Source organism: Litoreibacter sp. (assembly GCF_058136045.1).
Map to the genome: position 1 here is coordinate 223,196 of NZ_JBYVDD010000003.1, position 56,585 is coordinate 279,780.

Genomic DNA, 56,585 nt, shown 5'->3' on the forward strand with positions numbered 1-56,585 from the left:
CTCCCTCACTAGGCGGGTTGGACTCCGCAGGTTTTTTCGAAGACCAACACTGTCCAACACGGCACGTTTTCCTGCGGAAGACGCGCCAGAGTTCCGAAGCGGGTGCGCTCGCTTCTGACACGGATCAGGCCGCAGGCAAAAAAACTACGGGCGGTAACAACGATGAGCCTGATCAGTGAACCTAGGCCCCTTCGTCAGAAGGGGCCTTTTTTCTATTGAGCGTGGTCTGATCTAAAGGAGCGCCTGCGGCGCACGCCATATTGATTTGCATCCCTCAACCGCTGGCTAAAACATTCCAACTGGGCCATAACATTCAAAAGAAGTGGAGGCCCCATGGCACGGATCAAAAATCAAGCAGCACGCGAGGCGTGGATCGGGAAGACATTGGAAGCCTTGCCTGAAAGCTCGTCTTTATTAGACGTCGGGGCAGGGGAGTGCGCCTACAAAAAACATTGCGCTCATTTGGACTATCTGGCGCAAGATATTGCTGAATATGACGGCTCCGGAGATGGCTCTGGCTTGCACACCAAAGTCTGGGACACGCAGGAGTTGGATTTTGTGTGCGACCTGTATGACATTCCCGAGGACCGGCAATTCGACAGCGTTTTTTGCTCGGAAGTTCTGGAGCATGTGGTTGATCCCGTGCGCGCGGTCGAGAAAATGGCGCGTTTGACAAAACCCGGTGGCCGGATGATTTTGACCGCGCCGTTCAACTCCCTCACTCACTTTTCACCTTATCATTATTGCACCGGATTTTCGCGGTATTTCTATGAGTTGCACCTAGATCGCCTTGGCTTCGAGATCGAAGAGCTAACGCCAAACGGTGGGTATTTCGATTTTCTGGATCAAGAAATTGGCCGTATGGCACGGACCCGCAAGACCTATAAGGCGGGGTTTCGCGGCCCGTTGACGGTCATTTTATCGCAGCTTTTGCGCCTTAACGCGCGCCTTTTGGCCGCCCAAGACGGTCCGCGCATGGACCGCGGCTCGTCGGAGTTGCAATGCTTTGGCTGGTTCGTAATTGCGCGCAAGAAAGCCAATTAAATCCGCCCCATACTGGCAAGCCTTTGGCGCAGCATTGCTGCGCGCTTATCGCCGGCCTCAAGCGCGAAGATGAAGGCGTGGGTTAGGTAGAAGCCCTTGGCGACGGGAGTTTTGGCTTGCGTCGAGGCTTGCTCGTAGAGCGCAATCAAGTCGGAGAGGTTATTGGCGGCATGGGCCGCCAAAAGCTGCCCGTCCAGAATGCTCATTCAGCCGCCACGGTATGTGCTTTCTGGTGCTCCAGTATGCGATTTGCCACCCAAGCGTGAAAACAATGGGTCGGCCCGTCCATGGCGGGGCTGAACCTGCCGCCGTCAAACCCCGGCCCGTAGCGCCCCCGTTGCATCCCCTCAACCACGAAGATGTCCTCCTCGAATACCTCTTTCCACAGTGCGGTGTTCTTGGCGCGCATATCGTCATTCACCTGCGGGGCGGCATAGTAGAGGTGGATATGCTCAACCGTTTGATCAACGGATTTTGGCTCTAGAATAATCGCAAACGCATGGTCGCGCTGCGCGCCCAGCAGCACATTCGGATAGACAGTGATGTATTCGGCACCTTCATCCCATTGCTCGCTCAAACCGGCAAAATCGGGGAAGCGTTCGCCGTTTTCACCCTTAAACTGGCGATACACTAGCGTGCCTTGACCCGAGTATTTGTCCGGTACGTTAATATTATAGTGGTCCTCAAGGCGCGAATAGCTGTTCAGGCCGGGGTGGACCCATGGCAGGTGGTAGCTTTCGCAGTAATTCTCGACCGCGAGCTTGTAATTTGTCGTCAGGCTCAGCTCAAATCGGCTGTCGGCCCCGCCATGATACATGGGCTGGTCGACCTCGGACCAACGGGCGATCAGTTCGGCGTGAACCTCCTCAAACGGGGCGGCCGCGCCCGAGATGTTTACAAACACCACGTCGCGCCAAATGTGGCTGCGGATCTCGATCAACCCAAGGGTGTCGCGGTCCATCGCCTCGTGCATATTCATCCCCGGACCGCCCACATGTGGCGTTGCCACCAGCTTGCCCTTGGTCGAGTAGCACCACGAATGATAGGGGCAGCGGATTGCGCCTTCGATCTTGCGCGGCTCGGCGACCAAGATCATGCCGCGGTGACGGCAGGTGTTCTGAAACACGCGCACGACGCCATCCTTATCGCGGATCAACAAAAGCGGCAGGCCTAGAAACTCCAGCGGCTTGGCGTCGCCGTTCTCGGGGACATCTGCGGCCACAGCCAAGCCCGCCCATGTCCCCATCAGGACTGCTTCGCTCTCGGCGGCAAAAGTGGTTTGGTCAATGTAATGGGCGTTTGGCAGTCCCCGTGCGTGTTCAATCGGGGCGATGACAGCATTCAAATCCGTGGTCATTTGAGGGCCTCTCAGTTGGGTGATCTATACCCCATTGGTTCCAGATTCGCGGGGGCAGTGCTTGTATCACTGCGACAACTCTTTTCTCACTGCGACCTATGCTCGGCTTCCCGCCGAAACAAAACGGGCGCGTCGGAGCATTGCCGCCCAAGTTTGAGCCCCCTGCTTTTTAGGCAGATGGACGCCGATGACATGTTTGGGAAATGGCAGCTACTGGCCTATTTTCAGGCGATTTTCTGTCGGGGCTGCTTGGGATGTGCCGGATGATGCATCACTGGTCTCGGCCCATAAGACATCGGGCCTTACCCAAACCGAACGGAGAAAACCGATGAAAACCACATTGATTGCACTCACCACAGTAACAATCGCCGCGACTGCCAGCTTTGCGGCGGTGGCTGATCTGGATAGCGATGGCGATGGCGTCGTGTCCTTCACCGAGATGCTGGGCGTCTATCCGACGTTAACCGAGGAAGGGTTCAGCGCTGTTGACACGAATGGAGACGGGGTGATCGACGACGAAGAAATGACGGCGGCGATTGAAGGCGGGTTGATCCCCGAGGCCTGATATAGCGCAGGGCCTGACTGCATGGCCCCGCCTATTGCACGGCCCTGCCTGCTCACGGCCCCGCCCAATGTTTGATCTGCCTCGGCAAAGGGTGGGGGCCGTGTTGCGTCCTTGATCTGGAACTTGCTAAGCGCTGCCGCGCGAAAGTGCGGCAACACCTGTGCGCGCAACTTCGACAAGCCCCAACGGGCGCATCAGGTCTGCGAAGGCGTCGATTTTCTCAGAGTGGCCCGTCATCTCGAAGACGAAGCTTTCCAAGGTGCTATCCACCACATTGGCGCGGAAAATTTCAGCCAGTCGTAGCGCTTCGATACGCTTGTCACCGGTGCCAGACACCTTGAACATCGCCAATTCGCGCTCGACGCTGGCACCTTCTTCGGTGAGGTCATGCACCTCATGGACTGGCACCATGCGCTCTAGCTGCGCCTTGATCTGGGTGATCACCGCAGGGGTGCCGACCGTCACAATCGTGATGCGTGACAGGTGGCCATCGTGATCCACCTCGGCCACGGTCAGGCTTTCGATGTTATAACCACGCCCTGAGAACAGCCCGATAACCCGCGCCAGAACCCCGGCTTCATTGGTTACCAAAACCGCCAGCGTGTGGCGTTCAATGATGTCGGCATTGGGGTTTTTCAGGTCATAGGCCGAATGCTTGGACGTGCCTTTTTTGATCTTGAGCGGCGGCATGGCGATCTCTCTTTCTTATCTATCTTATGTCGATCACGGGCGTGCCAGAATTGGCCGGATAGCCCGTTTTAGTCAATAGTGTCAGGCGCAAAGGCTCTTGCGCTGGCTTGTCGAGGCAAATGCTCGCGGGTCGCAGGGTGACAGGCGCGCCCTCAATTTCGATCTGGTCCGAGAAATGCAACACCTGCGCCTCTCCCGAGCTGGCGGCGGTGGCGGTCACCAAATAGCCCCCCTCCGGTGCCCCATCACAGCCCGCGCCACAGACACAAACCTGTGCTGCCTGCGTGAAGCGCAGCTCTTGTTGCCACACATCGCGGTTCAGATCGAAATCCGGCACCACGGCGGGGGGCAGGGTGGCTATGAAAAGGGAGGTGATCCAGTTCCACATTTGTCAGTTTCCCGATGTGAGAACAGGGGGGATTGTTGCAACTTGTGAAAACTTAAGTGCACTCATGCAACCTTCACAGATCAAAAACCTCCAGAGTGGAAGTAGCATGGCGCTAAAGAATAGTAACCCGATCTGCCATCGTCTCCAAAGTACAGCTGATCGACCGAGCGGGCCATAAATGACTTTATCGAAGGTTTGACGGAATTCTTTATGTGACAACCCTTGAGCATTCGCCTGACTCGCCTCGTCAAACATGAACCAGTTAGCGTGGATAGTCGTTTCATCCTTTGACAAAGCTCTAATACCACACAAAAAACTAACCGAGGCTGCTACCAAGGATACAATCAATATCCAATGGATTGGAGTAGGGTAAAGCTCTCTCATTTGGCTAATACCAAAAGCTAAACAGGCTCCTGATGCGCCGAGTAAGTAGTAAGTCCTCTTTTCTTGAAGTGCGCATAGGTCTCGGCGCAGCTCACGCTTTAAGTCTTGCATAAAACTACACCAACACCGCGCCCGTGGACCCGATTGCGTCCTCGTCCCTGTCGTCGCCCATGAGCATTTCATTGTGCGGCGCGCCGGATGGGATCATCGGGTACAGGTTTTCGTGCTTCTCGACACCGCAATCAAATACCACTGGACCGTCGAACTCGAGCATTTCCATGATCGCGTCATCCAGATCGGAAGGGTCGGTGCATTTGATGCCTTTGGCCCCAAACGCCTGCGCCAGAAGTACAAAGTCGGGCAGGGCTTCGGACCAGGAATGCGAATAGCGGTTGCCGTGTAGCAATTGCTGCCATTGGCGGACCATGCCCAAGCGCTCATTGTTCAAAATGAACTGCTTGATCGGCAGGTTATACTGCCGCGCGGTGCCCATTTCTTGCATGTTCATCAGCCACGAGGCCTCGCCAGCCACATTGATCACCAAGGCATCAGGATGCGCCACTTGCACGCCAACAGAGGCCGGCAAGCCGTAGCCCATTGTGCCCAAGCCGCCCGAGGTCATCCAGTGGTTTGGCTCCTCAAAGTTAAGGTATTGCGCGGCCCACATTTGGTGCTGGCCAACTTCGGTGGTGATGAAGCGATCTTTGCGATGCTTGGTCAGGGCCTCTAGGCGCTGCAATGCATATTGTGGCTTGATAATAGTTTCAGAGTTTTTATATTCCAAACAACGCACTGCGCGCCATTCTTCAATCTGTTTCCACCACTTGGATAGGCCTTCTTTGTGGGTCTTGCGGCCGCGTGATTTCCATATCCGCAGCAGGTCTTCCAGCACATGAGCAACATCGCCAACAATAGGCACATCAACGTGGATGATCTTGTTGATCGAGGAGGCATCAATGTCGATATGCGCCTTCTTCGAGCCGGGCGAGAACGCGTCCACGCGCCCAGTGATCCGGTCGTCAAAGCGCGCGCCGATGTTGATCATCAGATCGCACCCGTGCATCGCCATATTGGCCTCATACAACCCGTGCATCCCCAACATGCCCAGCCATTGCTCGCCAGAGGCCGGATACGCGCCCAAACCCATCAAGGTCGAGGTGATAGGAAAGCCCGTTTCCTTGGCCAGATCCCGCAGCAAAGCCGTCGCGCTGTCACCAGAGTTGATCACGCCACCGCCGGAATAGATGATCGGGCGCTTGGCGGTTTCCATCAACTCGGCCAGCTCGGTGATCCGCTCAAGATCGCCTTTTACCTTGGGCGCATAATGCTTGGTCTTGGCCTGTTTGGGCGCAACATAGGTGCCCTTGGCAAATTGCACGTCTTTGGGGATGTCGACCAGAACCGGACCGGGGCGCCCATGGGTGGCCACATGGAAGGCCTGATGGATCACATCGCCCAGCTCGTTGGTGTCTTTCACCAGCCAGTTATGCTTGGTGCAGGGGCGAGTGATGCCAACGGTGTCGGCCTCTTGGAACGCGTCATTGCCGATCATAAAGGTCGGCACTTGCCCTGTCAGCACGATCATCGGGATGCTGTCCATCAACGCATCCGTCAGGCCCGTCACCGCATTCGTGGCACCGGGGCCAGAGGTCACCAAAACAACGCCGGGTTTGCCAGTAGAGCGTGCGTAGCCCTCGGCGGCATGGGTTGCGCCTTGCTCGTGGCGCACCAGAATATGCTTGATCTTGTTTTGCTGAAAAATCTCGTCGTAAATCGGCAGCACGGCACCACCGGGGTATCCGAATACCGTGTCCACGCCTTGGTCAATCAGGGCTTGAACCACCATCTCCGCGCCGGTCATTTGCTTAGGTGCCATCGTACTGTCCTCGTTTCCTGTGCTCACAAAAAAGCCCCCGTTTTGGCGGGGGCGCATGGTTCCAGATATGGAGTGTCGTTACCGACCCATGCACCAATATTCTAGAATGACGACCACATCGGTCATGCTGAGCGCTCCTTCGTTGCTGCGCTGACATTACCAGCCCCGAAAGGGGGGTCAACAGGCAATTGTCTGAATTTTATGTCTCTGAGTGCATTTTTATTGTATTTTTATTGCGTCAATCCGGTCACTATCAGAAGAAATAGAAATCTAAGGGGCCTTAAATGCCGAAAATGACCCAAATCACCCCGTTCCTGTATTGTGCGGACCTTGATGCCGAGATTGCATTCTTTCGTGACGTTTTGGGGTTTTCTGTCGGTTCTGAAATGCGCGATCCGGATTATGCCTATTTATACCGCGACAACATTGCCCTGCGTATTATCGTCACCGGCACACCTGATTACCTGTCCGAGCCTGCTGCAAATCAGATGGTCTATATAGATGTCGATGATGTGGACGCGCTATACCGCGAATTGGAGCCGAAGCTGTCCCAACTGCCAAAGGATCGAGTGACCGCACCATTTGATCGGTTCTATGATCAGCGCGAATTTCATGTTCGTGATGAAGGGCCTTATCTGATCATGTTCGGCCAACCCAAAGCACCTTCGTGATGCGGCTTGCAGTTGCTGGCCACATTCGCTCCTATGTGACGACCTAAAGGGAGAGGCACATGGCCAAGACACGCATGATCCACGAATTTGGCATGGGCACATCCCTGCGCCGTCGCGATTATACCGAGGCCGCCGCGCGCGCTATTCGTGACGCCCTGTGGCACAACTCGGTCAGCCTCGCCGAGGCCTTCGGGTTCGAGAAATCCGACATGATCATCGAGGTTGAAATCGGCGCGCAAAACCCCGAGGCCGTGGATGTGTCCAAGCTGTTGGACATCTTTCCCTATGGCCAGCCGTCAATCACCGTCAAACACGGCGGTTTGGACATCCCCAAGCCTGACGGCTCGGGTGTCACGGTGATGGTTAATGTCGCCATCATGGTCAGTTTTGACATGGAGGCGGCGTGATGGAGCATCGCATTATTCTAGAGATGGGCACCGGCAACGACCTGTACGGAATGGACTATACCAAGGCCGCCAAACGCGCCATTCACGACGCGCTGCACCATTCCTCTATTGTTATGTTCAAATCGCTTGGCATCGCGCACGCGCATATGCGCGTCCAAGTCACCATCGGCGTGCAAAAGCCCGAGTTGTTGGACATAGCCGCCTTAACCGCCGAGTTGCCACGGGGCAGGGCGCAGGTCACCGGGGTTTTGGGCGGGCTGGATGTGCACGACCCCGAGAACGCGCAAACCCATGTTATCGCCAGCGCCGCGATCGAGGCCTTTGTCCCGATCAAGAGCGCCGATTGGCGGCTGTCAAAGGCGCCGCAGAGCTAGGCTGCTACTGCCCCGCCAAGATCCAGCCTGCGGCCTTTTCGGCGATCATCAGGGTCGGCGCATTGGTATTGCCACTGGTAATTTCGGGCATCACACTGGCATCGACAACGCGCAATCCGGTAACGCCTTTCAGGCGAAGATGCGGGTCAAGCACGGCGGTCTCATCCTCATCGCGCCCCATTTTGATGGTCCCGACGGGGTGGAAAATCGTATTGGCAATGTCGCCCGCCAGTTTGGCCAGCTCTTCGTCGCTTTGATATTGCACACCGGGTTTGAACTCCTCGGGCGCGTACTCCTTCATTGCGGGCTGTGCCATGATCTGGCGCACTTGGCGCAGGCTTTCAGCGGCGATTTTACGGTCGTCATCCGTATCAAGGTAGTTGGGCGAGATCAGCGGCGCATCGCGGAAATTCCCCGAGCCGATACGCAAGTGACCGCGACTTGTCGGGTTCAGATTGCAAACGCTGACAGTCATTGCGGGGAAGTCATGCAGGTCTTCGCCAAAGGCCTCAAGGCTAAGTGGCTGGACGTGATATTCAAGGTTCGGATGGGCGCGGCTCGGGTCGGAGCGGGCAAAAGCGCCCAACTGGCTTGGTGCCATGCTCATCGGGCCAGATCGCTTAAGCGCATACTCCAGCCCGATCATCGCCTGCCCGAATAGCGAATTGGCCAAAGTGTTCAGTGTGCGCGTGCCGTTAACCTTAAAGACTGCGCGAATTTGCAAGTGGTCTTGTAGGTTTTCGCCAACATAGGGCGCATCTAGTACAACGTCTATTCCGTGAGATTTCAGCAGTTTAGCGGGGCCAACCCCCGAGAGTTGCAAGATTTGTGGCGAATTCACTGCGCCTGCACAAAGCACCACTTCGCGCGTGGCCTCTGCCAAAACCGACTGCCCTTGGCGGTTTACCATAGCGCCATTACAGCGCGGTTTGCCGTCTGCTCCGGTCTCAAAGGTCAGTTTTTCAACCTGCGCTTCTGTCCAAATTGTCAGGTTTGATCGCGTTTTGGCCGGGCGTAAGAAGGCCTTGGACGTGTTCCAGCGCCAGCCAGAGCGTTGGTTGACATCAAAGTAGCCGACCCCCGAATTGTCGCCGCTGTTGAAGTCATCCGTGCGCTCGATGCCTGTCTGCACAACCGCATCGGCAAAGCTGTCCAAGACGTCCCAGCGAAGCCGCTGTTTCTCGACCCGCCACTCGCCGCCATGGCCGTGCATATCGGAAAACCGGCTGTTGTCGCCGGTCTGCGGGTCGGCACCATCGTCAAGTTTGTAGTGGTCTTCATGGGCTTTGAAATCCGTCAGGGAGTTTTCCCAGTTCCATGCCTCTTCGCCGGTTAATTTGGCCCAATTGTCATAATCGCGCGCTTGGCCGCGCATGTAGATCATCCCGTTGATCGAGGAGCAGCCACCCAAGGCTTTGCCGCGCGGATACCGCAGGCTGCGCCCGTTTAAACCCTTGTCCGGCTGGGTCTCATACATCCAGTCAACCCGCGGGTTACCGATGCTATAGAGGTAGCCCACGGGGATGTGGATCCACGGGTAGGTGTCACGTTTTCCGGCTTCAAGCAGCAACACGCGCGTGGCCGGATTTTCGCTCAGCCGGTTGGCCATCAAACAGCCAGCGGTCCCACCGCCGATAACGATATAGTCAAACATCGCAACTTCCCCCATGACCCTAAAACATCAGTTCCCAAAGCTTTAGGTGTGCGGGGTGCACAAAGCTAATGACGAATCCTTCTGAGCAATATTAAATAAATTTATATGGAGCGATTTTCGAACATAAATACCCTGCAAGCCTTTGTAACTGTCGTGCGCGAGGGCAGCGTGTCACGCGCTGCCGAGGCGTTAAACCTGACCCAACCGGCGGTCAGCCATCAGTTAAAGAGGCTCAGCGAAGAGACCGGCATCGTTTTGTTCAACCGCTCGGCCTCCGGCTTGAAGGTAACAAGCGATGGCGCGGCCCTCATTGCCAAGGCAGAGCAAGTGTTGGCAGCTTTGGCAGAGTTTCACCGCTGCGCGCGCCAACGCGCAGGCCGCGTCAGTGGGAAATTGACTATTGGCACTATTGTTGATCCGGAATTTATTCGCTTGGGTCAACTGCTTAGCCAGATACGGCTCGACTACCCCGACATTGAGACAGAGCTGGTGCATGGTGTCAGCGGCGAGAACCTCAACCGGCTGGAGCGGGGTCAGATTGATGCGGGGTTTTACCTGAGCAGCCCTGAGGAAATCGTTCACAATGATCTTGATCAGCAAGAGCAGTTATTCGCGGTAAAGCTGGCCGAATTTTCCTATAAGGTTATCGCGCCCGCAGGCTGGCAGTCGCGGATCGAGGGCACAAGTTGGCCGGAATTGGCGGAGCTTCCTTGGATCGGGACGCCCGAAGTGTCAGCGCACCACCGCTTGCTTGCCAAGGTTTTCGCGGATCATGGCTGTACGCAAAATACCGTCGCGCTGGTTGATCAGGAAGCATCGATGCTTGAAATGGTGCGCTCGGGGGTGGGGCTAAGCCTGTGCCGCGATTCAATTGCACTCCATCAGCAGCAGTCTTTTGGGCTTTCCGTCTGTAATTCGGTCACGGTTCCGGCCTGCCTTAGCTTCGCCACCCTCGCGCGACGCAAAGATAGCCCCAAAATTCTGGCGCTGTTTGAGCTGTTGCAACGCACTTGGCGGTGATCGCCTAAAACGCCACTCCGGTGCCCTGCAAAACCCCGTGCTCCATCGCATAGCGCGTTAGTCCGGCGGTGGAATTGATACCTAATTTGCGTTTGATATTCTTGCGGTGGGTCTCGACCGTATGAACCGAGATGGTCAAATCCGCCGCGACTTCCTTGTTCGATCGCCCCTGTGCAAGTTGCAACAAAATGGTCTGCTCGCGTGCGGTCAAGGGTTCACGCCCGTCGCTGGTTGGCGGCTCTAGCGAGGCCGTCGCGCCACCGCAGAGATAGGTTTCCCCGCGCATAACAGATTGAATTGCCTTGTATACTTTATCTGTTGGCACATCCTTGAGTAAATATCCTCTGGCGCCATGTGCCATCGCCGCTGAGACATATTCGGGTGCATCATGCATCGACAGGATCAAAATGCGGGTCTGCGGGTTTTGCTCCAGCAGGATCTCCGTGGCCGAAAGCCCACCCAGTTGCGGCATGTTCAGGTCCAGCAAAATCACATCGGGGGTTAGGTCTTGTGCGCGATCCACGATCTCTTGCCCGTTGCTCAAAGTCGCCACAACTTCAATGTCGTCATAACTCTCCAAAATGGCACGAATGCCGTCCGCCACCATCGGGTGATCATCTACAATCACGACTCTAATCATCTTGTTTCCCTTGTCATTCATGCGCGTTTCCTCGGGGTGGTGTTGGGGGTGGCATCGGGGGATATATTCTGGGGTGACAGCAAGTGGCTCAGAGGCACCGAGGCCTCAATAACGGTGCCATCTTCACTCGACAGTATCCGGAAATGCCCTTTGAGTTGGTCCATTCGCTCTTGCATATTGCGCAGGCCAAGGCCGCCGATGGCGTCTTGTTGCTTGCGCGCAGACATGCCTATGCCGTTATCTTGAATGCGCATGGTCGCGCCTTTGCGGTGGCCGAAAACCTCGACCGAGACATGCGATGCCTCTGCGTGGCGCTCCACATTGGTGAGGGCTTCTTGCGCAATGCGGTACAAAGCTATTTTGGCATCTTTATCCAGCCGGTTGCGAAACACCACGGTCTGGAAATCCGTCTCGATACCGGTGCGTCTGGAAAATTCGTCAATCAGTGACTTCAACGCGGGGCCAAGACCCAAGTCGTCCAACACGCCGGGGCGCAGGTCTGCCGAGATGCGGCGCACTTCCTGGATGGCTTCGTTGAGGCCAGATATCCCCTTGTCGAGGCTTGTCGAGGCCTTCGGATCACCATTGATAACCCGACGCGCTGCCAATTCCATCGTGTAACGAATCCCGACCAAAATTTGGCTGATGCTGTCATGCAGTTCTCGCGCGACACGCCCGCGTTCTTCCTCTTGGGTGTCGATAATACGCTCGGTCAGGGCGCGTAATTTGGCATCTGCAAGGCGTCGCTCGTGCAGGTTCAGCGCCAGTCCGGCGACAAAAACGCCTAACAGGGCAAGCAAGGTGATCATCACGATGTAAATGAACGTCTTTTGAACGCGCTCTTCGGTTTGCGCGCGCGCGGCGGCTACGGTGGTTAACACATCATCAATGAAAATTCCGGTGCCGAAAGCCCATTTCCAGTCTTGCAGCCCAGCGACGTAAACCACCATGCGCGCGGTCTCTCCGCTAGAGGGTTTGGCCCAGTCATAGCTGTGGTATCCACTTCCCGAGCGCGCGATGTCGATGATCTTGTCGACAACGGGAACCCCGTTCCGATCCCGCAACCCCAGCCAATTTGCCCCGATCAGATAGGTTTGGCGCGGCGAAACCAAGTTCTTCCCATCGTAATCATAGACAAAGAAAAATCCGTCCTGCCCATAAATCATGGCACTTAAGATCTGCGTGACCTTCAGCTTGGCGGCCTCATCATCGGGGGCGGCATGACCATAGACCGCCCCAATCGCGGTGCGCGCCAGTGAGATGTAGTTTTTCAATTCGGCTTTCTTGGCTTCGATCAACTCGGTTTCGAGGCCGCGAATTTCACGCTCTGCCAATTGCCGTGATTGCACTGTGACCACGGCGGAGATGGCCGCCACCGCCAAGATCAAGGGCAGGGCGGTTAGCAAAAATATCTTTTGCCGGTAGGTCAACGCAAGTCGCGTGCGGATTTGGCTCCAGGACTGTGCCATCTGGTGATCCGCTCCTCCCCTAAGGCGGTATTTCAGGCCAATTCGCTAATTATCTCGCATAAATCGACTGTTTCGCAAGGAAATAGCGCCAAATACCCAGCCATGGGTATTTAGCTTCCGGAAAAGCACACCTAAGGTCTCTCTACTTGAAACGATCGGCCATGACGGCTGGGGAAACCTGCGCATGGCAAAATACCTTTGGGAGGAGACATCTATGGATCGTCGTTCATTTTTGAAAACATCCGCACTTGGCGGCACCGCAGCAGTGGCAACGACCGCATTGGCTGCACCGGCTTATGCACAGGGCAAACGTACCCTGACTATGGTCACAACATGGGGCCGCGGGCTTGCGGGCGTTTTTGACGCCGCACAACACGCAGCCGACAGCATCACCGCCATGTCCGACGGCAATTTGACCGTGGACGTGAAAGCGGCGGGCGAGCTGGTTGGCGCGTTCGAAGTCTTTGACGCTGTGACCTCTGGTCAGGCCGATATGTACCACGGCGCGGACTACTATTTCGTTGGTCAGCACCCGGGCTATGCCTTCTTCACCTCCGTGCCATTTGGCATGACAGCACAAGAGCTGGCCAACTGGTACTACCACGGCAATGGCGCGGCTTTGCACGATGAGCTGGGCGAAATCTTTGGCCTGAAATCCTTCCTAGCTGGGAACACTGGCGCACAGGCCGGTGGCTGGTTCCGCAAAGAAATCAATGGCCCGGAAGACTTCAATGGTCTGAAATTCCGTATGCCCGGTTTGGGCGGCAAAGCCTTGGGTAAACTTGGTGCATCCGTGCAAAACCTGCCCGGCTCCGAAGTGTACCAAGCGCTGGCCTCCGGCGCGATTGACGGCACCGAGTGGATCGGCCCATGGGCGGACGAAAAAGCTGGTTTCCAAGAGATCACCAAGACCTACTACACTGCCGGTTTCCACGAGCCGGGTGCTGGCCTGTCCATTGCTGTTAACCGCGAAGTTTTCGAGTCGCTGTCACCAGCGCACCAGAAAATCATCGAGGTTGCTTCCGCCGAGTCCCATCAATGGAACCTTGCGCAATTCCTCAACAACAACGGTGCCGCGTTGCAACGTCTGCAATCGGCTGGCGTTAAGGTTCTGGAATTCCCGGATTCTGTTTGGGATGCGTTTGGTAAAGCGTCTGAAGAAGTTCACGCCGAGAACATGGGCGACGAGCTTTATAAGAAGATCTATGATGACTATCAGGTGTCCTTGAAAGCCTCTTCCGGCTGGATCCAAAAGGCAGAAGGCGCGTACCGCACACAGCGTGACCGGGTTCTGGGGTAACATTAAGATCATCTCATAAGATGTTGATCTAAAATACTTCGGCCTGCAAAGCACGATGCAGGCCGAAGCGACTATCTATTCTTGTCGTCAAGGGGAGTTTTGGCGACTATCGGTCTTGCACCGGTCGTTTGGGGGGGCACGCTATGCTAGACGCTTTCGTCTGGTTCATCACCAATATCGCCACGTCGTTCTACAATCTGGGATACGCCCTGACGCACCCGTCGTCGTGGCTGTCGTGGCTGCCCTATATTAACCAAACTTTGCCCACGACCGAGCACAAGCAATCGTTGATGCGCTTCATTTATTATGGTGCCTCAATCGAGTTTTTCTTTGTCGTTTTCACTACATTTCTTGTCCTCGTGGCCATTGGCATGTGGCGCAACAACTTCATGTGGGGTTGCGTGCGCCTGCTGGAGGGCTTTGCCAACGGGGTTGGCCGCATCGCTGCTTGGGCTGGCCTTTTGATGGTCATGCAGCAAATCGTCATCATCTTTATGCAGCGCATCTTTGCGCGGGCTGAAATCTCCATTGGATTCGGCATGAGTTTCTCTATGGACATCAGTTGGTGGGCCGAAGAATTGAAACTTTACAATGCCTTAGTGGTAGCCTTATGCGTGACTTACACGTTCGTGCAGGGGGGGCATGTGCGCGTTGATCTGGTCTATTCTGCCGTCAGTTACCGCACCAAAAAGACCATCGACATGGTCGGTTCGGTTTTGTTCATGATGCCTGTGGCGGTGCTCACATGGCTCTATGGCTGGTTCTTCATGTGGCGTCACTTGGTGGTGCCAAACCCTGCGGCGTCAAACTCGCTGGAAAAATTGATGCTTAAGGCGCGCGCCTTGCGCTGGAATATCGAGACCATCGGCTTCTCGCCCAACGGCTTCAACGCCTACTTCCTATTCAAAATTCTGCTCTGCACCTTCACCGCCATGGTGTTCATGCAAGCAATAGCCTTCTTCATGCGGTCTTATCTGGAGCGCAAAGAAGGCCCATCAAGCGAGGGTAAATACCTCGATAAAGACGTGCTGGGCGACGCGGACGCCGAGCTGGCAGCAAACATACACTAAGGGGCTGGACACATGCTTTTCGGATTAGATGGCGTCGAGATCGGCCTTATCATCGTTTTTCTCTGCCTCTTTGGTGGCATCCTGTCGGGCTTTCCCGTGGCATTCGCCATCGGTGGATCGGCGGTTATTTCCTTCTCTATTATCTCGGCTCTAGATGCGGGTGGGCTGTTGATCCATCAGGCGATTGATACTGGCACCGTGGAATACGCCGCGCTGATTGCCGAAGGGTTTAAACCGGAAACCATATCCACCTTCCGATACCCCGATTTACCGCGACTGGCCGAGCCGGTGTTTTTGCAAGGCTGGGAAGTCGCGCTGAACCGCAACGTCTCGTTCATTGTGAACCGGATCAACGAGCGCGTGCTGGCTGGCGCATCCATCGAAACATTGCTGGCCGTGCTGATGTTCGTGTTGATGGGCATCACGTTGGAACGCTCCAAGATTGCCAATGATTTGCTGACCACTATGGCGCGGGTCTTTGGGCCGTTGCCCGGCGGTCTGGCCGTCTCGGTGGTGTTGGTCGGGGCCTTTTTGGCTGCGTCCACGGGCATTGTGGGGGCCACGGTGGTCACCATGGGCTTGCTGTCGTTGCCAACCATGTTGAAGCATAACTATTCGCCCGAGCTGGCCACCGGCGTCATCGCCGCGTCCGGCACTTTGGGCCAGATTATTCCGCCCTCGATTGTGATCGTGCTACTGGGCACCTTGGCGGGGGATTTGTACTCCGCCGCCCAAGAGGTCCGTGCCCAAGAGGTTGGCTGCTCGGATGCGTTAACCTATCTGGGAGAGCCTGCGGTGGTTTCCGTTGGCACCTTGTTCCAAGCGGCACTTTTGCCCGGCGTGTTGCTGGCGGTGCTCTATGCGCTCTATGCATTTGGCTATGCGGTCTTAAACCCGTCCAAGGCGCCCGCCGTACAGATGGGCGAACCCACCGGAGAGCCGGTGCGCCGGTCCGAGGCTTTGACGTGGTTCTTATTTGCCCCGATCGGGTTGATTACAGGCCTGATTTTGCTGATGCAGGTCAATGTTATCGGCACGCAAAATGTCCATGTGGACAGCTTCTCTGACGCGGGTCAAACGGCCTCGTTACGCACCAATGTGTCTGAGCAATGTGCGGGTGCGATGATCGAGTTGCACGGCCAAGAGGCATGGGATTTTGCCATGTCTGAGCAGGCCGCCATTGATGCGGCTGGCGGGGTGACCCAATCGGTCAAGCTGACCGAGGAAGAGCTAGCCGCTGCCATTGAGGTCAAAGTTGGGGCCGCTGCCCCAATCGGGACGGGCATCGCCATGGGCTTGTTGCTGTTCTCTTTGATGTTTGCTGTGGCGCGCGGCGTGTCGCCCTCTGCCAACCCGCTGCCGATTATCGTCGGATTTGGCGGCATTGTGCTGGCCATGTTGGTCGATACACTTCTGGTTTCACCGCTAAGTACGCCGGGCACCACGTTTCTGCTGATGATTGTGCCCATGGGGATGATCTTTTATGGCGCGAAGCATGCGGCTGGCATATTGGGGCGTAACGACTTGATCCGTGTGGTCTTTCCACCGCTGGTTTTGATCATTGCGGTGCTTGGCTCGATCCTTGGGGGCATCACCAATCCGACGCCCGCCGCGGCACTTGGGGCAGGGGGCGCAATCATGCTGGCCGCCTACCGTCGCTTGCAAGACGAGGGCCGCTCGGGACGCATTGTGTTGATGACAACCTTTGCGATCATCTTGATGATCCTTGTCGGTGTGAATTTCGATCTTCGTGTCAACATCGAGCAGGTGAGCTTCGAGAATATGATGGCCTTCCTGGTCGCCCAAGCCGCCTATTTGTTCGCGATATTTGGCTTGCTGTACTCGTGCTATGTGCTGTGGAATTACGGCGTTCTCAGCCCCATCGTGCGCGAAACGGCCAAGGTGACCAGCATGGTGTTCACCATCCTTATCGGCTCGCAACTGCTGAACCTTGTGGTGATCTCATTTGGCGGCGAGCATTATATCCAGCAATTCCTACAAAGCATCGACAATGAGGTGAAAGTCTTCATCATGGTGATGCTGGTGCTCTTCGTGCTGGGGTTCGTGCTGGATTTCCTCGAGATTATCTACATCGTCATCCCGATTGTTGGCCCGGTTATCTATGGTGGGACGATGGATCCGAAATGGGTGACGATCATGATTGCGGTGAACCTGCAAACCTCATTCTTGACGCCGCCATTCGGGTTTGCACTGTTCTATCTGCGTGGTGTTGCGCCCAAAGAGGTCACAACCGGGCACATCTACCGGGGAATCATCCCCTTCGTGCTGATTCAAATGGGGGCACTTGCATTGCTGGCATTATTCCCCTCGGTGGTAACAATCCTGCCGAATTTAATTGGAAATTAAATTTTTCTAACAATGATAGGTCTGTAGGTCTCTGTTTCGATACTTATCCACAGAAAAAATCGTTAGTTGACGTTGGTGCATGTCGTCAAAGCGACAAGAATGTTAAAATCATCTGCTTAAAAATAAGTCAGTATGTTAACGAGTGCTCTTTTACCCCTGTGACCCGTGAATTATAGAAAATATCTAACGTAACCAGTCGACAGCTATACAGTGAAACGAATCTCTTGAATAACTCAACGCGCTTTCCCCATCTTTTAGATGCGGAAATTTTACGTGGCTTTTCTGAAATAGAAAAAGCTGCGTTTCTTAACTCATGCATCCTGAAAACTTACAGGAGGGACAGTGTTGTCTTAAGCCAAGGTGAGGCAGCGACGGGGATGTTTCTTGTTGGAAAAGGGGAGATCCAAATTGGCTACCTTTGCGTTGGCGGCCATCACTCCATCATTTACCACTCTATTCCCGGCCAAATTATGGGCGCGGTAGAAGCCATTTCAGGCGAGCTGTGCTCTGCAACTTGTACGTCACTGGGGGAGAGCGAGATTTTATTTTGCCCGATATCTCTCTTGGATAAGTTGTTGCAATCTACTGTTTTTGTTAGGAATTTTGCTATTTCCGTCTATCATGATTTTTGCCATGACAATAAGTACAAGTCCATCGACCAGTTTTGCTCAGTTGAACAAAAGGTTTGCCTTTATCTGGAGAAGCTATCTGCGCCGGATGCAGTTTTCTGCCACACTCAAACCTATTTGGCCAATGTTGTCGGGTGTTCGCGCCAGACCGTAAATCGGGAATTAGGGCATCTTCGGGATCGGCAGATTATTGAAATGTCAAAAGAGGGTATTAAAATCTTAGATAATGATGCTCTGGCGCGTCGAGTTGAAGAATTGGATACGCAACGGCGGGGCCCTCTTGGTTAATTAACCTTAATCGGGTGGATGATCCTTTAGTTGCATTAAATCCCAGCGATTGCCCCAAGGGTCCCTCCAAACGACAACTTTTCCATAAACCTCATTACGTGGCGCTTCCTCAAACTCCACGCCAGCGGTGGATAAGCGTAAAAAGTCAGCATCAAAATCGTCGCTATGTAAGAAAAACCCAACGCGCCCTCCGGTTTGAGTGCCTATTGATGCTTTTTGGCGGTCCCCATCCGCTCTTGCCAAGAGAATTCTGGTTTGTGCATCGGGCGACGGGGCGATCAAAACCCATCGCTTTCCATGGCCCATGTCCGTGTCTTCAATGAGCGAAAACCCTAGGCGATGTACATAGAAATCAAGGCCTTCATCGTACTCGGGGACCACGATGGCGAAGCTGGATATATGGAGCATTAGGCCTTAGGGGCCCGTGTGTCGGGCAGGCTGATGCGCGCGACCTGCTCGGCGATCGGATCGACTGACAAGGGGTGCGTATCCACACTGTAATCCTCTTCAGAAGTCAGTTTTTGCCACTTCGATTCCCGAAAAATTTCCAATCCGGAAAAGCCGGATTTATATCCCATTTTAGGAGATCCAGGGACCCAATACCCCAGATAAACATAGGGTAATCCGGCCTCCTGCGCGATCCGAACATGGTCAAGAATTATAAATGTTCCCAATGAGTTACGCGCCCAGTCTGGGTCGTAAAACGAGTACACCATAGACAGGCCATCATCGAGGACATCGGTCAGGCAGGTGGCGATTAATTTGGGGGTGTCGCCGGATCTATCCCAGTATTCGATCACCCGGCTTTTGACCGGCGTTTCCTCAACCATGGCGGCGAATTCGAACACATCCATATCGGCCATGCCACCATCGGCATGGCGTGAATCAAGATAGCGGCGAAACAGCTCATACTGCTCCTCCGTCGCCCAAGGAGAGGTCGCTTCGCGCTCTAGCATCTGGTTGCGTTTAGTGCACCGGCGTTGGCTGCGGGTCGGCAGGAAATCCGCCACCCGAATGCGGGCAGATAGACAGGCCGAGCAATCAGCGCAGGAGGGGCGGTACAGCACATTTTGCGACCGCCTGAAACCTTGCTTGCTTAAGGTGTTATTGAGGGTATTGGCATGCTCGCCTTGCAACGCTGTGAACAGTTTGCGTTCACGGCGGCGGTCCAGATACGGGCAGGCCTGTGGGGCCGTAACGTAGAACTGGGGGGCAATGGGCAAAGTATGGCGCATGGAACCTCAAGTGCAGTCAATTGCCACTGAGGGTATCACGCCCCCAGCGGTTCACAATTGCTTTTTCCTAAGGGACCCTATGTGCCGTTAAAATGGCATTAACACCGGGTCAAAACTGCTCAATTTCGGCTTGGAGTGTTAATCGCAACAACGCCGGTGAACATATCATGCAATCCTTGGCCGCGACCATTCATCAACATCATAAAGACCGAGGCCACCTGCGGGATAAAGAACGCGCTGGCCACCATGAAACTAACCGTGTGTATTGCGGCTTCCGAGCCTTCAAGGCGCTGTCCATGGTGATTGCGCAGCTCAATGTTGAACAGTCGCATGCCCGGCGTGGCGGAAAACGCCTGTATCGAGCCAATTCGGTAGATCAGCGACACCACGAGAAACACCAATGGGAAAATGAACCACAACAAAAACAACGGGATGCTGGCAACGATTGCGGCAATCACCCCAATCAGCACGGTATCCACAACCCAAGCCAGCAGGCGTTTCAGGCTCACGCCGTCATAAAAGGCGGGCTGCATCACCGGGTCGGGAAGGGCGTCGTAGCTGTCGTTCATGGTGAAAGACATGGGGGATGTTCTCCTGAAATTAAAGGGGGGAAGCGCGCCCCAGTATATAGGGCGCGGCAAGGTATCTTAGGCGTCTTCGCTGGTTTTCGCAGCTTCGGCGCGCTCGTCCATGAACGAGTCGAATTCCGATTTGTCTTTGGCGTCGCGCAGGCGTTCTAGGAAGGATTCGAACGCTTGTTGCTCGTCTTCAAGGCGCTTCAGCATGTCGGATTTGTAGCTGTCGAACGCGGTGTTGCCCGAGGTGTGGAAGCTGTGGGACCGGCGATGCGTCATGGCACGGCTGCGGCAAGAAGAATTAAACATGCGTTTGCTCCAAATCATATATCCAAGAATAGCAAGGCCAACGGGCCACACGAAAACGAACCCAAGTACCATTGCGGCAATCCAAGCGCCTTTGCCGCGCTCGTCCAGCCAAGCCGTTCCTCGGGCAAACCAGCCCATGCGGGGCATCATTTGGGTGGATGAAGGGGTGGGGGTCATTCGTCTCTCCTGTATGTTAATGTTACTTACATTTACATATTTGGGGAGCTTCCGCGCAGATACAAGAGATGTGGTAGATAAAAATGCAAAAAGGGCCGCAGTTTCCCGCAGCCCCCATGTTTTATTGAAGTAATCTTCGGCTAAGACGACAAATCGTATGCCCGTTCACCATGCGACGCCAAGTCCAACCCGGTGATTTCATCCTCATCAGAGACCCGGATCGGGAAGATCATTTTCACTATGACCACCAAACCAACGGTCACAACGGTGGTCCAGATGCCAACAACAGCCAATCCGCCCAATTGGGCCGTCCAGCTTGCGTGACCAAACACCGCCAGCATCAAGATGCCAAAGATACCGCCCACGCCGTGCACTGCAAAAACGTCTAATGTATCGTCGATTTTTATGACCTTTTTGACCACGGCGCACAGCTCTTGGCACATGATGCCTGCAATGCCACCGATCAACATTGCCTCCATCGGGGAGACCGACCCAGAGGCGGGTGTAATAGAGGCCAGCCCTGCAATCGTGCCCGTCACGATGCCGACCAGTGATGCTTTGCCATAGCGGAACCGCTCCCAAGCGGCCCAAGTGATAGAGGCCATCGCGGCAGATATATGCGTCACGGTGATCGCCATTGCGGCCCCGCCATCAGCCGCCAATTGCGAGCCGCCGTTGAAGCCAAACCAGCCGACCCACAACATTGCGGCCCCGATCATCACCATGCCGGGGTTGTGTGGCGGGGTGGTGGCCTTGCGGCGTGGCCCAAGGAAGGCCGCGACGATCAATGCGGCCATACCAGCCGTCTGGTGCACGACTATACCGCCCGCAAAATCATTCACGCCGTCCTCAAATAGCGACCATTCCGCACCAGCCAACAAACCGCCGCCCCAAATCCAGTGGGCCACTGGGGCATAGCAAATCAACATCCACAGCGACGAGAAGGTGAGGACAAAGCCATAGCTAACCCGCTCCACATAGGCGCCGACGATTAGGGCAGGGGTGATAATGGCGAAGGTCATCTGGAACATGAAGAACAGCACTTCGGGGATAGTTCCCGATAGCGTGTCGGCGGTGATGCCGTTCAGGAAGGCCTTGTCCAAGCCGCCCCAATAGGCGTTAGCGTCGCCAAACGCGATGGAATACCCCGCGACCAGCCACAAAATGCTCATCACGCAGGCAATAGAGAAGCATTGCATGAAGACGCTGAGCACATTTCGCGCCCGTACCAGCCCGCCATAAAATAAGGCCAACCCCGGTAGGGTCATAAACAGCACCAAGGCTGTGGCGACGATAATCCAGGCGGTATCCGCTCCGTTCATGGCTCTCTCCCTTTTAATCTTCTCTTTCAGGGCAGAGACTAGGATGTGGATGCAAATTAAAGTAGCAGAGGCAAAATAAGCGGCCTATTTTATATGCGATGTGCGAATTGCTGATATTTTAGGCTAAATATCTGGAGATTGCCCGAAAAGAGCGCAGTTAAGAAAGTGTGGCCTCTAGGAGCATTTCCAGTGCGTGGGCCACCGTGGCTGCGCGCACCTCATGGCGCCCCAACGCCCCGAACTGCACGGTTTCGGTGTGAAGTCGCCCTGATATCGACAGTCCGAAACACACCATGCCCTCGGGTTTTGCCCCGGATCCACCCGGCCCGGCGATGCCCGTTACCGATATGGCCAGCTCAACACCAGCCGCCAGCCGCGCGCCCTGCGCCATTTGCGCCGCAACGTCTTCCGAGACGGCCCCGAAGGTATCTAGGTCATCTTGCTCGACACTCAGCATTTCGACCTTGGCGGCGTTGGAATAGGTCACGAACCCACGGTCCACCACGTCCGACGACCCCGCCACTTCGGTCAGCGCGCCTGCGATCAACCCGCCGGTGCAGCTCTCGGCCGTGGCAATCCGCCAGCCTTTGGCGCGCGCTGCCGCTAAAACCTGCGCCGCATCAACCATGCGCAATCCATGCGCCGGCAATGACCACCAGAGCCGCCAAAACGCCCGCAATCACGTCGTCCAGCATCACGCCCAACGGGCCTTCCATCCGGTCCGCCCAGCCCACGGGGCCGGGTTTCCAGATGTCGAACAGCCGGAAGGCTAGAAACGCGGTTAACACGCCGGGCCAAAGCATCCAGAAGGTAGCCCCCGTATGGCTTAGCCCGATGGCCACGGGCAAAAGCGCGATCCATTGCCCGACAACCTCGTCGATCACGATCTCCGAGGGGTCGTGGTCGTCCTTGCCGCGGGTTTCCATCTCGGTCACGCCCCAGCCCAGCACGAACATGATCACCGTCAGTAAGGCCAACCCGATATAGCCGCGCCACTCGATCACGCCCCACGCCGCGATCACCGCCGCCGCCGAGCCCCAAGTGCCGGGGGCGGGGCGCAACAATCCGACATAGCCAAACGTCGCCCAGAATTTTGACGCAGAGAACATAGCGCTATCCTTTTACCATTGTGGCGGTCGCCATGCAGGCAATGCCTTCGCGTCGGCCAGTAAAGCCCAACTGCTCTGAGGTGGTGGCCTTCACGCTTACGCGATCTACTGATATATCTAGCAATTCAGCAAGCTTATGGCGCATAGTTAAAGCATGTGGGCCGATCTTTGGTTCCTCGCAGATCAACGTGCAATCGACGTTCGAGATGGCAAACCCCATGCTGGTGGCCAGATCGCGCGCGTGCTCTAGGAAGACGTGGCTGGCCATGCCTTTCCACTGCGGATCACTTGGCGGAAAGTGCTGCCCGATGTCGCCTTGCGCCAGCGCGCCGTAAATCGCGTCGGTGATTGTATGCAACCCGACGTCAGCGTCCGAGTGCCCTTGCAGCCCGCGCCCGTGCGCCACTTTGACGCCGCATAGCATCACATGATCCCCCGGCCCAAACCGGTGCACGTCAAACCCGTTGCCAACCCGTATATCCACCGCTCTCTCCAAATATTGTGCCGCCCGGGCGAAATCCTCAGGCGTAGTGATCTTCATGTTGCGCGCGCTGCCTGCAACGATTGTGACCGCCAAACCAGCGGTGCGTGCGATCTCGACATCATCCGCAGCCCCGCCTTCATGCGCGCGGTGCGCCGCTAAAATGGTGTTCAGATGAAACCCTTGCGGGGTCTGCGCGCGGTACAGCCCGTTGCGATCTTGCGTGCCCGTCACATGGCCCGCGTCGCCGCGCCACAAGGCGTCACTCACAGCTACGGCAGGGGCCGCGCCAGCAGATGTGGCCAGCGCTGTCAGCACCCGGTCAATCACCCCTGCGGTTACCAATGGCCGCGCGCCATCATGGATCAAGACGTGATCAAAGCGCCCCTCGGCGGCCAGCAACCCATTGAGTACGGATGCGTCGCGACTGTCGCCCCCGACAACCACCGTGACGCCCTTGGGTATCCAGTCGGAAGGGGTGTCTTGGGGAACAACCAAAATGACCTCATCCACCCGCGGATGCGTGGCAAAGGCGGCGCAGGTCCAGTCCACAACGCGGCGCCCTGCGATCTCTTGCCATTGCTTGGCGACCTCGCCACCCGCACGGGTGCCACGCCCTGCGGCCACGATAATGGCCGCCACTGTTGATTGATCCAAACTCATGAAAAATACCTATGATGTGTCTGCGCGAAGGACAATGCCTCTCGTGATGCTGATTAATTTTTAGGCACACCCTAATAAAGCGGCACGAAAGGCGTAAAACCTTGCGTGATATGGTTGCAATGGCGGTTTTACCTCGGTAGCAAACTAGGCATATGCACAAGGATTAAGCATTTGTCCATTCAAGTGGCGGAACACTCAATCGACCCACCTGTGTTGCTGGCCCCGCTGGCGGGGATCACAGATTTGCCGTTTCGCAAGCTGGTCTCCAGCTTTGGCGCGGGGTTGGTGGTGTCAGAAATGGTCGCCAGTCAGGAAATGGTGCAGGCCAAGGCAGGGGTTCGCGAGCGCGCCGAGTTGGGCATGGGATTCGCCAATACCTCGGTGCAACTGGCTGGCCGCGAGGCCCACTGGATGGCCGAGGCTGCCCGTCTTGTGGCGGCCAATGGCGCGCGGGTGATCGACATCAACATGGGCTGCCCGGCCAAAAAAGTCACCAGCGGCTACTCCGGCTCGGCCCTGCTGAAAGACCTCGACCACGCCCTGAGCTTGATCGAGGCCGTGGTCGCGGCGGTTGATGTGCCGGTCACGCTAAAGACCCGCTTGGGCTGGGATGACGCGCTGTTAAATGCGCCTGAGTTGGCCAAACGCGCTGAAAATGCTGGCATTCGTATGATTACCATCCACGGGCGCACCCGCTGCCAGTTCTACAAAGGTCACGCCGATTGGGCCGCTATCCGTGCGGTCAAAGAGGCGGTGCAAATCCCTGTCGTGGCCAATGGCGATATCATCGACACGGGGACCGCGCGCCGCGCCATCGAGGCCTCGGGGGCCGATGGCGTGATGATCGGGCGCGGCGCGCAGGGCCGCCCTTGGGTGCTGGCCAGCGTCGCGCATGACTTGCACGGCACACCCGCGCCAAGCATCCCAAGCGGTGCCGCGCTGGTGGCTATGGTGGCTGCGCATTATGAGGATATGCTTGATTTTTATGGTCCTAAGCTAGGGCTGCGCATCGCGCGCAAACATCTTGGCTGGTACATGGATGGGGCAGGGACCGCCGCCGCCCTACGCCGCGAAGTCTTGACCGCCCAATCACCAACCGACGTCCTTTGCCGCCTATCAGAGGCACTTTGCGCACCGGAGGCCGCATGACCGTCAATTTCTTCGACACTCTCTGGTCCTCGCTGCCGGTTCCGGCATTGGTGATCGACAGCCAGAACAACATCGTCGAGATAAACGCCGCTGGCGAGGGCTTCATGAATGCCTCCGCCAAGTCGCTGCGCGGCGCGCCAGTGTGGGACAAGTTGCATGTGAATGCGCCACTTGATGATGCGGTGACACGGGTGCGCCGCGACCATTCCGCCTTGTTTGTGAACACGGTTGATGTCGGGTCTGGCGAAAAGCCACCGATCCAATGTGATGTACAAATCACCGCCATGGTGGACCGGCCCGGCTATATTTTGATCCTGCTGGAGCCGCGCGAGATTGCTGAGAAAATGGGCCGCGCCATGCAATCCAAGACCGCCGCCAAATCCGCAATAGGCATGGCCGAAATGCTGGCTCACGAGATAAAGAACCCGCTCGCGGGGATCACCGGGGCGGCGCAACTTCTGAGCATGGGGCTGTCCGGCGATGACTTGGAGTTGACTGATCTTATTGTCGAGGAATCGCGGCGGGTGGTGAAATTGCTTGAGCAAGTTGAGCAATTCGGCAACTTGCGCCCACCGCTGCGCAAACCAGTCAACCTGCATGATGTGCTTGATCGCGCACAAAAATCCGCAGCCGTCGGGTTTGCCGCGCACATGAAGATCAAGGAAAACTACGACCCGTCCTTGCCGTCTACGTTTGCCGATGCCGATCAATTGCTACAGGTCTTCCAAAACCTGCTGAAAAATGCCGCCGAGGCGGCGGATAATCGCGGCGGGTGTATCGAGATCAAGACGTTCTACGAGATGTCGCTCAGGGTGCAGCGCCCGGATGGCACACGCCTTGCAGTCCCCTTGCAGGTTGAAATTATCGACGATGGCCCCGGCTTGCCAGATGACTTGGCGGGGGAGGTGTTTGAGCCGTTTGTCTCAGGCCGCGAAAATGGCACAGGGCTGGGCCTTGCGCTGGTGTCGAAAATTATCTCGGAACATGATGGCTGGATCTCGGTCACATCCGTCCCCGGCAGAACGGTCTTTCGCATATCACTGCCAGTCACCCCGAAAGACCACCCCTTATGATATACCCCCTAAAGAGAGTTTAACACATGGATGGCACCGTTCTGGTCGCAGATGACGACCGCACAATTCGCACGGTTTTGACCCAAGCCTTGACGCGGGCGGGCTGCAAGGTCCATGCGACGTCATCACTGACCACGCTCATGCGTTGGGTGGCCGAGGGCAAGGGGGATTTGGTGATCTCTGATGTGGTCATGCCCGACGGAAACGGGTTGGAAATGTTGCCTGCGATCCGCGAAAAACGCCCGGCGCTGCCGGTGATCATTATCTCGGCGCAAAATACCATTATGACCGCTATTCAGGCCACCGAAGCCGAAGCCTACGACTACCTGCCAAAACCCTTTGACTTGCCTGACCTGATGAAGCGCTCGGCCCGCGCGCTGGAGCGTAAACGCGTTGTTGCATCGCCACATGCCCCGGATGCGCCGCAAGGCGAGGGCGATGATCTGCCGCTGATTGGTCGAACCCCGACAATGCAGGCGCTCTACCGGTTGGTCGCACGGGTTATGAATACCGATATGCCGATTATGATCACGGGTGAATCGGGGACGGGGAAAAGCCTGATCGCACGCGCTGTTCATGATTTCTCGGATCGCCGCAACCTACCGTTTGTCGTGGCTACTCCCATAGACCTCGCAACTATGGAGGGGCCTGCGGCGGTTCTTGGACGGGCGCGGGGCGGCTCTATCTTGTTTGATGAGGTCTCTGATCTGGACGAAAATGCGCAGGCGCGTGTTGTGCGTATGCTCGACAGCCTGACCGATGATGCCCCTAGAATTATGGCGACGTCACAAGAGGATCTTGCAACCAAAATGGAGGCTGGAGAGTTCCGCCAAGATCTTTTCTACCGGCTTGATGGCGTCACCATCTCGGTGCCGCCTTTGCGAGATAGGGTCGAGGATATACCGCTGCTAACCGAGCATTTTTTGCAAAAGACAGACCGGAATGGCGTGCCTGTCCGTGGGTTCTCCAAGGAGGCTCTTGAACTGGTGCGCGGCTATACGTGGCCCGGAAATGTGCGCCAGTTGGAGAATACGGTTCAGCGCTTGGCTGTGACTGCCGCGGAGGAAGAAATCACCCGTACTGACGTTGAAATGGTTTTGGGTGCTCAGCCCGGAATTGAGCCACTGACAGGGGGCATTAGTGCATCTGATAAGTTGTCGTCGTCGGTGGGTGCGCACCTGCGCCGCTACTTTGATCTGCATGGCGGTGTATTGCCTCCGCCCGGCCTGTACCAGCGAATCCTACGAGAGATCGAAGCTCCGTTAATCGAGATTTCGCTAGAAGCGACAGGCGGAAACCAAGCTAAATGTGCTGATTTACTCGGTATCAACCGCAATACCTTGAGAAAAAAGGTCACAGACCTCGATATTCGCGTGACACGGCGCCGTAAGTTGATGTAAAACCGCAACAGTCACCGTGACGATTGAGCCGCATGGACGGTTTAACGATCACATTAACGAGTCGTGGCAAGGCGGTAGAGAAGTAGATGAAAACCCCAATGGGTACCCGCGGGCGAACTGCCGCGTGGGACAGGCTGAATCGGGTGCGTAAATTACGCAGGGTGCAAAATATTGCGACCCTGAGCTTGTTCGTTCTCGGGCCGGTGCTGGCCGTTCTCACCTATATGGGGCTTGGCCCGTTTGAATTGGACCCGACGTCCAACGGAATCCGGCTGATCATTCTTGCTGATCTAATCTATGTGCTCGTGGTGGCGGCGCTGGTGGCCCAAAAGGTCGGTAAAATCATCGCCTCACGGCGGGCAAACTCGGCTGGATCACAATTGCACCTTCGCCTGACTGGCGTTTTCGCCATCGTGGCTTTGATCCCAACGGTGCTGGTTGCGGTTTTTGCTGTGGTCACCTTGAATTTCGGCCTGGAGGGCTGGTTCTCAGAACGTGTGCGCAACGTGGTCGGATCGTCTCTTTCTGCGGCTCAAGCCTACGAGCAAGAGCAACATGACAATCTGCAAAGCGACATAAGACGCCTTGCAGGCTACATGAACATAGCCAAGCAAACTACTAATTTCATTTCTGATTCTGACCTCAGGCAGGTTCTTAGCCAAGCTCAGGATCAAGTCCAACGCGGCCTTAAGGAAGCCTATATAGTTGATGGGGCTGGTAATCTAAAAGCCCGGGGTATCCGGTCATATCGTTTTGATTTTGAACCTGTTCCGGACGTGGCATTTGCGCAGGCGCAATCTGGTGATCCTGTGGTGATCGAGGATTGGCCTAACAATGAATTTCGCTCGCTCCTGCGTTTGGCATCCTATCCTGACCGCTATCTTTATATCAGCCGCACGGTCGACGGTGAAATCCTTAGCCTTCTGGATCAGACGCAGGAAACTGTGCGACTATACAAGCAACTCGAGAACGACCGAGGTCGGCTTTTGTTTGAGTTCGGGCTGATTTATTTGGGCTTTGCGCTGATCTTGATCCTTGCTGCAATCTGGCTTGGCTTGTGGTTTGCGGAGCGTCTGGCGCGCCCTGTCGGGCAGCTTGCAAGTGCGGCTCAGCGGGTCGGTGCAGGGGACTTGGATGTTCAGGTTATAGAGGCTGAAAGCGGGGATGAGATTGCCCTTTTGGGACGGCTTTTTAACCAGATGACGCGGGAACTTAAGGTCCAACGAGAGACGCTTTTGAGCAACACCGAACAAGTGGACCGTCGTCGTCGTTTGTTCGATTCGGTTCTGTCATCTGTTTCTGCGGGCGTTATCGGATTAGATGAAGACGGGCGCATCACTTTCATGAACCGCTCTGCCCTGCGGTTGCTGGACCTTGGCGATGATGAAGAAATATCGCAGGCGATATCGGAAGTTATTCCAGAATTCTTTCCGCTGTTCACGCAATTGAGGCAGGGCGATGCCGAGACGGCTCAAGAGGCGATTATGATCACCCGCCGTGGCCAACTTGAAAGCCTGTTGGTGCGTATCGGCACTCGGACCTCGCAAGATGGGGCGCTGGAGGGGTATGTGCTGGCGTTTGATGATGTGTCCGAGTTGGTGAGCGCACAAAAGATGGCGGCATGGGGCGATGTTGCGCGCCGCATTGCCCATGAAATCAAGAACCCTTTGACCCCGATACAATTGTCAGCCGAGCGGCTAAAGCGCAAGTTTGCCCCATTGGCAGGCGACCAGCTCGAGAGCCTTGAGCAGTATACGGATGTGATCATACGGCAAACTCAGGACCTGCGCCGCATCGTCGATGAGTTCTCTAAGTTTGCCCGCATGCCAGAGCCAGAGCTGCGTGAAACTGACCTGATGATGTTGATAAATGACGCCGTTATTTTGCAACGCTCTGGCCAGCCGACGGTTGATATCACCTTGGAGACGACGGACAAGCAGGTCCTTTCCGAGCTTGATCAAACCATGATCGGCCAGGCGTTAACCAACTTGATCAAAAACGCAGGTGAGGCGATTGAAACCTACCAAGAGGCGGGGGCGCATGAGGGGCATGCCCCTCAGATCCGGCTCGATGTCACCACCACGGCCAAGGAAGTCACCGTCGCGATATCGGACAACGGAATTGGCTTGCCACATGACCGGACGCGGCTGTTTGAGCCTTATGTGACAACACGGGCCAAAGGCACCGGCCTTGGCCTGCCAATCGTAAAGAAAATCATTGAAGAACATGGCGGTAGCCTCAATTTGCGCGATGCCGAACCTTTTGACAACAACGGCCATGCAGGCGCTAAGGCAGTGATAAAACTGCCCCGTCTCGCAGCCAATAAACGCAGGAATGTGGCCTGAACAGGCCATCACACAGGAGCAGAGATATGGGCGATATTCTGATCGTAGACGACGAACGAGACATCCGGGAATTGATTTCGGATATCCTAAAAGACGAGGGGTTTACGACCCGTTTGGCGGGCACCTCAGAGGCCTGTATGGCCGAGATCAACGCCGAGCCTCCGGCGCTGATGATCCTTGATATTTGGCTCAAGGACAGTGCCATGGATGGCATCGACATCTTGAAATGCGTCAAGCGCGACAACCCCGATGTGCCCGTCGTTATCATCTCTGGGCACGGCAATATTGAGATCGCAGTCGCGGCCATCAAGCAAGGGGCCTATGACTTCATCGAGAAGCCGTTCAATATTGATCAGCTCATGGTGGTGATCACCCGCGCCATGGAGACCGCACGCCTGCGTCAAGAAAACAACCAGCTCAAACGCGGAGAGGCCATATCTGCCGACATGATCGGGGATAGCTCTGCCTTCAAAGCGCTTCAGGCCCAACTCGATAAGGTGACCGGCTCTAATGGGCGCGTCATGCTCACGGGCGGGGCGGGTGCTGGCAAGGATGTCGCGGCCCATTATATTCACGCCAATTCGAACCGGTCTCATGCGCCGTTCATTACGGTTAACTGCGCCACAGTTGAGCCGGAGCGGATGGAAGAGGTGCTGTTCGGGCGTGAAAGCCGCGAACGCGGCATCGAGCCGGGGCTGCTGGAGCAAGCGCATGGGGGCATCATTTTCTTTGACGAGGTTGCCGACATGCCCCTTGGCACCCAGTCCAAAATTTTACGCGTTCTGGTCGAGCAACAGTTCCAACGGGTCGGTGGGAATGACATGGTGCGCGTGGATTTGCGGGTCATCTCCTCGACCAATCGGAATTTGGAAGCCGAGATCGCTGCGGGCACGTTTCGCGAGGAGTTATTTCACCGCCTTAATGTGGTTCCAATCAATGTTCCAAATCTGGAAGATCGCCGCGAAGACATCCCGACGTTGGCACAATCATTCCTTGAATATTTCAACAAATCGAATGGCTTACCGCTGCGGGGCCTTGCGGATGATGCAATTACATTGCTGCAAACCATGCAGTGGCCGGGTAATATTCGCCAGCTTAAAAATGTGATTGAGCGGGTGTTGATCCTTGGGGCAGACAAGGGCGATATCGAGGCCAAAGAGCTGCCGCAAACAGATACGGTCAATGAGAGCGGAAGCGGTGTAGCCATCAGCGGAAATCTGGCCACTTTGCCATTGCGTGAAGCCCGCGAGCTGTTTGAGCGCGAATATCTAATGACGCAAATCAACCGGTTTGGGGGCAATATATCCCGGACAGCGGCCTTTGTCGGGATGGAGCGAAGCGCGCTACACCGCAAGTTGAAATCCTTGGGCGTGGTCACATCAAATAAGGCCGGTGCGCGTATTGCCCAGATACACAACGATGATCTGGCCTCCACTGGCACAGATTAATCTGCATTAAGGTTAATGGCCCCCATTGGCAAAATTGGGGACCATACGCACTTCTGGGTTCATCTTGGTGAACTTATTGCTGCTGCTGGCGCTTTATCATCTTACCCAACGCCGCGTTCTCAATTGACCGCGACGCCCCCATCTGCCATGGATTAACACTCGATTAACCGGGGTTACTTTGATGAAAGTTATCATCTGCGGGGCAGGGCAAGTTGGGTGGCAAATTGCCCGTCACTTGGCCTCAGAGAAAAACGACGTCACTGTCGTGGACAACAATCCAGAGCTGGTGGCCCGTGCCACCGACACGCTGGATGTGCAGGGCGTCACTGGGTTTGCCAGCTATCCGGATGTGCTGGATCGTGCTGGCGCGCGTGACGCTGATATGATTATCGCCGCGACGTTCTCAGATGAGGTCAACATGGTCACCTGTCAGGTGGCGCACTCGGTGTTCTCGATCCCGCGCAAAATTGCACGGCTGCGGAGCCAGTCGTATCTAACGGCGATTTATTCCGACCTGTATCGCCGCGATCACATGCCCATCGACGTGGTGATCTCGCCGGAACGAGAAGTCGCCGAGGCCGCGCTGCAACGCCTTGCAGACCCGGCTGCCTTTGACACTGAAAATTTCCTCTCGGGGCAAGTTCAGCTTCTGGGCATCTTGCTGGAAGAGGATTGCCCGGTTCTGAACACACCATTGCGCCAGTTGACGGAATTGTTCTCGACCCTGCGCGCGGTTGTTGTTGGCGTGCGCCGCGAGGGCAATTTATTCGCCCCGGATGCCGGTGACCAGCTGTTCGCCAACGACCAAATATACCTGTGCACGAACCATGAAGACGTGCCGCGCGCCATGGAAATTTTCGGCAAAACCCAGTCCAAGCAAGAGCGGGTTGTGATCATCGGCAGCGGCAATGTCGGCCTTGCTGTGGCGCAAGCGTTGGAGGCGCGCACAGACCGCATTCGCGCCAAAGTCATCGAAAAAGATCGCGCCTGTGCCGAGCGCGCTGCCAACGCGTTGGAGCGCACTATTGTCCTTCACGGTGATGGTCTCAGTTCGGAGCTTTTGACCGAAGCGTCTATCGCGCGCGCGGATGCCGTTCTTTGCGTGACGGATGATGATAAAACCAACCTTTTGGCCGCCGTTCGCGCCAAAGAAGAGGGCTGCCCGATGACCATTGCGCTGGTCAATGACCCGACATTGGTGCCGCTTATGGGGGCCTTGAAAATCGACGCCTACATCAACCCGCGCGCCACCACCGTCTCCTCGATTTTGCGCCATATTCGCCATGGTCGGGTGCGCCAGATTTATTCGATCGGGGATGCCGAGGCGGAAGTGATTGAGGCGCAGGTGCTGTCGACGTCCCCGATCTCGGGCCACCGGATCCGCGACATTGATTTCCCGGAAGGTGTTCTGGTTGGGGCCTTGCAAAAGGGCAGCGAGGCGGTCCGCCCGACAGGGAGTACGCGCGTTGATGAAGGCGATGTGATCGTTATCTTTTCCATGGCCAAAGACGTGCCGGAAGTTGAGCGGCTGTTGCAGGTCTCTGTCGACTTCTTCTGATTATGGGGCAGATGTCTTCTAGCCAACAGACCTCTTTGGTCCTTAGGTTGCCGCTTTTTGTGCAGCTTATGGCCACTGGATCATTCGCCATGCTCGCGCCGGCAATCCATGCATTCGCACTGGGCCAACACCGTGTGGCCCAACCCTTCTTTTACGGGGCAATCTTGTTCGGTGTGCTGACCACTTTGATCGGATTGGCCACCCTAAAGCAGCCGATCCGGAACGTGGCGCGGAGCCAGCTTCTAACATTGGTCGCGGCTTTTTTAGTGCTGCCACTGATGCTTGCGGTGCCGCTTCATGAAGCGCGCCCCTCGATGTCGTTCTTTAATGCCTACTTCGAGATGGTCTCCAGCCTGACAACAACCGGCGCATCCATTTTTGACACGCCTCGAACTATTCCCGACCCGCTGCATCTGTGGCGCGCGCTGGTGGGCTGGCTTGGCGGGTTTCTTGTCATTTTATCGGCTATTGCGGTCCTGTCGCCCATGACCCTTGGGGGCTTTGAGGTCGTCCGGCCCGGTGCAAAATCTGGGGGGCGGCCTGGTTCGGGCGCGCAATTGGCCCGTGCTCGCGACCCCAACCAGCGGGTGAGCCGCTATGCCACCAAGTTGATGCCGCTCTATTTGTCCGCGACATTGCTGCTGTGGTTGGCACTGGTCATTAGCGGGGCAGACAGCTTTCCGGCATTGATGGTGGCACTGTCCACATTGTCGACCAGTGGTATCTTACCCCTGCGCACTTTGGGCGAATTGAGCTTCGGGTTTGCGCCGGAGCTTATAATCTTCCTATTTTTGGGCCTTGCGGTGACCCGGCAGGCCATGTCGTTGCCCTTTGACAAGAATTTCCTGCCAAGCCTTGCCGATGATCGAGAGGTCCGCATGGCCACCACATTCATCGTGGTAATTCCTTTGGTCTTGTGGCTGCGCCACTTCATCGGAGCCTTTGAGGTGAATGAGGAAACCAATGGTATCGCCGCCTTGCACGCCTTTTGGGGTTCGCTCTTCTCGGTGCTGTCATTTCTGACCACGACCGGGTTTGTTTCAGCCGATTGGGAAGCCGCGCGGGATTGGTCCGCCTTGCCAACACCCGGCTTGGTGCTGGCGGGCTTGGCGATCATGGGAGGCGGGGTCGCAACTACGGCGGGCGGCGTAAAACTGTTGCGTATCTATGCGCTCTACAAGCACGGGGTGCGCGAAATGGAGCGGCTGGTGCACCCATCCTCAATTGGGGCCGGGGGCCATTTAGGACGCGGTGTCAGACGGGAAGGGGCCTTCATTGCGTGGATATTTTTCATGCTATTTGCTCTCTCAATTGCCGCGACGGTTATCGCGCTGACCGCCACGGGGCTGGCGTTCTCTGAGGCCGTGGTTTTCGCGATATCCGCGCTCTCAACGACAGGCCCATTGGCGCAAGTAGCCTTGGAGGAAGGGGCCAATTATGCAGATCTGGGGCAGGGGGCAAAGTCGGTCCTGATCGCAGCAATGGTCTTGGGGCGCATGGAAACCTTGGCGATCATTGCATTATTCAACCCCGAGTTCTGGCGCGCCTAGGACAGATCATGTCGAAATTCGACTAGAATTGCTCTATTTCGGGGCTGGACGCTGCCAAAAAGCCACGACATACTACCAGAAAATTACAGACAGAGCGCCAGCTTGACTGGCGTCCCGCATAGTAGCGCAAAAATAAGGGCAATAAAAATGGCCGCTGATAGACAAAATCTACAAGACGCATTCCTCAATAACGTCCGCAAAACCAAAATTCCGGTGACGATCTTTTTGATCAACGGCGTTAAATTGCAAGGCGTGATCACTTGGTTCGACAATTTCTGCGTGCTGCTACGCCGTGATGGTCAGTCGCAACTCGTGTATAAACACGCGATCTCGACGATCATGCCATCTCAGCCGATCAACCTGTACGACGGTGAAGATAATTCTTGAAACGCAAGAGGCTGGCCTCACCCGCGCATGGGTGATCCACCCCGACATTAAAGACATCAAGACGCGACGGCTGCCTAGCTTCGCGCTCGAAGAGGCCGTATCGCTGGCCGAAGCCCTGCCTGGCCTAGAGGTCGCGGGGGCGGAAATCGTGAACTTGGTCAAGGCCAAACCCGGCACGTTATTTGGCAAAGGTAAGCTGGCCGAGCTGAAAGACCGCTTGCACGATGCCGAGGTTGAGCTGGTTTTGATCGACGGCCCGGTTTCCCCCGTTCAGCAGCGTAATCTTGAAGAAGAATGGGGCGTCAAAATTCTTGATCGCACCGGGCTGATCTTGGAGATTTTCTCGGACCGGGCGGCCACCCGCGAAGGTGTGCTGCAAGTTGAGTTGGCCGCGCTAAGTTATCAACGCACCCGCCTTGTGCGCGCATGGACCCATCTGGAGCGCCAGCGCGGTGGTTTGGGCTTTGTCGGTGGTCCCGGCGAGACCCAGATCGAGGCCGACAGGCGCGCCATTGATGACGCCATTGTGCGCATCCGCAAGCAGTTGGGAAAGACCGTCAGAACCCGCGAGCTGCACCGTGCGGCCCGCGCCAAGGTTCCCTATCCGGTGGTGGCCCTAGTTGGCTATACCAACGCGGGAAAATCGACTTTATTCAACCGCTTGACCGGTGCCAATGTCTTGGTCAAAGACATGCTCTTTGCCACGCTGGACCCGACCATGCGCTCGGTCGAGTTACCTGACGGGTTGGAAATAATCATGTCCGATACGGTGGGGTTCATCTCGGATCTGCCGACGCAATTGGTGGCCGCCTTCCGCGCGACGCTAGAGGAAGTGCTCAGCGCCGATCTGATCTTGCATGTGCGTGACATTTCGCACTCCGAGAGCGAGGGGCAAGCCTATGATGTCCGCACAATTATGGCCGATCTGGGCGTCGACAAAGATGTGCCCGTGCTGGAGGTTTGGAACAAGCTTGATTGCCTCGACGCAGACGGGCTTGAGGCTGCAACAAATAAAGCCGACCGTGATGAGGCGCTATTTCTGACATCTGCCACAACTGGCGTGGGAATGGACGCGCTACTGGAGGCCGTCTCGGGGTTGCTGCGCGCAGGCTCGATCACCGAAGAGATAGACTTAACCTTCGCCCAAGGCAAAGCGCGCGCTTGGTTGTTCAGCCAAGAAGTCGTGGACAGCGAAGAGCAAACCGAGACCGGGTTCAAACTGACCGTGACATGGAAACCCAGCCAAAAAGGCCAGTTCGGGAGCGTGTAGGCGCGGCCTGTAGCTAAAGTATTTTTCTGGTTTTGATCTACAGGTTTAGCGAGGTGCAATTGGCACCTTGGACTTCACTCGTTTCCTCACGCCAATAAACTTGAGTAAACATGCGTTCCATGTATGATTGCTGGATATTTTACACTTAAAAATAGGCCGTTTTTTAGGCGCTAGTTGATGTTCGGATAATATTTATTTTATAGGAAGTTAACAATGGTTGATACTTTAGTCATTCACATCTGGCAGGGGATTACGATCCCCTACACCCGCGATGATCATCCCGATGAAGACCCTGTAAACAGCATGAGATTTGATCATGCCGCGATATCTCTCGAGGCGCGTGACAGCGGGGTGGTGCAGGCGTTTACGACGAACCCACCTGCTGACATTCCGCTTGTTTTTCCAACGCAAGCAAGGAGTACGCTTAGACAGTTCACCGCCTCGCTTGGGCAGCCGACTTCAATCTTTCGCATTACCCAAAGCAAAGAGAATGAACCGACTTTAGGGGCAACCAGTGCTTTGTCAGGTCTGTCATCATGGTTTGGTGCTGCGGCAATCAACATGACCGGCACCATACCTGTGACCAGGACCTATATGCCACCAGCCATCAGTAGGTGGAAACGAGGGGACAGCATGTCCATGGCGGCTTTTGCTGCGGGCCGTTTTGGCGGGCGCATCAATGCTGGTCTAGATCTGATACCGGGCTTCAAAAGGACGGCTGGCCGTGGCCGCACCTCTACGTTGACGGCGCCGTCAAATGCCATGTTGGTTCGATTGGGGGCTTCCGTTGATGGCTCGGTGGAACTCAGCGAGGTAAGAACAAGAGTGTCCAGAGAGCGGATTATGGTAAATTGCCCCAATGGGAGGGCGGCGCCTTTGATCTCGTGGCTGAGAGGAAGCTACGACACGTCCTCTTCGGTGCGATGCTCGAGGTCGAGGTAGCCAACTCAAGGCGTTACAAGGCTACTGAGGCGTCAAGGTCATGGTCCCGACTGATCCAGCGCGCGCCAGGTCCGGGTCGAGCGACATCGGGATGTATTCCCCGCGCCGCCAACGCACGCCTAGGTCATCGTAGTGGCGCGATAACGGGTGGCCGGATTGGCCCGTGGACAGAATAAACAACGAGCTATCGGGATCGCCGAAGTCATAGACCCCGCGAAACCCAGCCGCGTGCACGTTTTGAAACGGCTCGTCGCCCTTACCCGAGGTGCGCCCGCGCATCAGTGTGTTATCGCCGCCAGAGGTGGATTGGCGGATATTCACGAAGGCTGACAGCAGTGGAATAGTGCCCAGCACCTGATGGTCGTGGGTCGCCTCATGCGCATCGCCCCAACGCCAGCTTTCCAACGCGGGGCCATATTTTTCACCCAGCCAAACCAGCGCATCATCCAGCGCGCGCCGCGATATATCGGTGCAGGTCTCGGTCGGGGCGGATTGCAGCACGTCACACCAGACAGCGGCCCCATCTACGTTGCGAAAGACCCGTTCAATGAACAGCGGCTCGACATGGGTGAACTCGCTTTCCAACGGGCCTAGCTCATCACGGATCAGGCGCGATTGTAGCGCGCGCAGCCAAGCTGCGTAAATCAACGGCTCGGGCAAATGCTCCGACATCTCGCCATTCCAATCGGCCATCAGGGCGAGGGCGCGTTGGCGTTGGCGCTCTGGGGTGCCTTCGGACGCAGCTTCGCCGGTGAACCATAAATCCCCCGCAATCAGTGGCAAAAGCGAGCGCGCGGTGAAGCTAACCGTGTCCAATTGCGCCTCGACGAAACTGTCGCGGGTGTGGACTTGTCGGTTCAACATCAGCCTGCGCCACCGCTCGACGCGCTGCGTGTCGCCATAGGTATAGCTGACGTGATCGGGGAAGGGGCGCTCGACCACTTTGTTGTTGGTATTGCCCAAAATGCCGCCAGCGGGGCGGATGAATTCCGGGTTCGAGGCATAGGGCATCACCCCTTGCCAGCGGTTTTGTGCCAACCATCCCGGCGCAGGGATACGCCCGCGCGACTGGTGCCCCGGTGCGCGACGTGGCACATGCCCGATGGTCTTAAACGCGATGCCGTCTTGATCTACGATGGTCAGGTTTTGCGCCGGAGCCACATAGCCTTCGCCTGCCGCGATGACCTCGGCGGCACTGCCCGCCTGCATCATTTTCAGGCTTGCTTGCAGCGATGTGTCCTTATCCGTGAGCATGGTCCAGCTTAGCGCCGCTTCATGGCCTAAGGGGGTGATCGTGCCAAGGTTGTAATGGGTATCGGGCAGCACCGGGCCGTTGTCAGTCCAGCGCAGCGTGAGGGTCTCGGAGGGGGCGTCTTTTATTTCGATGATCGACTGGCGTGTGATGAATGGTTTGTAGCCGTCAGGCGTCAGGTATTCGTTTGGGTTGTCGGGGTTTAGCTTCTCTATCACGAGGTCTTGATCGTCCACATAGGCCGAGGTCACCCCCCAGCCGACTTTGTTCGAGCGCCCTGCCAGCACCACAGGCATCCCCGGAATGGTCGCCCCGATAACGCCGCCCGAGGACAACTCCAAGCGGGCCAGATACCAGATCGACGGCGCGGAAAGTCCAAGGTGTGGGTCATTGGCCAGCAATGTCCCCCCCGCCGCAGAGCGCTCTGGCGCGGCGGCGAAGGCATTCGAGGCTCCGGCCAGTTCGCGCTCGGGGAAGGGGGATAGCGGGTTCTTTGGTCCAGAGGTATTTGCTGCGTAGCGTGGCAGGCCAAGGCCCTGCATCAGCGCCGCATAGTCCAGCGCGGCAATTCCTTTGCCGGGCGCATCGGGCAACAGATCGCGGACCCGGTCCGTGGGCAAAAGCAGGGATGTGCGCGCGCGGATGACCTCTTCTTCCAGATGCCCAGATAGTTTCAGCCCCATGATTTTGATCACTGCGATGCTGTCGGCGGGTTGCCATGGTGCAATTTCTGGTGCGAAAACAAAGAATTCTGGTGCCCCGCGACCCAAGGCTTGCTGGTTTATAATCCGCAGCCATGCGTTGACGCCCGCAGAATAAGCCTCCAGCGCGGCCATGGTCTCGGCGTCCTGAGCTGCGACGGAGCGTTTTGCCAAACTGTATAAATCCAGTCGCCGGATCAGCTTGTCCACGCTCAGCGTACGGGGGCCGAATAATTCGCTAAGGCGGCCCTGTGCGGTGCGGCGCAGCAGGGTCATTTGCCACAAGCGGTCTTGTGCATGGGCGAAGCCTAGCCCGTAGAACACGTCTGCATCGGCCTCGGCAAAGATGTGGGGGACGCCGGAATTGTTGCGGATGATCTCTACCTCGCCCGACAGGGCAGGGACCGTGAAGGTGGCGTTGTAATCAGGCAGCGAGCGCGACGCGAGGTAGTAGACGACAGCCAATGCCAGCCCCGCCAGCACCGCAAGCAGCATGAGAAATCGCAACGACCATTTAAAAACCGTACCCATAGAATCGTCCTTTTGAAGGGGCTTACTCTTGACGCCTCAGCCCCCGTCGTTACATCGGTTAGCATGCATAATCAAACAGTTGAAACAGGGGGTCACGACACATGGCAAAGGTAAGTTTTCTAGGGTTGGGGGTCATGGGCTATCCGATGGCAGGGCATTTAAGTGCTGCGGGCCATGAGGTCGTTGTTTTTAACCGCACCACGGCCAAGGCCGAAGCTTGGGCCGAGGCGCATGGTGGTGGCTTTGCCCCGACCCCGCGTGAGGCGGCTCTGGGGGCTGATTTCGTGATGGCTTGTGTCGGGAATGACGATGATTTGCGGGCGGTGTGTTTGGGCAATGATGGTGCCTTTGCGGGGATGTCGGAGGGGGCGATTTTCGTGGACCACACGACCGTTTCCGCCAAGGTCACGCGCGAGCTATATGGCGTGGCAGCGGATCAGAAGATTGGGTTTGTTGATGCGCCGGTCTCTGGTGGTCAGGCGGGGGCTGAGAATGGTCAGCTGGGTGTCATGTGTGGTGGCGATCTGGACGCTTATGAGCGCGCGGAGCCGATTATTGAGGCCTATGCCAAAGCCTGCAAACGGCTGGGAGAGAACGGGGCAGGGCAGTTGACCAAGATGGTTAATCAAATTTGCATTGCAGGTTTGGTGCAGGGGTTGTCCGAGGCGTTGCATTTTGCCGAGAAGGCCGGGCTTGATGGTAAGGCGGTGGTCGAGGTGATCTCGCAAGGGGCGGCGGGGTCATGGCAGATGTCAAACCGCTATGCCACCATGGTTGATGATGAGTTCGATCACGGGTTTGCAGTGGATTGGATGCGCAAGGATTTGGGGATCTGCTTGGACACGGCTGATGAGAATGGCGCGTCCTTGCCGGTAACGGCGCTGGTGGATCAGTTTTATAAGGATGTGCAGAAAATGGACGGCGGACGTTGGGATACCTCGTCGCTGATCAAGCGTCTGCGGGCGTTGGATTAATAGGGTGCCTGTATTTTGTGGTTGGTACCGGCTTTGACAGCCCGCCCTGAAAACTCTGCGCCCTGTTGGTTTCGGAGGCCGCAGGGCGAAGCCGAGTGGTTGCTGTCAGTCTTAAGCGGACTCCCCTAATTGACACAGGGCGGAGAGCGGGCTTTCGCCGCGCTCGGCATCAAGGTCGGCAGTGGGGACGAAGCGGACCCTTAACTGGCTTCCGTCAAAGTCCGCTTTCCCCTGCGGATGCAGGAAGGTGAGCGCCCATAGAGTTTGGCAAAAGCTGCATTAAAGCGACGCACACTGCCAAAACCTGCTTGGAAAGCGACTTCTGTAATAGGAAGTGTCGTGGTGTCCAGCAGCTTCTTGGCGCGTCCAATACGCAGGGTTTGAGCCGTTTGAAGCGGAGATGCCCCTACATGTTTTGCAAAAAGCCGAGATAGATGTCTTGCACCGACCCCTAACCGATCAGCGAGATCTTCGACATTGCCCGTGTCCAGTGCGCCCTCTTCGATCAATCGCAGGGCACGTTCAACGGTTGTTTTTGTTCCATTCCACGCAGCGCCGAATGGTGCAGTCTCTGGACGACAACGTAGACAAGGACGATACCCATCACGCTCTGCCGCAGCAGCAGTTGGGTAGTAGCTGACATTTTTCGTAAGCGAGTGTTTCGCGGGACAGACCGGACGGCAGTAGATTCTTGTCGTTTTAACAGCGGTAAAGAACTTTCCATCAAAGTTTGGATCGCGCCTTAGTCGCGCAGCTTCACATGTATCAAAATCTAGCATGACAAGGATCGTAGCAATCCACCTGACCTGACACCAGACAGCAAGGCCGCACAGGTCCGAAAACGGCCAGTTCTTAAACTACGAACGTAGTAAGCCTCTGGCTAACGTATGAATCACCGTCAGCCGGAGAAAAGAAGATGAGCGAATTTCAACTACATTGTTTAGCTGAATCCGGTAATGCCTATAAGGCAGCCTTGATGCTCGAATTGTGTGGTCTGGACTGGTCGTCGATTTTAATCGATTTTCCTAATGGTGAGATGGGAACATCGAAATTTCGCCAAGACTTCAATCAATTTGGAGAAGTCCCAGTGCTGGTGCACAATGATCTGAAATTATCGCAATCCGGTGTCATTCTAAAATATCTGTCAGAACAGGCTGGGCAGTTTGGGCCTGCCAGCAAGCAAGAAGAATACGAAATCTTGCGCTGGATATTATTCGATAATCATAAATTCACCAGCTATATGGCAACGCGTAGGTTTGCCCTGCATTTTATGAAAACCGGTGACAACGAAGTGACCAACTATCTGCACGGAAGGATAAAGAGCGCACTTGAGATTGTCGAAAAACATCTGGCTGACAGAGATTTTATTGCCACACCAACACTCTCAATCGCCGATATTTCTTTGTGCGGTTATCTCTATTACGGCGATGAATTGGAACAGAATTTAGGAAGCTATGCAAATATCAACGCCTGGTTAGATCGCATCGCGGCAACGGATGGGTGGAAACATCCCTATGATCTGATGCCACGCGCTTATCCAGTTTAGAACATTTTCGAGCTATCTGGCCCAACTGGCCCGAACGTGTGATTCCGGCCAACTCGAGAAACATAGCGTGACCATGGTAAAATATGGTGCAAATCCCTACCATTTTACATCGCCATTTCGGAACCAATGATTTCAAATACTTAAGAGTCGCAAAAATTTGATGTAAAATGATGGCCAAATTCCACAAATATTGCTCTAAATCATGATGTTTGTTAAATGTTCCTAGAGTTGGCCGTTTTCGCAGCTTCGGGCCGATTAAGCCTAATAGGGCCCCTGACGGTAACGACAAAGGCTAAATTATAACTGGGCGAGGAGCTTACTTCCCTTGCCCGGGTCCCTCTACTGGCAGGCAACTGAGCATCTTACCATGGTATTCAAGAGGCCTCCTAGGTCTATCAAACTTCGCCTTTTAGGTGATTGGCCCTCAATTTGGCCTTTAAAGAAACACGACAGGATTTTCCTATTGCGCACCAACAATCTTTTTTAGAAGCAAACCATCAATTGTACTTTGATCATATTCCAGCTCTCGCATGAGTATTTCGCGGGTATTTTCACCCAAGAGAGCCGGTGCGCTCGATGGCTCAGGCCCTTGACCATCAAATAGCATTGGGCTTCGAACGAGTTTAAGTTCACCAACTTGAGGATGGACAACCGTCTCAATCAGATTATGAGCTGCCACATGTGGCTGATTAAGCGCCTCAGAAATGCTGAGGATCGGTGCATTAGGCACATCAAATGTCGCTAGGCGATCAAGCCAATACTCGGTTGTATCCTGCTTCATGCGCTCAAAAACCTCTTGTTCAAGCGCATCTCGATTTTCGAGCCGATTTTCATAAAGTGCGAACCGTGGATCTTCGATCAACCGCTCCAAATTCAGACAACGTGCGAAATTATGCCAAAAAGTTTCGGTCAGACAGGCCACAATAACATGCCCGTCCGATGTGGGAAACGACCCGTAAGGGACAATGCTTGGATGGCGGGTGCCTACTGGGTTTGGCTCTTGACCTGACACAAAATAAATTTGGGAAAGATAGCCTTGTAGGGCAATCAGGCTGTCCAGCATAGCAATTTCAACATGTCGACCTTGCCCAGTTTGATTGCGTTCGTGCAGCGCTGCAAGCACGCCAAATAGTGAAAATATGCTGCCTGCCATATCACCCAGCGGCAAACTTAATTTGTTTGGGGCTTGGTCGGGTTCACGGTTCATATACATGACACCAGATAGGGCTTGGGCGACAATATCAAATGCCGGTTTGTCACTGTGGGGGCTATCCTTGCCAAATCCGGTAATCGAGCAATATATCAGCCCTTCGTTCGAAGCCTTCAAGGTATCATATCCCAGCCCCAATCGGTCCATTACCCCGGGGCGAAAGTTTTCAAGAACAATTTCACATTTATCTGCCAGCTGCTTGGCTATCTGCACGCCTTCTGGTGTTTTCAAATCAAGGCTAATGCTTTTTTTACTGCGATTTAGAGCAATATAATAATGGCTCATCCCATTTTGAAATGGTGGGAAATTGCGTGTTTCATCCCCTGTCCCAATCGTCTCTACTTTTATTATTTCTGCGCCAAGATCCGCCAGAACCATACTGGCGTATGGGCCAGATAGAATGCGTGAAAAATCAAGAACTTTAACACCGGCAAGAGGGCCTTTGCGGCTTGTGGGATTTGTATTTACCATCTGATTTATCCTGTACTCTTAACGATTTTCATGACTGCGCTTGCACAAGCTATTGAAGTCGTACCGCAGCACAGATCTGCATCAACAAACATCATAGAGCGCGTTGCATGTCGAACCTGTGCGCGCGCTTCTAGAAGGTCGCCAATATGTGCGGCACTTAAAAATCGCGTATCCATTTGAACAGTTACTGTCGGGCGGCGATCAGCGGCTTCCCATGCTTCAAGGGCTATGACCTGATCAAGGAAACTGGTAATCACACCACCATGAATATGGCCAAGGCCATTTTTATGTCTCTCTCCCATCTGTAGGCCGTATACCCTACGGTCTTCCGGTTTTGTCGACTTCAAAAGTGGCCCAATGTGCCTCATGAAGCCGTCCAGTTTTAGCTCTCGCCAGCCAGCGGGTGTCGGTTTCGCCTGTGTCAAAATATATCTCCTTGTTCCACTCTAAATAGCCTCGATTTCATCCCTCAACTGCATCATTTTCTTTGCGAGTTTAGGGATCACTTTGTTCTTGAGCCGCTCTGAGATGCCGATAGCGACAAGCGAGCGTGCCATCTTTTCACTTGCATCAAGAACCGGAACGGCGATGACCGTTACCCCCGAAATGTAAGCGCCTTGGTCCACGGCATACCCTTGCGATCGGGCTTGATCCACCTCGGCCTTCCAAGCCTTGAATTCTGGCGGGTGGTCCCAAATTAATTTATCAAACTCCGTTTTCAAAAGCTCATCTGAAAACCCGTTATAGGCCGCAAATAGACGTCCCGTCGCACTGATCAAAGCAGGGAAACGGCTGCCTAAATCCACCTGCAACCGGAATGGAAGGCTGGATTGAGACAATGCGATTACCACCATTTGCCCCGGCTCTAATAGCTGGGTCGCGATGCTTGTAACGTCAAAACTCTTCGATAGTTTTTCGAGGCGCGGCTGAACCAATGTGGAAAAAGTATTCCGCTGCATCGCGGACCTTGCGAGGGGTAAAATGCCGATTCCCATCGAATACCTTTTGGTGTTTGGATCAAAATCAACGATCCCTTCATCTTGCAAAACACGCAAAATATGAAGGCATGTGCTTGGAACCAAATCCAAGTTGCGCGCAATTGGGTTTACCCCAACAGGGTCAGGTGATCGGGACAGAAACCTCATAATTGCAAGGGCACGCGTGACAGCTGGCACGGGCCTTTTAGTTTGGGTTTTTCCGTTTTCATGGTTCATTTCAATCTCCAACAACTCCAATTTCATTGTCTATATACAACAAAGGAATCATATTGACAATAGATTGCTGTATTCTCTACCCTTGTCAACGAACACGATGGCAAAGGTTAACTGCCTCGTAATTAATTTGAGAGGACAGCGGTTATGACCCTACTGACGCAATTCACGTCATATGCTGATGCGCAAAAACACTACTCAAAAGATGCTCTTTGGGATTTGTTTGATGGTACCCGTGAGAAATTCAACATCACACATGAGTGCATTGATCGGCATGTGGATGGCGAGAATGTCGCGCTGCGCATTGCCCATGCTGATGGCCACGACGAAGTTATAACGTTCGAAGAACTTAGCCGTCGTTCGTCGCAGGTTGCGCATTATCTAAAATCTGAAGGCATTGAAAAAGGCGACCGCGTCGCGATTATGCTTGAGCCGTCGCTCGCATTTTATTGCACAATGTTTGGCGCCTTAAAGGCGGGTGCTGTTGCAGTGCCGATGTTCACGCTTTTTGGCCCGGATGGCATTAAACTTCGGGTCGGCGATTGCGATCCGAAGGTCTTTTTCACCAACACCGAAAAAGCATCAGATGCTATCGAAGCTGGGGCGTTGAGCGTAACGGTTGTCGATCAGCTCTTCTTGGACAGCCTTTCAAAATTCCCTCGGGATTTTGAGTGGGACACCCGCGGAAATGACCTCGCGGCCTTGCAGTATACTTCGGGAACCACACGTCTGCTGCCCGCAGCCGTCCATCATAACCACCAATCCATAGTCACACTGATGGTTGCTGCACTTTATGCGACCGGCATACGCCCCGGCGACCGTTTCTTCTGCCCGTCGTCCCCCGCATGGGGGCATGGGCTGTGGCACGGCACATTCGCCCCGCTTGCGATGGGCGTTTCTACAGGAACCTTTAGCGGCAAGTTCGACGCCGTCCGGCTTCTAAAAGCACTTCAAGATTTCAAAATCACCAATCTGACTGCCGCTGCGACGCATTACCGTATGATGCGCAACTCTGGCAAAGCCGAAGAATTCAAATATGCCTTCGATAAGTTGACCTTCACAGGCGAGCCTATTGATTCAGAGACCGCAAACTACATCGAGCAGCTGTTCGGCACCAAAGTGCGCTCAATGTATGGCACCACCGAAATCGGCGTGATCATTTCCAACTACCCTGGCTCGGATGATTTGGAAGTGCGCGACGGCGCAATGGGCAAAGCGGTTCCGGGCGTCGAAGTCCAAGTGCAAAACCCGGATGGAACACCAACCAAGCCTGAGGCCATCGGTGAGTTGATGGTCAAAAAACGCGGCGAATGGTTTCCAACCAAAGACCTTGGGCGTGTAGATGCAGATGGTTATTTTTATCACGGTGGCCGAGCAGATGATGTGATCATTTCCGCGGGCTGGACCATTGGTGCGATTGAGGTTGAAGACGCAATTCTTAGCCATCCCATCGTGTCTGAATGTGCCGTTATCGGCTCTCCTGATAAAATTCGCGGCCTGATTGTGAAGGCTTATATCATTCTAAAAGCCAAAGAAACGCCGGGTCTGGTCGAAGAGATACAAGATCACGTGCGCGCACGTCTCGCCCGCCACGAATACCCTCGAAAAATCGAATTTGTCACTGAATTGCCTAAGACACCCGCCGGCAAAGTGAACCGCAAAATCCTAAGAGACAATGAAGCCAAGAAACTAGAAGGCGCTGAATAAGCCCCTGATCAAAGATCACCAATGGAGAAGATAATGACGACTACAGAACAAAGAACATTCCCTAAGATCACGCCCGAAGGCCTTGAAAGCCTGCGTCAGCGAATTGGTGTGAAAATTGAAAATACTGTCGAGCCATGGTGCTATGAAGCGACGCGCGATAACATTCGTCACTATGCCCACGGCATCGGCGATGACAACCCACTGTGGTGTGATCCTGAATACGCGAAGACTACAAAATACGGTGATGTAGTTGCTTTGCCTAGCTTCTTGTTTGCGACCAGCCGGATCATTTCTGGCTATGTTGGTGGCCTTCCGGGCGTTCATGCGATGTGGTCTGGTGCTGACTGGACTTGGCACAAACCTATCCTACGCAACATGGAAATTCGCACCGAAGCTTACCTCAAAGATCTCGAAGAGCATGATACACGTTTTGCTGGCCGTGCTGTTCAACAAACATACCATGTTGATTTCTTTGATGCAAAAACCGGTGACATGCTTGCCGAAGCCGACAGCTGGTGTTTCCGTACTGACCGTGACGAAGCACGCGAGAACGGCACAAAATACACTGAGGCCCGTAAAGAGGGCAATCGTGTCTACACCCAAGAAGAGCTGGACGAATTCACAAAACACTATGCGACTGAAGAAGTTCGCGGCGCTGAAACCCGTTATTGGGATGATGTATCTGAAGGCGATGAACTCCCAACAATGGTCAAAGGTCCAATGACAGTGACGGGTTTTGTCGCATATGCTCAAGGTTGGGGCGGTTTGTACATTCGCGCTAATAAACTTGCCTGGCAGTTGCAACAGAAACACCCAGGCGCCGGTATCAAGAACCGCTTTGGTATTCCTGACTGTCCTGAGCGTGTGCATTGGGAAGAAGAATTTGCTCTCGAAGTAGGTGCTCCTGGTGCCTATGATTACGGGCCAGAGCGGACATCGTGGCTCACACATCACCTTACAAACTGGATGGGCGATGATGGTTTCTTGCGCAAGGCAAGCTGTCAGGTTCGCCGTCACAATCCAGAAGGCGATATCATCTTGATCAACAGCAAAGTGATACGCAAATTCATCGAGGATGGTCGTCATCTGGTTGAGCTTGAGCAGCTTGCTGTTCAGCAAGACGGCGAGTTGTCTGCAAAAGGTACTGCCATCGTTGAGCTTCCTAAACGCTAGAGGCTCATACGTTAACCGAAGGGGAGGTCGGCATGAACGTTTTTGGAAAAGTCTTAGAAAAAATAGAGGACACCCTCCACATTGGAGGGTGCCTCAGCCTCTTGGCTGTCGCTGCGTTTATCAATGCTGATATTCTGCTACGCCTACTGTTTAACAGACCGGTTCAGATACAGTTTGAGCTTACAGAACTGTACTTAATGCCAGCCCTAGCAATGCTGTCATTGTCACGAGTTTTCCGTGACGGAGGCCATCTGGCACTTGAGTTTGTCCCCGAGTACTTGCCCGGTTTTATTGGCGCAGCAATCACGAAGTTACGATTATTGCTACCAGCGGCATTCTTTGCGGCCGTGACCTTCATGTCGGGTGAATTCTGTTTGCGCGCCTTGATCAACGGCGATGTTCAATACGGTGTAATCGATTGGCCTCTCAGCTTGGCCTACGCCGTAATTCCATTGGGTTGTGGCGTTCTTACGCTTCGGCTCATCCACGACGCTTTTGCAACTCGCGAAGGTGAAGCAATCACCAATTAACATTAGTTTCTAGGGAGGAAATCAAAATGAAAATTATGAATATCTTATCTACCGTCATCGCCGGAGTTGTTGCGTTCGGTGGCACCGCTGCGAGCGCAGAGACATTGCGTTTGGGGGATTTTCAATCCACGAGCCACATCGTTTCGCTTGAAGGCACAACCAAATGGATGGCTGCTGTTGAAAAAGTAACTGATGGGGCCATTACGTTTGAGCATTTTCCATCACAACAAGCAGCGAAGTCTAAAGCGCAATTGGACGCCGTTAATAATGGTATTCTTGACGCGGCCCTGATTGGCGCAATCTATCATAGCGAAGTACTGCCGTTGAATTCAGTCGTTGGTTTGCCCGGCTTCTCGGGCAATGCGGTTGCGGGAACTACTGCTCTGCAAGAAATGTTGCGCGAAGGGCCCTTGCGGGACGAGATTCTTGCGGCTGGTGTAACGCCGATTTACGGGTTCCTGTTGCCGCCCTATCAAGTCTTGGCCAAAACCCGTCTTGGTGGCCCAAAAGATTGGAACGCGCTTGATATTCGGACGTCTGGCTCCACACAGGCGCTCACCGCGCGCGCCTTGGGTGGTGTTGGCATTTCGATCCCCGGACCGGAAGTCTACACAGCCGTAGAACGCGGTCGTCTTGATGCCGTTCTATTCCCGCTGGCTTCTGTTCCCGGTTATAAATTGAACGAAGTTGTCAGCCATATTTCAACCAACGGCTCTTTTGGTGGCTTCAGCTTTGTGATGGTTGTTAAAACCGATCTTTATGAGTCACTTTCTGCCGATGTTCAGGCTGAAATGGTTCGTTTGGGGGCTGAAACTGCAACGCACCTTGCTCAAGCGCAAGACGCATCTGTTGTTGATCTTGTCAAAGAATGGTCCACTGCTGGCATCGATACATATGAGTTTACCGACGAAGAACTTGTAGAGGTTGTTGACGCACTTGGTCTGGTAAGTGCCGATTGGGTGGAGCGTATCGGTGGTGACCATGCCGAAGGCGTTATCGCGAAATATCGTGAATTAACCTCGCAATAAATTGCACAAAACCTAACCCAACAGGGCGACCAATCAAGGTCGCCCTGCTTAAAACGCGGGGACTTCAATGCTTACTTTCTTTGCCATACTTGCCCTTCTTGCATTGTTTATGATTTTTCGCATGCCGATTGCATTTGCAATGGGGCTTACAGGGTTCATCGGTCTTGCAACCCAGCTTGGCTGGCGCCCAGCATTTGCAGTATTAGAGCGCACATTTTTCGACTCGTCATCTTCATTCATTCTCGTGGCTATTCCGCTGTTTATCTTGATGGCTGAAATTCTGACGGCCGGGGATGTAACACGGCGCGCCGTATATGCCTGTCAGGCTTGGGTTGGGCATGTAAAAGGTGGCCTTGCGATGGCGACTGTCGCCGCCTCTGTTATTTTGGCCGCACTTGTTGGCAGCTCAACCGCCTCTACCGCTGCAATGGCCTCTTCCGCGTTCCCGGAAATGATCAAACACAAATACTCTGAGCGATTGGCCGCAGCCGTTGTCAGCGTAGGGGGCACTCTTGCGGTGGTCGTACCCCCCTCAATCGTTCTCGTCGTCTATGGCGTGCTAACCGAAACCTCAATCGGCAAGCTATTCATCGCAGGAGTTATCCCCGGATTGCTTACTGCTTGTGGCTTGGCTGTGGTCATTTCAATTATCGCAAGAACAACCGATCAGGCCCCCAAAGGCGACCCGTTTGTTTTCAAAAAAGCGGTAATCGAGACACGGCATGTGTTTCCAATGGCGTTGCTCATTATCTGCGTTATTGGCGCAATCTATGGCGGGATAGCCTCACCATCCGAGTCCGCTGCTTTAGGTGTCATGGGCGCGCTGGCCATTGTCATTTTTCAAAGAACCCTAAAGTTTTCAGCGTTCAACCATTCTGTCAGCCGCGCGATCAAAGCAACAGTGATGATTGTAGCCATCGTGGCTTGTTCCGCAATTTTCTCAAACTTTCTTGCCTTTACACGCATCACCCACAGCCTGATGGAGTTTGTGGCACAAACCGATATGCCGCGCGAAGTGATCCTCGGTATTATAATTGTATCCTTGTTGGTTATGGGCATGTTTATGGATCAGTTGGCGATCCTTTCGCTTGCAATGCCTCTCGCATTTCCGACAGCAATGGCGCTCGATTATAACCCAATCTGGTTTGGTATCGTGGTGACAAAGACAGTGGAGATAGGCCTGCTGACACCGCCCTTAGGTCTCAACGCTTACGTCGCTGCCGCACAGACAGGCGTGAAACTCGGCACAATTTTCAGAGGCATATTACCATTCCTTGCAATGGAAATCCTTGTTCTGATTATCCTTATTCTGTTCCCCCAAATAACGCTTTGGCTTCCAGCACTCATGCTCAAGTAGCGCGAAAGCACCACATAAACCGCCGATGGACGCCTTGAGAAATCAGGCGCCACACAAATAAACTACGGAGAATAATAATGGCGATATTGCAGAGCAATATTACAACATCCTCCCCCGATTTTTCCACAAATCGGGATGCAATGGAGCTACAAAACGAAGCAATTGCCGAAAAGGCGGCTCAAATCCTGTTAGGTGGACCAGAGGCATCAAGAGCGCGCCACATTGCACGCGGAAAACTACTCCCTCGCGATAGAGTAGCTGGATTGCTTGATCCTGGATCTCCATTTTTAGAAGTTGGGCTTTTTGCGGCTTCTGGTCTTTATGACGATGTTATTCCATCGGCTGGGGCTATCGCCGGCATTGGCCAGATTGAAGGCCGCGACTGCATGATTTTGTGCAACGATGCGACCGTCAAAGGCGGCACATATTTTCCAATGACGGTGAAAAAGCATCTGCGGGCACAAAAGATTGCAGAGGAAAACCACCTTCCATGCCTGTACCTTGTCGACTCTGGTGGCGCCAACCTTAACAACCAAGCTGAAGTTTTCCCTGATATCGATCACTTCGGCCGCATCTTTTACAATCAGGCGCGCATGAGTGCCAAAGGCATTGCCCAGATTGCCGTCGTGATGGGATCGTGTACTGCTGGCGGTGCATATGTCCCGGCGATGAGCGACCAGACCATTATTGTTAAAAATCAGGGAACAATTTTCCTAGCTGGGCCGCCTTTGGTTAAGGTTGCAACCGGCGAGGAAATTGACGCTGAAACGCTTGGGGGTGGCGACACACATACGCGCCTGTCAGGTGTGGCCGATTATTTGGCAGATGATGATGACCACGCGCTCGCGCTCGCGCGTGAGATTGTCAGCCACCTAGGGCCCGCACCCGCAGCAAACGTGGTACTGAAAACACCTCGCGCCCCACTCTATCCCGCGTCTGATATTATGGGCATCGTGCCTGCAGACGTGAAAACGCCCTATGATGTGCGCGAGATCATTGCGCGCCTTGTTGACGGATCCGATTTTGCCGAATTCAAACCTCTCTATGGCGCAACGCTGATCACAGGGTTCGCCCATGTAGAAGGCATGCCGGTTGGCATTATCGCCAATAACGGCGTCCTGTTTTCTGAGAGTTCTGAAAAAGGCGCGCACTTTATTGAGCTCTGTTGCCAGCGCAATATCCCAATCCTGTTCTTACAAAACATCACCGGCTTTATGGTTGGCTCAAAGTATGAGGCTGGAGGCATCGCCAAGGATGGCGCGAAGCTGGTTAATGCCGTCTCAACCGCCTCTGTTCCGAAAATCACCATTATCATTGGCGGATCATATGGCGCTGGAAATTACGGCATGTGCGGTCGAGCCTATAGCCCACGGTTTTTATGGATGTGGCCGAATGCACGCATTGCAGTGATGGGTGGGCCGCAAGCCTCTGGCGTGCTGGCAGATGTCACGCGCGCAGGAATTGAGAAGCGCGGCGGGACTTGGTCGGCTGAAGAAGAGGATGAATTCAAGCGCCCAACCATCGAGATGTTCGAAGAGCAATCCCAACCTTTATATGCCTCTGCACGGCTTTGGGATGACGGGATAATCGATCCACGCAAGACACGCGATGTGATCGCTCTCAGCCTCAAGGCGGCACTTAATGCGCCGATTGAAGATACAAAATTTGGCCTATTTAGGATGTAATGATGAAACCTCCATTTACTAAAATTCTGATTGCAAACCGTGGTGAAATTGCTTGCCGTGTTATCAAAACAGCCAAACAACTAGGCGTTGCCACTGTTGCGGTCTATTCTGACGCGGATGCAAATTCATTGCATGTATCAGGCGCGGATGAAGCGGTTCATATTGGCCCTTCAGCCGCGGCTGAAAGCTACTTGAAAGCTGATAAAATCATCGAGGCGGCGCTGGCAACCGGCGCGCAAGCAATTCACCCCGGATATGGGTTCTTGTCTGAAAACCCTGACTTCGTTGATGCGGTCGAGGCCGCAGGCCTTGCATTTATCGGCCCTTCGGCTGCTGCCATTCGTGCGATGGGCCTTAAAGATGCCGCCAAGGATCTAATGGTGAACGCTGGTGTTCCCGTGGTTCCCGGATACCAAGGCAGCAACCAAGACCCAGATTTTCTTGCCGCGGAGGCTGATAAAATCGGCTATCCTGTGCTGATTAAAGCCCGCGCCGGTGGCGGTGGCAAAGGTATGCGCAAGGTAGATGCACCCGCTGATTTTCAAGAGGGATTGCTCTCCGCTCAGCGCGAGGGGCAAAATGCCTTTGGCGACGCGCATGTTTTAATCGAGAAATTTATCACCTCGCCGCGCCATATCGAAGTGCAAGTTTTTGGCGACAATCACGGCAATGTTGTCCATTTATTTGAACGCGATTGCTCACTGCAACGTCGCCACCAAAAAGTAATAGAGGAAGCACCAGCCCCCGGCATGACACCAGAGGTTCGCGCCGCGATGACCGACGCTGCGGTGAAGGCTGCAAAGGCGATTGATTACTCCGGGGCAGGGACTATCGAATTTATCGTGGATGGGTCTGGCCCACTACGCGATGACGGGTTTTGGTTCATGGAAATGAACACCCGCCTTCAGGTCGAGCACCCCGTGACAGAAGCAATCACAGGCGTTGACCTTGTCGAATGGCAACTAAATGTTGCCGCAGGGGCGAAGTTGCCTGTGCAGCAGCAAGATATCTCGATAAATGGGCACGCTTTTGAAGCGCGCCTTTATGCCGAAGACCCGACCACAGGGTTTTTGCCAGCAACCGGAATTTTGCGCCACCTGTCATTTGATCCATCTGCGCGCAATGACACCGGCGTTCGGTCCGGCGATGAAATCACCCCGTGGTATGATCCGATGATCGCTAAGGTCATTACCCATGCAAGCTGCCGTGATGACGCATTGGACGCGCTGGTCACCGCACTGCAAGGCACCCATGTTGCTGGCACTGCTACCAATGCCCGCTTTCTGGCTGACCTTGCTTTGCATGAGGATTTTCAAGCGGGGCAATTTGATACTGGGCTAATTGAACGTGACTTGGAAAGTTTGACGCTCTCTATTCCACCTACGGATGCACATGTTGCATTCGGGGCGCTTGCGGCACTTGGGATTACTCCCGGCTCCTCCACAAATGGCTGGCGCTTGTGGGGGGAGGCCCATCATAAATTTGAAATGGATGCAGGTGACACTGCCATTCAAGGCACTCTAAGCCTTCATGAAGGTGGGGCCGTGACCGTAACTTGGGATGCTGGCAGCCTCACCCTTGCTGATATTCAAGTTAAAGGCACCCAATTTAGCGCGCGCACAGGGGCTACAAATGCCATTGTTCACGCGCAGGTTATTACGGATCAGTTGAACGGAGCGCGCCTGATTTCTGTTCTCACTGGTGACGTTTCACATGATTTGTATTTCCAAGACCCTCGCTCGTGCAGTGCAAGTTCTACCAGCCATGCCAATGCCGTTACCGCACCTATGACAGGGGTTGTGATACAACTCACCGCCGCTGTCGGAGACAACGTGCAAGAGGGGGATAAGCTCGGCGTAATGGAAGCCATGAAAATGGAAACGGCCCTTCTCGCGCCACGAGATGGGGTGATTTCCGAAATATTCTGTGTGGAAGGCGAGACTGTTGAGGGCGGTGCCACCCTGATCTTATTTCAAGAAGATACAGAATGAGCGACCAAGTTCTCGTATATGAGGTTGGTCCGCGAGATGGGCTGCAAAATGAAAAAGAGATCATTTCGACGGCCAAAAAGATCGCTCTCATCAATCTGCTGTCTTTATGTGGGCTGCGTAAAATCGAGGTCACCAGCTTTGTCTCCCCGAAGTGGGTGCCGCAACTGCGCGATGCACATGATGTCCTTACAGGAATAGTGCGCAACAAGGGTGTCGAGTACGCCGCCCTGACCCCAAACTTGAAGGGGCTTGAAGGCGCACGCAAAGCCAAAGCCGATGAGGTTGCAATATTTGCTTCCGCCTCTGAGGGCTTTAGTCAGAAGAACATCAACTGCACCATCGCGGAAAGCCTCGAGCGGTTTGAACCCGTCATGGCCACGGCCAAAGCCGCATCAATCCCCGTTCGCGGCTACGTGTCTTGCGTCGTAGAATGCCCCTATGATGGGGCCGTCGACCCGGACATTGTTCAAAAGGTTGCCAAAGCTCTGTTTGACATGGGGTGCTATGAAATCTCTCTCGGGGACACGATCGGGGCAGGTCGACCTGATACGGTCAAAACGATGGTTGAGGCCGTGAGTGATGCGGTGCCTGCCAAACATCTTGCAGGCCATTTTCATGATACTGGCGATCATGCACTTGATAATGTCAAAGCCTCTCTTGCCTTGGGCGTCAGGACTTTTGACAGCGCAATCGGTGGCCTTGGCGGCTGCCCATATGCGCCGGGTGCCAAAGGGAATGTATCGACGTCATCGCTCGTAAATATGCTGATTGACGAAGGTATTGAAACGGGAATTGACCGCGTTGCTTTGGCCGCAGCGGAAAAATGTCTCACTGAAATTGGGGTGCGTTAAGTCACCGCTTGAGGAATAATTATGTCTTATGAAACGATAAATGTTGAGATTGATCAACGCGGTGTTGCGTCTGTCGTCTTGGCGCGGCCACAAAAGCATAACGCGATGAACGCGCAAATGATTGACGAGTTGGCGCAGGCTGCACGAGAGCTTGAGGGCGATGATGGCGTGCGTGTTGTGGTGCTTTCGGCGCAAGGAAAAATATTTTGTGCGGGCGGTGATCTGGGTTGGATGCGTGATCAAGCCGACAAAGATCGCGCGGGAAAAATGGAAGGGGCACAGGCCCTCGCCTCCATGCTTGGCCTTTGGAATGCGCTGGCAAAACCTGTGATCGGGCGGGTACATGGTGCGGCTTATGGCGGCGGGATCGGTCTCGTTGCTGTTTGTGATATAGTTATTGCTACCGACAATTGCCGTTTTGCTCTTACTGAAACGCGCCTTGGTTTAATCCCCGCAACAATTGGTCCATTTGTTGTTGGCCGCATGGGCGAGGCGTTTGCACGGCAGGTGTTTTTCAACTCCAAACCCTTTGATACCGCGTTTTTAATTCGCGCAGGTCTCGTGGCTAAATCCTGCACTAACGACATGCTGGACGAGACTGTTGAAGAAGAAGTTTCTGCCTTTCTCGCATGCGCGCCTGGAGCTGTAAGTGACGCTAAACGATTGTGCCGCACGCTAGCAGGTAGACATCCCACAGCAATGGCAGACCTAACAGCAAATGCTTTGGCCGATCGCTGGGAAACATCTGAGACGCAAGAAGGCATTGCTGCATTCTTTGCTAAAGAAGAGCCATCTTGGCGTAAAAAGACGGAGAGCTAGACCCATGAACATGACACCAGTAAATTCATTACTCGCGCAATCAATTTGGGAGGAGAAAGATTACTCCCACCTGCGGCAAATGTCGTTAATAACTATAGGCGTATTGCTTCTTGTTGTTTGTGCCAAAATCTCTGTCCCCATGTGGCCCGTTCCGATCACAATGGGTACTTTTGCAGTCCTTGGCCTCGGGGCTATTTATGGTCCTCGTTTGGGGTTGGCGACTATCGCAACTTATCTCATCGTCGGCGCATTAGGATTTAATGTTTTTGCCAGTTCCTCTGCGCAAGAATATGGGCTGGCATACATGTCGGGCGCAACGGGTGGCTATTTGCTTGGCTATGTTTTTGCGACCCTTATAATGG

53 protein-coding genes (1 of these 53 cut by a window edge) are annotated in these 56,585 nt (G+C 54.7%); 32 read left to right on the top strand and 21 right to left on the bottom strand.

Annotated features, from left to right (window positions below; genetic code table 11):
* Positions 1 to 333 precede the first annotated feature (333 nt).
* Positions 334 to 1,044, top strand: a complete 711-nt coding sequence (locus AC3Y7R_RS02450) for a class I SAM-dependent methyltransferase (RefSeq protein WP_490040416.1) — start codon at positions 334 to 336, stop codon at positions 1,042 to 1,044.
* On the opposite strand, the gene AC3Y7R_RS02455 is transcribed toward AC3Y7R_RS02450, so the two are convergent.
* On the bottom strand, positions 1,041 to 1,250 hold the full coding sequence (locus AC3Y7R_RS02455) for a hypothetical protein (protein WP_490040417.1): 210 nt from the start codon (positions 1,248 to 1,250) through the stop codon (positions 1,041 to 1,043). The two genes, AC3Y7R_RS02450 and AC3Y7R_RS02455, sit on opposite strands and share 4 nt — an antisense overlap.
* Positions 1,247 to 2,401 carry an aromatic ring-hydroxylating oxygenase subunit alpha gene (locus AC3Y7R_RS02460; RefSeq protein ID WP_490040418.1) on the bottom strand — a complete coding sequence of 385 codons (1,155 nt, stop codon included), beginning with the start codon at positions 2,399 to 2,401 and terminating at the stop codon, positions 1,247 to 1,249. Before AC3Y7R_RS02460 ends, AC3Y7R_RS02455 begins: the two co-directional genes overlap by 4 nt.
* A 187-nt stretch (positions 2,402 to 2,588) precedes the next feature.
* On the opposite strand from AC3Y7R_RS02460, the gene AC3Y7R_RS02465 reads away from it, so the two are divergent.
* The gene (locus tag AC3Y7R_RS02465) at positions 2,589 to 2,966 is read left to right on the top strand and encodes an EF-hand domain-containing protein (protein WP_490040419.1); all 378 of its coding nucleotides are present in this window, start codon (positions 2,589 to 2,591) and stop codon (positions 2,964 to 2,966) included.
* A gap of 126 nt (positions 2,967 to 3,092) precedes the next feature.
* Here AC3Y7R_RS02465 and ilvN read toward each other — a convergent pair whose 3' ends face one another.
* From ilvN to AC3Y7R_RS02480, 3 genes are all read right to left on the bottom strand, one after another.
* Complete coding sequence (gene ilvN, locus AC3Y7R_RS02470) at positions 3,093 to 3,656, bottom strand: acetolactate synthase small subunit (protein WP_490040420.1); 564 nt, start codon at positions 3,654 to 3,656, stop codon at positions 3,093 to 3,095.
* A 19-nt stretch (positions 3,657 to 3,675) separates the two neighbouring features.
* The gene (locus tag AC3Y7R_RS02475) at positions 3,676 to 4,044 is read right to left on the bottom strand and encodes a hypothetical protein (protein ID WP_490040421.1); all 369 of its coding nucleotides are present in this window, start codon (positions 4,042 to 4,044) and stop codon (positions 3,676 to 3,678) included.
* 499 nt (positions 4,045 to 4,543) lie between these two features.
* Complete coding sequence (locus AC3Y7R_RS02480) at positions 4,544 to 6,304, bottom strand: acetolactate synthase 3 large subunit (RefSeq protein WP_490040422.1); 1,761 nt, start codon at positions 6,302 to 6,304, stop codon at positions 4,544 to 4,546.
* Positions 6,305 to 6,588: 284 nt separating this feature from the next.
* Between AC3Y7R_RS02480 and AC3Y7R_RS02485 the strand changes: the two genes are divergently transcribed.
* The 3 genes from AC3Y7R_RS02485 to AC3Y7R_RS02495 are packed head-to-tail and all read left to right on the top strand — an operon-like array spanning position 6,589 to position 7,756.
* The gene (locus AC3Y7R_RS02485; RefSeq protein WP_490040423.1) at positions 6,589 to 6,975 is read left to right on the top strand and encodes a bleomycin resistance protein; all 387 of its coding nucleotides are present in this window, start codon (positions 6,589 to 6,591) and stop codon (positions 6,973 to 6,975) included.
* Positions 6,976 to 7,034: 59 nt separating this feature from the next.
* Complete coding sequence (locus AC3Y7R_RS02490) at positions 7,035 to 7,382, top strand: Lin0512 family protein (RefSeq protein ID WP_490040424.1); 348 nt, start codon at positions 7,035 to 7,037, stop codon at positions 7,380 to 7,382.
* A complete protein-coding gene (locus AC3Y7R_RS02495) occupies positions 7,379 to 7,756 on the top strand; it encodes a Lin0512 family protein (protein ID WP_490040425.1) in 378 nt (125 codons plus the stop codon). Before AC3Y7R_RS02490 ends, AC3Y7R_RS02495 begins: the two co-directional genes overlap by 4 nt.
* Positions 7,757 to 7,760: 4 nt before the next feature.
* Here AC3Y7R_RS02495 and AC3Y7R_RS02500 read toward each other — a convergent pair whose 3' ends face one another.
* Positions 7,761 to 9,410, bottom strand: a complete 1,650-nt coding sequence (locus AC3Y7R_RS02500; RefSeq protein WP_490040426.1) for a GMC family oxidoreductase — start codon at positions 9,408 to 9,410, stop codon at positions 7,761 to 7,763.
* A 105-nt stretch (positions 9,411 to 9,515) separates the two neighbouring features.
* On the opposite strand from AC3Y7R_RS02500, the gene AC3Y7R_RS02505 reads away from it, so the two are divergent.
* Positions 9,516 to 10,430: a LysR family transcriptional regulator gene (locus AC3Y7R_RS02505; protein ID WP_490040427.1), complete on the top strand. Its 915-nt coding sequence runs from the start codon at positions 9,516 to 9,518 to the stop codon at positions 10,428 to 10,430.
* A 4-nt stretch (positions 10,431 to 10,434) separates the two neighbouring features.
* Here the strand turns inward: AC3Y7R_RS02505 and AC3Y7R_RS02510 are convergent, their stop codons facing one another.
* Together AC3Y7R_RS02510 and AC3Y7R_RS02515 are read right to left on the bottom strand one after the other, a co-directional pair.
* Positions 10,435 to 11,091, bottom strand: coding sequence for a response regulator transcription factor (locus tag AC3Y7R_RS02510; protein WP_490040428.1), 657 nt, complete (start codon positions 11,089 to 11,091; stop codon positions 10,435 to 10,437).
* On the bottom strand, positions 11,088 to 12,539 hold the full coding sequence (locus AC3Y7R_RS02515; protein ID WP_490040429.1) for a cache domain-containing protein: 1,452 nt from the start codon (positions 12,537 to 12,539) through the stop codon (positions 11,088 to 11,090). The genes AC3Y7R_RS02510 and AC3Y7R_RS02515 overlap by 4 nt, the downstream gene beginning before the upstream one ends.
* Before the next feature lie 214 nt (positions 12,540 to 12,753).
* Here AC3Y7R_RS02515 and AC3Y7R_RS02520 point away from each other — a divergent pair, with 214 nt between their 5' ends.
* From AC3Y7R_RS02520 to AC3Y7R_RS02535, 4 genes are all read left to right on the top strand, one after another.
* The gene (locus tag AC3Y7R_RS02520) at positions 12,754 to 13,839 is read left to right on the top strand and encodes a TRAP transporter substrate-binding protein (RefSeq protein WP_490040430.1); all 1,086 of its coding nucleotides are present in this window, start codon (positions 12,754 to 12,756) and stop codon (positions 13,837 to 13,839) included.
* A 143-nt stretch (positions 13,840 to 13,982) separates the two neighbouring features.
* The gene (locus AC3Y7R_RS02525; RefSeq protein ID WP_490040431.1) at positions 13,983 to 14,909 is read left to right on the top strand and encodes a TRAP transporter small permease subunit; all 927 of its coding nucleotides are present in this window, start codon (positions 13,983 to 13,985) and stop codon (positions 14,907 to 14,909) included.
* A gap of 12 nt (positions 14,910 to 14,921) precedes the next feature.
* Positions 14,922 to 17,276 carry a TRAP transporter large permease gene (locus AC3Y7R_RS02530; RefSeq protein WP_490040432.1) on the top strand — a complete coding sequence of 785 codons (2,355 nt, stop codon included), beginning with the start codon at positions 14,922 to 14,924 and terminating at the stop codon, positions 17,274 to 17,276.
* A gap of 224 nt (positions 17,277 to 17,500) precedes the next feature.
* On the top strand, positions 17,501 to 18,193 hold the full coding sequence (locus AC3Y7R_RS02535) for a Crp/Fnr family transcriptional regulator (protein WP_490040433.1): 693 nt from the start codon (positions 17,501 to 17,503) through the stop codon (positions 18,191 to 18,193).
* A 6-nt stretch (positions 18,194 to 18,199) separates the two neighbouring features.
* On the opposite strand, the gene AC3Y7R_RS02540 is transcribed toward AC3Y7R_RS02535, so the two are convergent.
* The 8 genes from AC3Y7R_RS02540 to AC3Y7R_RS02575 form a co-directional block, all read right to left on the bottom strand.
* Positions 18,200 to 18,601 carry a VOC family protein gene (locus tag AC3Y7R_RS02540; RefSeq protein WP_490040434.1) on the bottom strand — a complete coding sequence of 134 codons (402 nt, stop codon included), beginning with the start codon at positions 18,599 to 18,601 and terminating at the stop codon, positions 18,200 to 18,202.
* Positions 18,601 to 19,428 (bottom strand): arginyltransferase, encoded by an 828-nt coding sequence (locus AC3Y7R_RS02545; RefSeq protein WP_490040435.1) that lies wholly within the window; start codon positions 19,426 to 19,428, stop codon positions 18,601 to 18,603. Before AC3Y7R_RS02545 ends, AC3Y7R_RS02540 begins: the two co-directional genes overlap by 1 nt.
* Positions 19,429 to 19,547: 119 nt before the next feature.
* Positions 19,548 to 20,009, bottom strand: a complete 462-nt coding sequence (locus AC3Y7R_RS02550) for an RDD family protein (protein ID WP_490040436.1) — start codon at positions 20,007 to 20,009, stop codon at positions 19,548 to 19,550.
* A 66-nt stretch (positions 20,010 to 20,075) separates the two neighbouring features.
* Complete coding sequence (locus tag AC3Y7R_RS02555; protein WP_490040437.1) at positions 20,076 to 20,489, bottom strand: DUF2852 domain-containing protein; 414 nt, start codon at positions 20,487 to 20,489, stop codon at positions 20,076 to 20,078.
* Between the two features lie 140 nt (positions 20,490 to 20,629).
* Entirely contained in the window at positions 20,630 to 21,811 is a 1,182-nt protein-coding gene (locus tag AC3Y7R_RS02560) for an ammonium transporter (protein ID WP_490040438.1), read from the bottom strand.
* 157 nt (positions 21,812 to 21,968) lie between these two features.
* Entirely contained in the window at positions 21,969 to 22,439 is a 471-nt protein-coding gene (locus AC3Y7R_RS02565; RefSeq protein WP_490040439.1) for a CinA family protein, read from the bottom strand.
* A complete protein-coding gene (locus tag AC3Y7R_RS02570; protein ID WP_490040440.1) occupies positions 22,432 to 22,920 on the bottom strand; it encodes a phosphatidylglycerophosphatase A family protein in 489 nt (162 codons plus the stop codon). The genes AC3Y7R_RS02565 and AC3Y7R_RS02570 overlap by 8 nt, the downstream gene beginning before the upstream one ends.
* Positions 22,921 to 22,924: 4 nt before the next feature.
* Positions 22,925 to 24,064: a bifunctional 2-C-methyl-D-erythritol 4-phosphate cytidylyltransferase/2-C-methyl-D-erythritol 2,4-cyclodiphosphate synthase gene (locus AC3Y7R_RS02575; RefSeq protein ID WP_490040441.1), complete on the bottom strand. Its 1,140-nt coding sequence runs from the start codon at positions 24,062 to 24,064 to the stop codon at positions 22,925 to 22,927.
* A 171-nt stretch (positions 24,065 to 24,235) separates the two neighbouring features.
* Here AC3Y7R_RS02575 and dusB point away from each other — a divergent pair, with 171 nt between their 5' ends.
* The 10 genes from dusB (at position 24,236) to AC3Y7R_RS02625 (ending at position 37,186) form a co-directional block, all read left to right on the top strand.
* Positions 24,236 to 25,213 carry a tRNA dihydrouridine synthase DusB gene (dusB, locus tag AC3Y7R_RS02580; protein WP_490040442.1) on the top strand — a complete coding sequence of 326 codons (978 nt, stop codon included), beginning with the start codon at positions 24,236 to 24,238 and terminating at the stop codon, positions 25,211 to 25,213.
* Positions 25,210 to 26,286 (top strand): two-component system sensor histidine kinase NtrB, encoded by a 1,077-nt coding sequence (locus AC3Y7R_RS02585; RefSeq protein WP_490040443.1) that lies wholly within the window; start codon positions 25,210 to 25,212, stop codon positions 26,284 to 26,286. The genes dusB and AC3Y7R_RS02585 overlap by 4 nt, the downstream gene beginning before the upstream one ends.
* A gap of 26 nt (positions 26,287 to 26,312) precedes the next feature.
* Positions 26,313 to 27,686 (top strand): response regulator, encoded by a 1,374-nt coding sequence (locus tag AC3Y7R_RS02590; protein WP_490040444.1) that lies wholly within the window; start codon positions 26,313 to 26,315, stop codon positions 27,684 to 27,686.
* Positions 27,687 to 27,784: 98 nt separating this feature from the next.
* On the top strand, positions 27,785 to 30,031 hold the full coding sequence (locus tag AC3Y7R_RS02595) for a sensor histidine kinase NtrY-like (RefSeq protein WP_490040967.1): 2,247 nt from the start codon (positions 27,785 to 27,787) through the stop codon (positions 30,029 to 30,031).
* A 26-nt stretch (positions 30,032 to 30,057) separates the two neighbouring features.
* Complete coding sequence (gene ntrX / locus AC3Y7R_RS02600) at positions 30,058 to 31,479, top strand: nitrogen assimilation response regulator NtrX (protein ID WP_490040445.1); 1,422 nt, start codon at positions 30,058 to 30,060, stop codon at positions 31,477 to 31,479.
* 181 nt (positions 31,480 to 31,660) lie between these two features.
* Positions 31,661 to 33,037, top strand: coding sequence for a Trk system potassium transporter TrkA (gene trkA / locus AC3Y7R_RS02605; RefSeq protein ID WP_490040446.1), 1,377 nt, complete (start codon positions 31,661 to 31,663; stop codon positions 33,035 to 33,037).
* An 89-nt stretch (positions 33,038 to 33,126) separates the two neighbouring features.
* On the top strand, positions 33,127 to 34,587 hold the full coding sequence (locus AC3Y7R_RS02610) for a TrkH family potassium uptake protein (protein ID WP_490040447.1): 1,461 nt from the start codon (positions 33,127 to 33,129) through the stop codon (positions 34,585 to 34,587).
* Positions 34,588 to 34,734: 147 nt separating this feature from the next.
* Entirely contained in the window at positions 34,735 to 34,974 is a 240-nt protein-coding gene (gene hfq, locus AC3Y7R_RS02615; RefSeq protein WP_490040448.1) for an RNA chaperone Hfq, read from the top strand.
* A complete protein-coding gene (gene hflX, locus AC3Y7R_RS02620; protein ID WP_490040449.1) occupies positions 34,958 to 36,244 on the top strand; it encodes a GTPase HflX in 1,287 nt (428 codons plus the stop codon). The genes hfq and hflX overlap by 17 nt, the downstream gene beginning before the upstream one ends.
* A gap of 213 nt (positions 36,245 to 36,457) precedes the next feature.
* Entirely contained in the window at positions 36,458 to 37,186 is a 729-nt protein-coding gene (locus AC3Y7R_RS02625; RefSeq protein WP_490040450.1) for a hypothetical protein, read from the top strand.
* Between the two features lie 21 nt (positions 37,187 to 37,207).
* Here AC3Y7R_RS02625 and AC3Y7R_RS02630 read toward each other — a convergent pair whose 3' ends face one another.
* Positions 37,208 to 39,670: a penicillin acylase family protein gene (locus AC3Y7R_RS02630; protein ID WP_490040451.1), complete on the bottom strand. Its 2,463-nt coding sequence runs from the start codon at positions 39,668 to 39,670 to the stop codon at positions 37,208 to 37,210.
* Between the two features lie 101 nt (positions 39,671 to 39,771).
* Here AC3Y7R_RS02630 and AC3Y7R_RS02635 point away from each other — a divergent pair, with 101 nt between their 5' ends.
* Positions 39,772 to 40,644, top strand: coding sequence for an NAD(P)-dependent oxidoreductase (locus AC3Y7R_RS02635; protein ID WP_490040452.1), 873 nt, complete (start codon positions 39,772 to 39,774; stop codon positions 40,642 to 40,644).
* A 200-nt stretch (positions 40,645 to 40,844) separates the two neighbouring features.
* Here the strand turns inward: AC3Y7R_RS02635 and AC3Y7R_RS02640 are convergent, their stop codons facing one another.
* Positions 40,845 to 41,423 (bottom strand): bifunctional transcriptional activator/DNA repair enzyme AdaA, encoded by a 579-nt coding sequence (locus tag AC3Y7R_RS02640; protein WP_490040453.1) that lies wholly within the window; start codon positions 41,421 to 41,423, stop codon positions 40,845 to 40,847.
* A 137-nt stretch (positions 41,424 to 41,560) separates the two neighbouring features.
* Here AC3Y7R_RS02640 and AC3Y7R_RS02645 point away from each other — a divergent pair, with 137 nt between their 5' ends.
* Positions 41,561 to 42,190 (top strand): glutathione S-transferase family protein, encoded by a 630-nt coding sequence (locus AC3Y7R_RS02645; protein WP_490040454.1) that lies wholly within the window; start codon positions 41,561 to 41,563, stop codon positions 42,188 to 42,190.
* A 460-nt stretch (positions 42,191 to 42,650) separates the two neighbouring features.
* Here AC3Y7R_RS02645 and AC3Y7R_RS02650 read toward each other — a convergent pair whose 3' ends face one another.
* The 3 genes from AC3Y7R_RS02650 to AC3Y7R_RS02660 are packed head-to-tail and all read right to left on the bottom strand — an operon-like array spanning position 42,651 to position 45,112.
* Positions 42,651 to 43,871: a CaiB/BaiF CoA transferase family protein gene (locus AC3Y7R_RS02650; protein WP_490040455.1), complete on the bottom strand. Its 1,221-nt coding sequence runs from the start codon at positions 43,869 to 43,871 to the stop codon at positions 42,651 to 42,653.
* Positions 43,872 to 43,876: 5 nt separating this feature from the next.
* Complete coding sequence (locus AC3Y7R_RS02655) at positions 43,877 to 44,296, bottom strand: PaaI family thioesterase (RefSeq protein WP_490040456.1); 420 nt, start codon at positions 44,294 to 44,296, stop codon at positions 43,877 to 43,879.
* Positions 44,297 to 44,317: 21 nt separating this feature from the next.
* Positions 44,318 to 45,112: an IclR family transcriptional regulator gene (locus tag AC3Y7R_RS02660; RefSeq protein ID WP_490040457.1), complete on the bottom strand. Its 795-nt coding sequence runs from the start codon at positions 45,110 to 45,112 to the stop codon at positions 44,318 to 44,320.
* A gap of 117 nt (positions 45,113 to 45,229) precedes the next feature.
* Here AC3Y7R_RS02660 and AC3Y7R_RS02665 point away from each other — a divergent pair, with 117 nt between their 5' ends.
* The 10 genes from AC3Y7R_RS02665 to AC3Y7R_RS02710 form a co-directional block, all read left to right on the top strand.
* Positions 45,230 to 46,789, top strand: coding sequence for an acetate--CoA ligase (locus AC3Y7R_RS02665; protein ID WP_490040458.1), 1,560 nt, complete (start codon positions 45,230 to 45,232; stop codon positions 46,787 to 46,789).
* Between the two features lie 33 nt (positions 46,790 to 46,822).
* The gene (locus AC3Y7R_RS02670) at positions 46,823 to 47,962 is read left to right on the top strand and encodes an FAS1-like dehydratase domain-containing protein (RefSeq protein WP_490040459.1); all 1,140 of its coding nucleotides are present in this window, start codon (positions 46,823 to 46,825) and stop codon (positions 47,960 to 47,962) included.
* 32 nt (positions 47,963 to 47,994) lie between these two features.
* Positions 47,995 to 48,492 carry a TRAP transporter small permease gene (locus tag AC3Y7R_RS02675; RefSeq protein WP_490040460.1) on the top strand — a complete coding sequence of 166 codons (498 nt, stop codon included), beginning with the start codon at positions 47,995 to 47,997 and terminating at the stop codon, positions 48,490 to 48,492.
* A 26-nt stretch (positions 48,493 to 48,518) separates the two neighbouring features.
* Complete coding sequence (locus tag AC3Y7R_RS02680) at positions 48,519 to 49,520, top strand: TRAP transporter substrate-binding protein (protein ID WP_490040461.1); 1,002 nt, start codon at positions 48,519 to 48,521, stop codon at positions 49,518 to 49,520.
* Positions 49,521 to 49,587: 67 nt separating this feature from the next.
* Positions 49,588 to 50,877, top strand: coding sequence for a TRAP transporter large permease (locus AC3Y7R_RS02685; protein WP_490040462.1), 1,290 nt, complete (start codon positions 49,588 to 49,590; stop codon positions 50,875 to 50,877).
* Positions 50,878 to 50,954: 77 nt separating this feature from the next.
* Positions 50,955 to 52,562 carry a carboxyl transferase domain-containing protein gene (locus tag AC3Y7R_RS02690; RefSeq protein ID WP_490040463.1) on the top strand — a complete coding sequence of 536 codons (1,608 nt, stop codon included), beginning with the start codon at positions 50,955 to 50,957 and terminating at the stop codon, positions 52,560 to 52,562.
* A 2-nt stretch (positions 52,563 to 52,564) separates the two neighbouring features.
* A complete protein-coding gene (locus AC3Y7R_RS02695) occupies positions 52,565 to 54,553 on the top strand; it encodes an acetyl/propionyl/methylcrotonyl-CoA carboxylase subunit alpha (protein WP_490040464.1) in 1,989 nt (662 codons plus the stop codon).
* The gene (locus AC3Y7R_RS02700; RefSeq protein WP_490040465.1) at positions 54,550 to 55,404 is read left to right on the top strand and encodes a hydroxymethylglutaryl-CoA lyase; all 855 of its coding nucleotides are present in this window, start codon (positions 54,550 to 54,552) and stop codon (positions 55,402 to 55,404) included. Before AC3Y7R_RS02695 ends, AC3Y7R_RS02700 begins: the two co-directional genes overlap by 4 nt.
* Positions 55,405 to 55,425: 21 nt before the next feature.
* Positions 55,426 to 56,223: a crotonase/enoyl-CoA hydratase family protein gene (locus AC3Y7R_RS02705; RefSeq protein ID WP_490040466.1), complete on the top strand. Its 798-nt coding sequence runs from the start codon at positions 55,426 to 55,428 to the stop codon at positions 56,221 to 56,223.
* A 4-nt stretch (positions 56,224 to 56,227) separates the two neighbouring features.
* On the top strand, positions 56,228 to 56,585 hold the 5' portion of the coding sequence (locus AC3Y7R_RS02710; RefSeq protein ID WP_490040467.1) for a biotin transporter BioY. 245 nt of this gene lie beyond the right edge of the window; only the first 358 of its 603 coding nucleotides appear in the window; the start codon lies at positions 56,228 to 56,230; its stop codon lies off the right edge, out of view.

Excerpts from the sequence above, each read along its gene's own strand:
- AC3Y7R_RS02450 (WP_490040416.1), top strand. The coding sequence starts at position 334 with ATGGCACGGATCAAAAATCAAGCAGCACGCGAGGCGTGGATCGGGAAG.
- AC3Y7R_RS02455 (WP_490040417.1), bottom strand. The coding sequence starts at position 1,250 with ATGAGCATTCTGGACGGGCAGCTTTTGGCGGCCCATGCCGCCAATAAC.
- AC3Y7R_RS02460 (WP_490040418.1), bottom strand. The coding sequence starts at position 2,401 with ATGACCACGGATTTGAATGCTGTCATCGCCCCGATTGAACACGCACGG.
- AC3Y7R_RS02465 (WP_490040419.1), top strand. The coding sequence starts at position 2,589 with ATGACATGTTTGGGAAATGGCAGCTACTGGCCTATTTTCAGGCGATTT.
- ilvN (WP_490040420.1), bottom strand. The coding sequence starts at position 3,656 with ATGCCGCCGCTCAAGATCAAAAAAGGCACGTCCAAGCATTCGGCCTAT.
- AC3Y7R_RS02475 (WP_490040421.1), bottom strand. The coding sequence starts at position 4,044 with ATGTGGAACTGGATCACCTCCCTTTTCATAGCCACCCTGCCCCCCGCC.
- AC3Y7R_RS02480 (WP_490040422.1), bottom strand. The coding sequence starts at position 6,304 with ATGGCACCTAAGCAAATGACCGGCGCGGAGATGGTGGTTCAAGCCCTG.
- AC3Y7R_RS02485 (WP_490040423.1), top strand. The coding sequence starts at position 6,589 with ATGCCGAAAATGACCCAAATCACCCCGTTCCTGTATTGTGCGGACCTT.
- AC3Y7R_RS02490 (WP_490040424.1), top strand. The coding sequence starts at position 7,035 with ATGGCCAAGACACGCATGATCCACGAATTTGGCATGGGCACATCCCTG.
- AC3Y7R_RS02500 (WP_490040426.1), bottom strand. The coding sequence starts at position 9,410 with ATGTTTGACTATATCGTTATCGGCGGTGGGACCGCTGGCTGTTTGATG.
- AC3Y7R_RS02505 (WP_490040427.1), top strand. The coding sequence starts at position 9,516 with ATGGAGCGATTTTCGAACATAAATACCCTGCAAGCCTTTGTAACTGTC.
- AC3Y7R_RS02510 (WP_490040428.1), bottom strand. The coding sequence starts at position 11,091 with ATGAATGACAAGGGAAACAAGATGATTAGAGTCGTGATTGTAGATGAT.
- AC3Y7R_RS02515 (WP_490040429.1), bottom strand. The coding sequence starts at position 12,539 with ATGGCACAGTCCTGGAGCCAAATCCGCACGCGACTTGCGTTGACCTAC.
- AC3Y7R_RS02520 (WP_490040430.1), top strand. The coding sequence starts at position 12,754 with ATGGATCGTCGTTCATTTTTGAAAACATCCGCACTTGGCGGCACCGCA.
- AC3Y7R_RS02525 (WP_490040431.1), top strand. The coding sequence starts at position 13,983 with ATGCTAGACGCTTTCGTCTGGTTCATCACCAATATCGCCACGTCGTTC.
- AC3Y7R_RS02530 (WP_490040432.1), top strand. The coding sequence starts at position 14,922 with ATGCTTTTCGGATTAGATGGCGTCGAGATCGGCCTTATCATCGTTTTT.
- AC3Y7R_RS02540 (WP_490040434.1), bottom strand. The coding sequence starts at position 18,601 with ATGCTCCATATATCCAGCTTCGCCATCGTGGTCCCCGAGTACGATGAA.
- AC3Y7R_RS02545 (WP_490040435.1), bottom strand. The coding sequence starts at position 19,428 with ATGCGCCATACTTTGCCCATTGCCCCCCAGTTCTACGTTACGGCCCCA.
- AC3Y7R_RS02550 (WP_490040436.1), bottom strand. The coding sequence starts at position 20,009 with ATGTCTTTCACCATGAACGACAGCTACGACGCCCTTCCCGACCCGGTG.
- AC3Y7R_RS02555 (WP_490040437.1), bottom strand. The coding sequence starts at position 20,489 with ATGACCCCCACCCCTTCATCCACCCAAATGATGCCCCGCATGGGCTGG.
- AC3Y7R_RS02560 (WP_490040438.1), bottom strand. The coding sequence starts at position 21,811 with ATGAACGGAGCGGATACCGCCTGGATTATCGTCGCCACAGCCTTGGTG.
- AC3Y7R_RS02565 (WP_490040439.1), bottom strand. The coding sequence starts at position 22,439 with ATGGTTGATGCGGCGCAGGTTTTAGCGGCAGCGCGCGCCAAAGGCTGG.
- AC3Y7R_RS02570 (WP_490040440.1), bottom strand. The coding sequence starts at position 22,920 with ATGTTCTCTGCGTCAAAATTCTGGGCGACGTTTGGCTATGTCGGATTG.
- AC3Y7R_RS02575 (WP_490040441.1), bottom strand. The coding sequence starts at position 24,064 with ATGAGTTTGGATCAATCAACAGTGGCGGCCATTATCGTGGCCGCAGGG.
- AC3Y7R_RS02585 (WP_490040443.1), top strand. The coding sequence starts at position 25,210 with ATGACCGTCAATTTCTTCGACACTCTCTGGTCCTCGCTGCCGGTTCCG.
- AC3Y7R_RS02590 (WP_490040444.1), top strand. The coding sequence starts at position 26,313 with ATGGATGGCACCGTTCTGGTCGCAGATGACGACCGCACAATTCGCACG.
- AC3Y7R_RS02595 (WP_490040967.1), top strand. The coding sequence starts at position 27,785 with ATGGGTACCCGCGGGCGAACTGCCGCGTGGGACAGGCTGAATCGGGTG.
- ntrX (WP_490040445.1), top strand. The coding sequence starts at position 30,058 with ATGGGCGATATTCTGATCGTAGACGACGAACGAGACATCCGGGAATTG.
- trkA (WP_490040446.1), top strand. The coding sequence starts at position 31,661 with ATGAAAGTTATCATCTGCGGGGCAGGGCAAGTTGGGTGGCAAATTGCC.
- AC3Y7R_RS02610 (WP_490040447.1), top strand. The coding sequence starts at position 33,127 with ATGCTCGCGCCGGCAATCCATGCATTCGCACTGGGCCAACACCGTGTG.
- hfq (WP_490040448.1), top strand. The coding sequence starts at position 34,735 with ATGGCCGCTGATAGACAAAATCTACAAGACGCATTCCTCAATAACGTC.
- AC3Y7R_RS02625 (WP_490040450.1), top strand. The coding sequence starts at position 36,458 with ATGGTTGATACTTTAGTCATTCACATCTGGCAGGGGATTACGATCCCC.
- AC3Y7R_RS02630 (WP_490040451.1), bottom strand. The coding sequence starts at position 39,670 with ATGGGTACGGTTTTTAAATGGTCGTTGCGATTTCTCATGCTGCTTGCG.
- AC3Y7R_RS02635 (WP_490040452.1), top strand. The coding sequence starts at position 39,772 with ATGGCAAAGGTAAGTTTTCTAGGGTTGGGGGTCATGGGCTATCCGATG.
- AC3Y7R_RS02640 (WP_490040453.1), bottom strand. The coding sequence starts at position 41,423 with ATGCTAGATTTTGATACATGTGAAGCTGCGCGACTAAGGCGCGATCCA.
- AC3Y7R_RS02645 (WP_490040454.1), top strand. The coding sequence starts at position 41,561 with ATGAGCGAATTTCAACTACATTGTTTAGCTGAATCCGGTAATGCCTAT.
- AC3Y7R_RS02650 (WP_490040455.1), bottom strand. The coding sequence starts at position 43,871 with ATGGTAAATACAAATCCCACAAGCCGCAAAGGCCCTCTTGCCGGTGTT.
- AC3Y7R_RS02660 (WP_490040457.1), bottom strand. The coding sequence starts at position 45,112 with ATGAAATTGGAGTTGTTGGAGATTGAAATGAACCATGAAAACGGAAAA.
- AC3Y7R_RS02665 (WP_490040458.1), top strand. The coding sequence starts at position 45,230 with ATGACCCTACTGACGCAATTCACGTCATATGCTGATGCGCAAAAACAC.
- AC3Y7R_RS02670 (WP_490040459.1), top strand. The coding sequence starts at position 46,823 with ATGACGACTACAGAACAAAGAACATTCCCTAAGATCACGCCCGAAGGC.
- AC3Y7R_RS02675 (WP_490040460.1), top strand. The coding sequence starts at position 47,995 with ATGAACGTTTTTGGAAAAGTCTTAGAAAAAATAGAGGACACCCTCCAC.
- AC3Y7R_RS02680 (WP_490040461.1), top strand. The coding sequence starts at position 48,519 with ATGAAAATTATGAATATCTTATCTACCGTCATCGCCGGAGTTGTTGCG.
- AC3Y7R_RS02685 (WP_490040462.1), top strand. The coding sequence starts at position 49,588 with ATGCTTACTTTCTTTGCCATACTTGCCCTTCTTGCATTGTTTATGATT.
- AC3Y7R_RS02690 (WP_490040463.1), top strand. The coding sequence starts at position 50,955 with ATGGCGATATTGCAGAGCAATATTACAACATCCTCCCCCGATTTTTCC.
- AC3Y7R_RS02695 (WP_490040464.1), top strand. The coding sequence starts at position 52,565 with ATGAAACCTCCATTTACTAAAATTCTGATTGCAAACCGTGGTGAAATT.
- AC3Y7R_RS02700 (WP_490040465.1), top strand. The coding sequence starts at position 54,550 with ATGAGCGACCAAGTTCTCGTATATGAGGTTGGTCCGCGAGATGGGCTG.
- AC3Y7R_RS02705 (WP_490040466.1), top strand. The coding sequence starts at position 55,426 with ATGTCTTATGAAACGATAAATGTTGAGATTGATCAACGCGGTGTTGCG.